Genomic DNA, 57,671 nt, shown 5'->3' on the forward strand with positions numbered 1-57,671 from the left:
CAAAACAGCGACTCCATTTAAGGTATCATTTATTAAAACATTGGAGAAAGCTGTTCCTCCGTTGGCACCATTTACAGCAGTTCCAGCATCATCATTAGCGACAATAGCAGCACATTGCAAAGTTCCGCCACTAGTACTTGCTGTGTTGATAAATGCTCCGTATACATTAATATCATTTATTACACTCGCAAGTGACCCTACACTAATTCTGATTTCGTCAAAAGATTGAGTACTCTGAAAACCCACATTATAGATTCCAGGACCAGAGTCATACGGAGGTATCGTCAAAGATAGATTTAACAATAGTGATGCACTTTTAGACTCTCTAAATACACCGTCTAAATAAGTAGAAATAGTTAACGAATTGAACAAATCTAACTGGATCAAACTATTCAAATCTTTTATTGTAAATCCTGCATAACTACCCGCAGGATAAGTAGACAACTGATCTAAAACAGCTATAGAAGCTGGAGCAATTACTCCTGCGGTAACTAAAACCGAAGCAAAATCAGTAGTGTTTGCTGTTAATACATTATTTGTATTGTTAACTGCGCAGGCCACACAAGCCAATCCATCAACACCGGTTTTTCCACTATCAATGATTACAGGAAAAATTGGATTCGTCAATGCGTATGTTTTATTGCATTCTAAGATTACCGGACACAATTTTTGGAAAATAGCACTGTAAACATTCACAACTCCCAGACTCACTGTTGCTGTATTAGTAATAGTAATACGAGCTTCATCAAAAGATTTAGTTGTAACAAAACCAATTGTCTGTAAACTACTTCCTACCAAAAGATTGGTTCCTACCGTAACTAAAGCAGCATTTCCAACTTTAGTTTCCTGAAGAACTCCATTAAGATACGTTCTTATAGTGACTGCGTCGAGTGCATTTACATTCAACAATGAAGGATTCTCTATTGTAAAACCTACAAAAGAACCTATAGGATAATCTTTTACCTGATCTTTTACAGAAATACTACCGCTGTTTCCAACACTTATCGTTAAATTTATTTGAGCAAAATTTGAAGTATTCTGATCTATCAAATTGTCTGCATTGTTTATTGAACAAAGTGCACAAACTAAACCATCAATACCTGTATTTATACCATTAATATAAACTGGATAAGTAGGAGCTAACATCGCTGTTTGTGTATTACAAACCAAATCAGGCCCAGCACAGAAATTTTCAAAAACAGCACTATAAACTCTTGTTGAACCTAAATTCAGAGACAATGTCTGGTTAATGGAAAGCTGAACTTCATCAAATGATTTTGTTGAAACAAAACCCACTTTATACCGACCAGGATTGTTTAATAAAGAGCCATTGACTACCAAATTATTACCCAAAAAAGATTCTTGCTGAACTCCATTAAGGTATGTAATTATTGATATATTCCCTAAGGCTGAAACATTCAGCAAATTAGAGTTTTCTATTTCAAAGCCAGCATAAGTACCCGCGGAATAATCCGTTAGTTGATCTTTTACAGCAATACTTCCCGAAGCAGCGACACCAGCTGTTAAAGTTATTGTAGCATAATCATTTGTATTAGCGCTAATGACATTCGAAGCATCGTAAATAGTACCTAAACTTATGCCTGAAATGCCAGTATGTGACGGTTCTAAACTTACTGGATAAGCTGGAAGATTCATTGCCGATGCGGTATTACAACTTAAAGCCGGACCTGTACAATAGTTTTGGATAACTGGGTAATAAACATCAATAGTATTTAACAAACTAGCCAAACCTTCTACAGAAATTTCAATCGCATCAAAATCTTGAGTTGTATTAAAACCTACTACATAATTATTTCCTGAACCGTTAAGCAATCCTACACCCAAAAGAGAAGAACCCGAAGCTGTTTCTTTTAATGTACCGTTCAGATATGTTCTAATTGTAATTGAGCCCAGTAAATTTAAGCTCAATAAATTACCAGTATCAATCCTGTACCCTACATAAGTACCAGCAGAATAATCCGTATCTGTGTCTGTCACTCTATAATTTGCTGAACCTGCTGCGCCAATAGTTACAAATGCAGTTGCAAAATTATTCAAGTCTGTATCTATTAACCTAGAAGCATTAGGAACCGCACAAAGCACACACACACCGTTGATACTTGCTGTTGCTAATAGGTTACCGTAAGTGCTATCAATAAAAGGAAGTGGAGTATCTGAATTACATTGAGCTGAGACAATATTTGTTGTTATAGTCTGGCTTACTGAATCACTGCGATTCCCACAGTTGTCGGATGCATCCCAAGTTCTGGTTGTACTGTATAATCCAGGTCGACTGCCAGGTGTTTGAGTGGTAGAAAGTATATTAACTGTGGTTATTCCACAAGTATCAGTTGCAGTTGGCGGACTAAAAACAGGTGTTGTCGGAGAATTAATTGTAATATTTTGACCGGCAGCACTTATTATTGGGGCTACTAAATCTTTTATTGTATATGTATAAGACCAGTTGCGGGTATATGGAGTTTCACTTGGATTACATGTTGTATAATCTACATAAGACCACGTGTAAGTTTTTGTAGTATTACAAATTGAAGATGAATTAGGCTCTTTAATAGTTAGACCTGTAAATATGATATCATTACCGCAATTGTTTTTAAAAGTAGGAGTTGAAGGTAGAATAGCTTCTGCTGCACAACTTACTATTGAACCACCATTCATAAAAGCGGAAACAAAATTAGATCTACCACAGGCATCTGTAACTTTTAGTTGGAGTGCTACGTTCCCAATTACAGAAGGAGCGATGTAGGTTGTTGGGTTTGTTGAAGTGCTTGAAAAAGTCCCACCTCCAATAGCGGACCATTCATAGGTAACCGCCCCCTTATTTCCAGTCACAGTTGCTATTAATGGATACGTTTGACTAGGAGTTAATGCAGTTGGAAAAGAGCTGTTAAGGTTTACATTAATTTGTTGTTTAATTCCAGCCAATAGTACAAAGTTAAAAAATGATCTTTGAGCCGCAATCATAGATTCAGTAGTTCCACTGTTATATTCATGAGCCGCTTGATACATTACCATACCCTTGGTAGCATCACCATAAGTTGGTCCATAAGCTAGAAGAGCAGCCGGATTTTCAGGGAAAGTGTAATTTCTACCAGAGTCCGTATAATTGTTTTGATAAATGGCTACTTTAGTAGTACTTCTCCATAAAGATTCTGCTTTTGGAAGATAGATTCGTTCTGATCCATTTTGTAGTGAAGCATCCATTTTCCCAATAAACTGCATCACCGGATCAGCATTAGCGGATGGATTATAAGTTCCAACAACGATTGGCTTATTGTGATTTCCCCATGGCTCTAGACCTTTTTCCGTAAGAAAATTAAATGGAGTTGTATTCCCCGCACTCACTATGTCTAATGCGCTTACTGCATGACAGCCTACCCAAAGATAGCCGCCATTATGCATATAATTTCTTAGTGCGATAACATACGCCGAAGACCAATTCTGTGGATCAGCATGTGGCAGTACGTAAATATCACCACAATTTGTAAGTTGAGTTGGGTTACTTTGTGTTACATAAGAACTTGATGGAATTCCGGCATTAAGATAATATGGAGTTATTAGGCTACCATTTTCGGTATCTAGTAGTGCCCTTGGCCAGCTGGTAAGTTTATTAAATATGGGTGCAGTGAAGGGTGCTGCAATCGGGCCATCAATAACAACCCCATTTGATCTCCAAGTGGCAATAAGGGTTCCTAAAATAGCGGCATCCTCAGCAGCAATTATAAAAGTTCCCCCTTTATAGGCTTTAGATCCAATTGAAAAATCAGCACCATCTTTAACTTTTGAGGAGTTTATTGACCAGTATACTGGTACATTTTTATCGCGAATCAAAGTGTAAACTAAGCCATAAGGCTTTAAACCTTTGGCAACTGTAGTGTTTTGCCCCATATCAATAATATAAGAGCCTGCATCGAATGTTTTGTTGGGATTAGTTTGAGAATGTATAGGACTTTCAGACATAAAGAAAGCCAATAAAAAAAGAGTAATTTTAGTTTTCATACAATCAAATTTTAATTAATTGAGGAGTATTATTTTGAATTTTAAAAATCAAATTCAAGTCTTAAAGCATAATAATGTTGAAAAACAAAATGATATTAGTAGCCGGCTTGGTCTTCAAAAACAATGTTTTCAAATTTCCAGGAAGCAATTCCACTATCTTTAGACTCTAAACAATTCCAACAAACTATTTGTGCTGTTTTGTCATCTAGAGGTATCATAATGTTAGCCGTAAAAAGATCCCCATTTTTGAAAGTAATGACATAAGTAAGTTTTACATCTTTTTCATTTTCATTCTTAATTTCAAAATATCCAGAATCGCCATTTTCATTTTCACAAGTTCTAAGAAATAGTAAGGATTCCGTTTTGCTTTGACCAAAAGAAATCCAATCTGAACATTTGTTCGAGCTTAAATTTGATGAAATGAACACGATAGTAATTGTATAAAGTAAAATTATTTTCATTTTTTGTTTTTTAAATTCCTAATTTTTGTTTTATCCTTCAGAACTTTTAAATAACATACATTCTGTTTTTGAATGATGTTTTGCTAGCAATTATTTGTATTGTATTTAAATGAAATTTTTCTAGTCCTTTGTTCTGTTAATACACTGAATAGTATTTACAAAGTCAGTCTGACTATTCATTAATGAAGATGAATGATATATTTAGAGTGAAGGACTTTTCAAAAAAATTTGATAAATCTGAGAAGATATTTTTTGGGGTAAAGTATTTTTTTTCATGTAGGTATGAGTGATTATATTCAGGTTTTTTTAAACAGGGCAATGTTTAAAAGAGCTAAATTATAGGTAATACAGCAGGTTTGTTTCTTTTTTCTATAAACTACTTAAAAAGTCGATGAAAGGTAAAATTTTTAAAAAAAAAAGATAAAAAACGGAAAAGAAAGTTAATTTTTTATAATATAGGGATATAATTATTTGCCATAAAAAGAGGTTTTGTAATTTTTGTTTATAATTTAACCATCTATTTACTAATAGACTGATTTAAGGTGACTTATTTTTTAGACTGTTTACTAAAAACATTTTTACCAACTAAAAAGCACCTTGTAATGATTCTTTTTGATACTAATAACATAGTTTTTAATAAAAAAAATTAAATAATAAACTTAGTTTTTGTAAATTGTATCTGATTATTTAATTTCTTATGTTTAGAGACCCCAAAATTATTTTACATTATGAAAAATTTAATTATAGTACGTCATGCAAAATCAAGTTGGGAGGTATCGTTACACGATAAGGATCGTGCTTTAACAAAGAGAGGCATACAAGATGCGCATCTTGTTTCTTCGGATATTAGCCATTTTATACCCAAAACATATCTAATCTGGACGAGTACAGCCAAAAGAGCAACAGACACTGCGTTAATTTTTGCTCAAAATTTAGCATATCCTATTGACTGTATCATTTACAAAGACGACCTTTATACCTTTGATGAAAAAAAGCTTGAGAAAGCTATTAAATCCTGCAGTAACAGTTTCGAAAATATTATTCTTTTTGGACATAACGGGGCAGTTACAAATTTCGTAAATAAATTTGGAGATGTTTTCGTTGAAAACATTCCTACAACCGGATTTGTATCCTTAGAATTTGATACTGAAAATTGGAAAAAAATAAAAAAAGGTAAAATAAAAAAAATTATATTCCCCAAAGATTTAAGATGAATAAAGTAGTAGCACATAAATATATTGATAGAGAAAAAAGTTGGTTGGCATTCAATGCCAGAGTGCTTCAGGAAGCTGGAGATAATTCAGTTCCGTTACTAGACAGATTGCGGTTTTTAGGTATTTTTTCCAATAATTTAGATGAGTTTTTTAGAGTTCGTTTTGCCGCCATCAGACGATTAAGTTTAACAGGGATAACCGGAGAAAAATATCTTGGGGGTATTTCAGCACAACAATTAGTCAAAGATATCACTGAAATTGTTATCCAGCAGCAATCCGAAAGTTTGCGAATTTTGAGTGTAATTGAATCGGAACTCGAGAAAAAAAATATATTTATCATTACAGAAAATGATATCTCCACACAACAAGAAATTTTTTTGAAGGACTTTTTTATCCAAAAATTAAGTCCTGAATTAGTCACTATTATATTAAATGATTTAGCAGAATTTCCATTGCTAAAAGATACATCCGGATACCTGGCAGTGAAGTTGGTGATGAATCACACCTCAGAGATTCGCTATGCCGTTATCGAAATTCCTAAAACAATTAACCGTTTTGTGGTTTTGCCCTCTGATAATGAAAAACAATATGTAATTCTTATTGATGACGTGATTAGACATAATTTAAGCAGCATCTTTAATATTTTTGATTATAAAAGTGTTTCGGCACACATGATCAAAATTACCAGAGATGCGCAATTGGATATCGATAGTGACTTAAGTAAAAGCATGATCGAAAAGATATCCTTGAGTGTAAAAGACCGAAGAATTGGAGAACCAGTTCGCTTTATTTACGACCAATTGATTGAAAAAGATACCTTACAGTTTTTTCTTGATGAAATGAAAATTGAATCAACAGATAGTATTATTCCAGGAGGGAGATATCATAACAGAAGGGATTATATGAATTTTCCTAATCTTGGGCGATTTGATTTATTGTACAAAACGAATGATCCTTTACCCATTCCTGGGCTAAGTCTCGAAGGAAGTATCTTAGAAAAAATTAGCCAAAGAGATTATTTATTAAATGCTCCTTATCAGTCTTTCTCCTATCTCACACGATTTTTGCGTGAAGCGGCATTAGACCCAAAAGTGACTTCCATTAAAATCACATTGTATCGTTTAGCTAAAAATTCTCAAATTATTAGCTCTCTGATTAATGCTGCTAAAAATGGAAAAAAAGTAACGGTTCAAATCGAATTACAAGCTCGTTTCGATGAAGCTTCAAATATTTCCTATGCTGAACAAATGCAATTAGAAGGTATTGAACTTATTTTTGGAATAAAAGGGCTAAAAGTCCACAGTAAAATATGTGTCATCGAAAGAAATGAAAATGATAAGATAAAACGATATGGTTTTATTTCAACAGGAAATTTCAACGAATCTACCGCCAAAGTCTATACTGATGTGACTCTTTTTACGAGTCACCAACAAATTTTGAAAGATATCATGAAGATCTTTGAGTTTTTTGACATTAACTACAGGGTGAATCGTTACAAACATCTGATTGTTTCGCCTCACTATACAAGAACTCGATTTGTAAAATTAATAGACCGTGAAATTACACATGCATTAGCCGGAAGGAAAACACATATGAAACTAAAAATGAATAGTTTGTCTGATTTTGCAATGATAGATAAGTTATATGAAGCCAGCAGGGCAGGAGTGAAAATTCAACTTGAAGTGAGAGGAATTTGTTCCTTAATACCCGGTATTGCTGGAATGAGCAATAACATAGAGGCCATAAGCATTGTGGATAATTATTTAGAACATTCCAGAGTTTATATTTTTGGAAATGCCGGACAAACCGAAGTTTATATTTCATCCGCAGATTTCATGACTAGAAACTTAGATGACCGTGTCGAAGTAACCTGTCCTATTTATGATCAGGAAATAAAAAATGAATTAATCGATAATTTTGATATCGGATGGAAAGGCAACGTAAAAGCTCGTTTTCATTCCTATAAATTAGATAATAAATACAGAGGACGAAATCATAATCCTGTTTTTAGGGCACAACTAGAGACCTATAAATATTACCAAAATAAGTTAGAACTAGCATCCAAAAAGTAAGTAGTATCATCCCGGTAATCATTTGTTTGATACATTAAATTGAATAATGATTTTTTATAAGGAATAACGAATCCAAGCAAAATGATTAAAATAAAAAAATATGCAGCAATCGATATTGGATCTAATGCCATGCGCTTGCTAATTACAAATATAGTAGAACAAGAAGGCAAAGAGCCACAGTTTAACAAAAGTTCCTTGGTTCGTGTTCCTATTCGTCTTGGGCAAGATGCCTTTACCGTTGGTGAAATTTCAGAAGAAAATATTGAAAGAATGTGTGATGCCATGAAAGCTTTTAATCTTTTGATGAAAGTTCACAAAGTAGAATCCTATAAGGCTTTTGCTACTTCAGCCATGCGCGAAGCCTATAACGGTAAAGAAGTTGTGGCAATAATAAAGAAAAAAGCCGATATAAAAATTGAAATTATTGATGGTAAAAAAGAAGCAGCCATAATTGCTTCTACTGATTTACATCATCTATTAAAGACGGATCAAACCTATCTTTTTGTAGATGTTGGTGGGGGAAGCACGGAGTTTACATTGTTTTCGAATGGAAAAATGAAAAATTCAAGATCCTTCAAAGCCGGAACCGTACGTTTATTAAATGACATGGTTTGCGATGTAGTCTGGGATGAAATAGAAAAATGGATTAAAACAAATACGCAGGAATACGATGAAGTTACCTTAATAGGTTCTGGCGGAAATATTAATAAGCTTTTTAAAATGTCCGGAAAAATACAAGAAAAACCCTTGTCGTATATTTATATGAATTCACAATACGCTTTCCTGAATTCCCTTAGTTACGAGCAAAGAATATCTGAGCTGGGATTAAATCCGGATCGTGCCGATGTAATTATTCCTGCAACCAGAATCTATCTGAATGCTATGAAATGGAGTGGTGCCAGAAATATTTATGTTCCTAAAATTGGACTTTCAGATGGTATTGTAAAAGCCATGTACTACAATAAAATTTAAGTTTCCAATCTAAATTATGTGTATTATGCATCTAAATCTAATCCAAATGTTGTTCGTAACAGATCAATATTTGGATTTATTTCATGAAGTCTGTTGTAACGGTCTTGGTCATTAAAATTTTTTCTGCTTTGAATACTTTCATTTACAATCACTTCAATTGTAATGTCGTGATTGTGTAAATGCCCTTTTAAATATCCCAAAAGCCCATTTAATTCTTTTTCAAAATCAAGTTTTGATCCTTCATTGGGCAACTCAATTGTGATGGCAGTTCCACTTAATACCGGATCATTAATGAGCAGGAGTGATTCCATAATTCGAAACCCTTTCTCTCCTAAGCGTTGTGCATATTTATTCCAATACAGCAACATTTCAGTCTCGCTAAAAGTTTCTGTAGGCAAATTAAGAACTTCTTTTATTATTCCTTTATTGCTTTCTTCTAAAGCTTTTTTTGCCCGAATACTGGATAACGAAAAAGCTGAAATCTTAGGCTCGTTTCCTGATGGGTTATGGGTTATGGGTTTTGGGCTTTGGGTTTCAGGTTGAACAACTTCAGGTTTAAACTCTTCGGCTGAGTTCTGGGAAACAGTTTCGGATTTGGAAACTGGAACTTGATTTTTGACATTGCCATTTTCATTGCTATTGCCATTGTTTTTTTGAATTTCTACTATAGCGTAATCATTCTTCCTGTAATAAGTAGGTGGAATTATAAATTGGTCAACTTTTTTTTTTCTCCATCAAAAGTGATAGAGGCCAGTTGCATAAGGCAAAGTTCAACAAGCAGTCGTTGATTTTGACTCAGTTTGTACTTTAAATCACAATCATTTGCTATTTCGATTCCTTTCAAGAGAAAATCTTGACTGCAATTTTGCGCTTGCACGCCATACATTTGTTGTGCTTGTTCTCCAACTTCTAATAAAGATAAAGTTGCAGGTGTTTTAGAAACCAGTAAATCCCTAAAATGAGAGGCTAATCCGGATACAAAATGGTGTGCATCAAATCCTTTGGCAAGAATTTCGTTGAAAGCGATTAATAATTCCGGAATTTTGTTTTCCAAAATCAAATCTGTTACATTAATATAGGTTTCGTAATCCAACACATTCAAGTTTTCCGTAACGGCCTGACGTGTCAACTCTTTTCCACAAAAAGAAACTACTCGGTCAAAAATAGACAACGCATCTCGCATGGCACCATCAGCTTTTTGAGCAATGATATGCAAAGCGTCATCTTCAAAATTTACGCCTTGACTGGCAGCTACTTCAGCAAGATGTTCTTTGGCATCCTTTACGGTAATTCTTTTGAAATCAAATATCTGACAACGAGAAAGTATCGTTGGAATAATTTTATGTTTTTCGGTCGTTGCCAAAATAAAGATGGCGTGTTTTGGCGGTTCTTCCAATGTTTTCAAGAAAGCATTAAAAGCTGCGGAAGACAACATGTGAACCTCATCAATAATATACACTTTGTATTGTCCCGTTTGTGGCGGGATCCGAACTTGGTCAATCAAATTCCTGATGTCATCAACAGAGTTGTTTGATGCGGCATCCAATTCAAAAACATTAAAAGCGAAATCTTCATTTGGATCATCGTATCCGGGCTGATTTATTTTTCGAGCCAAAATACGCGCGCATGTCGTTTTGCCAACGCCGCGAGGCCCTGTGAATAATAGGGCAGAAGCCAAGTGATTGCTTTCTATGGCATTCAATAAAGTATTGGTAATGGCTTTTTGTCCTACAACATCTTTAAATGTTTGAGGACGATATTTACGGGCCGATACTACAAATTGTTCCATAGAATTTTATTCGAAAGCAAATATAGGTTTTAATTTAAAGATGGAAAAATTTAAGTATTGAAAGATTTTATAATTTTTCAAATGGTTTTTATTTCCCAAATTCTCTAGCCCAGATAGAAGAGAAAATCAGATTTTTAAGTGTTTTTTTTTAACGGTATTATGTGTTACCTAAAGTTTGGATTGTCCACCGGTTTCGATGCATAATTTTTCTAAAACAACTGCGGCGTCATTATTTGAATTTGCCGAAAAACCAGCTACAAAAACTCCTTTTTTACCAGAATCAGAGCTGATTCCATATACTACTGATTCTTCGTCAGGATCAGTATCCCCTTCGTAGCGGTAGACGTGATTTACTTCAAATTTATGTGGATTAGATTTAATATCATCTTGATGAATATTAAAATCATAGGTAAAACCTTTTTCTTTTAGATCTTCTAAGGCTTCTATTACGGTGGTATAATGGTACATTGGTTTCATGATTAATGAAAGATTTATTATTATTTATAAAGGTAACTAATTTATTATTAAGTCATTGCGAAAAGGATGTTAAAGTAAATAATCTAAAATGGCGATACATGAAAAAATATTGTAATTTTGCACCGCAGACCGCCTTATCGCTGTTTTGAGCAATCAAAAGAGAGGAAAGTCCGGACACCAAAGGGAAGCATAGCGGGTAACACCCGTCGGTTCAAGTAATTGGATTAGGACAAGTGCAACAGAAAGTATGTACAGGTAATGCTGTAGTGAAACCAGGTAAACTCTATGCGGTGAAATATCAAGTATATCAGCATTTAAGGGCTTCTCGTCCGTTGTTGAAGGGTAGATAGCTTGAGTCACGCAGTAATGCGGGATCTAGATAAATGATAAGGTTCCGACCCGATAGCTATCGGGATTCGGAGACAGAATCCGGCTTATAGGTCTGCATTTTTTTTGTTAAAAGATTTAATAAAATTTAGGATTGTAAAATCTAAAAGGAAACCATTAAGACATTAGTTTCATTAAGTTCCACGGCTTAATTTTCTAAATTCCTTAATGGTTTACTTTTTTAAATAGTGCTTATGATAACACGAATTGGAATTTTAGGATTAGGTGGAGTAGGCGGTTATTTCGGAGGATTATTAGCCAAAGCTTATTCTGAGTCGGATGCAATCGAAATTGTCTTTATTGCTCGTGGCGAAACCCAAAAAGCAATAGCCCAAAAAGGATTTAAAATTATTTTAGAGGAGAGTGAAACCATTGTTTTTCCTAGTTTAGTTTCTAACGATCCAGAAGAAATTGGGGAGCTGGATTACCTTATTTGCGCCACTAAAACCTATGATATCGAAAAAAGTTTTGAATCTATAAAAAACTGTATCACTCCAGATACGATAATTCTTCCTTTATATAATGGCGTTGATGCCACGGCACGCATACAAATACTATTTCCTGAAAATAATGTATTACAGGGTTGTGTGTATATTGTTTCGATGATTGTTGCTCCCGGTGCGATCAAAAAAATTGGTGCTTATGAAAAATTATTCTTTGGTTCAAAAAATGCTCCGGTTTCTAAATTAAAGGAATTACAATCTATCTTCGAAAAGGCAAATATCGAAAGTTATCTTGTTGAAAATATAGAAGAAACGATTTGGGAAAAGTTTATTTTTATTTCAGCTCTGGCTTCAGCAACTTCATGTTTGAACCAAAACATTGGAGGAATTTTAAATAATCCTGAAAATAAGGCAGTTTATAGCTCATTATTAAACGAGATTTCTGCTGTTGCTTTAGCTAAAGGATTAGCGATGCCAATTGACATTGTTGCTCAAACTATTGCTAAATTAGAGAAGTCCCCACAAGACAATACATCATCCATGCACAGAGATCTATTAGCAGGGAATAAAACGGAAGTGGGTTCCTTGACAGAATATGTAGTTAATGAAGGTTTGAAATTCGGGGTTGATACTCCAATATATAAGCAAATATTGGAGCAATTGTCTTAAAATTGTTTCCGGAATTATTCTTCGTCACTATCGTTTTGGTCTGATTCGTTTTCAGAATCTTCCTCGCCAGAGCCAATTTCGAAGAAACTAAAAATGGAACCACCATAACTTTTTTTAAATGAAAAGTGAATCATGTGATCCAGTTTGGTATATTTAGAATGTTCAATTACCATCATTCCCTCTTCATTGAGCAGTTCTTTTTCAAAAATCAATGAAACAATTTTTTCAAAAGTATTCTGGTCTAATGCATAAGGTGGATCTGCAAAAATGATATCGTACGAAGTTTTACACCGTTCTAAATAGGTAAAAACATCACTTTTTGTAGCAGCTATATTAAAATCATATTCGGTTGCCACTTGTTTGATGAATTTTACACAACCAAAATCCGCATCGACAGAGGTAATTGGGGTGCTGCCACGAGAGGCAAACTCGAAACTGATATTCCCGGTTCCAGAGAATAAATCTAATATTTTTAGTCCTTCAAAACTGAAATGGTTGTTCAAAACATTGAATAATGCTTCTTTAGACATATCGGTAGTGGGACGAACTGGGAGTCCTTTTGGCGGAAAAATGCGTCTTCCTTTGTATTTTCCTGAAATGATTCTCATGAGTTGAAAAGTATAAAATGATTTCTGTTTTCGGCCTCAGAAAAATAATTGTTCCATCGCAAATCTTCCACATCAATTAGGGAAACATTGCGAATGTATTGGTAAGCTATTTTGAAAAAAGCACTCTCGGTTTCAATTTTCCCTATCATTTCCAGTTGAAAGTTCTCTGGATTTAAATTCAATTGTTCGGCTGTAAATAAGATGTAATACATAAAATCTTCAGGTGTGCTGTATTCAAAAGAATTGAAAAGCAATAATTTTTGGTTTTGAACCACAATGATTTCAAAATGACCTGAATTGAAATGAATAAACATCTTTTTTTGGTCAATGTTTTTGGAGGCAACCAAAAGTTTCGAAACTAAAATACTATTGGCGTGTTTATAATCAAAAGAGCCAAACTGATCAATAAAAAAATTATTGATATTCACGTACGGAATATAGACGGCATTCATTTGATTATTTGGTATTTCATCAAACGCAAAAAAATCAGTTTCAAAAACCTTTGTATTGTATTGTAAGTAACTTCCTAGAAAGTTTTCGTCAAAAAGTGCTGTAGGTACAAACGTAGAAAGATTGTTGTTGTGGATCACCAGAACGGCGTCATAGGTATCCTTTAATTCTGGATAATTCTGAAAGGCATTGGCAAACAAATCTTCAATTTTGGTAGTGGTGTCAAATGGATCAAAATGTATCTCATTGAATGAAATAACAGTGTTGTTCAGCATATCAAATGTACAAAAAGAAAGTCCCTTCAATGAAACTTGAATGGAAAGTTTTTTATAATTTTTTTCGACTATGTTCATAATAAGATTACTTTTTCTAAACAACGCAAACTTACAAATTTTAAAATCAATAACAATATCAATTGCAATGTCAATGGCCAAAATCAATAGTAATAATTGAAAATTGAAATTGCTATTGACATTGAAATTGAAAAAACATTCTCTACCTTGCATGTAAATTATACCAAATGAATTCCTCCTCTTTTTATAGTCTTTTACAAAAAAAATTTCCTTTTCAACCGACACACAAACAGGATATTTTTTTTCAAAAAATAGCTATTTTTTTAACGGACACGCATAACGATACCATTTTTGTTTTAAAAGGATATGCGGGAACCGGAAAAACTACCGTAATAGCTACGATTGTAAATAGTTTAGTAGAAATCAATAAAAAGTATGTTTTATTAGCGCCAACAGGGCGTGCGGCAAAAGTGATTGCTAATTATTCCGATAAACCGGCTTTTACAATTCATAAAAAAATCTATTTTCCTAAGAAATCTTCCGGAGGTGGCGTCTCATTTACTTTGCAACAAAACAAACACACCAACACGATTTTTATTGTTGATGAAGCTTCGATGATTTCGGACACCAATTCCGATTCTAAGCTTTATGAAAATGGTTCTCTACTGGATGATTTGATTTCCTATGTGTATTCAGGCACGAATTGCAAAATGATTTTACTGGGAGATTCGGCTCAATTGCCGCCGGTAAATTTAGATATCAGTCCCGCATTAGACATTCAAACATTAAGTATTAACTACGATAAACAAGTCGAATATATTGAGTTGGACGAAGTGATGCGTCAGGAAGAAAATTCGGGAATTTTGCACAATGCCACGGAACTTCGAGAACTATTGAAGGATTCTTTTATAACTGAATTCAAATTTGATGTCAAAAAATTCAAAGATATTGTGCGCCTAACTGATGGCTATGATATTCAGGACGCCATTAATTCTGCCTACAGTAATTATAGCATTGAAGATACTGCTTTTATTGTTCGTTCCAATAAAAGAGCGAATCAATATAATGAACAAATCCGAACCAAAATCCTCGATAAAGAAAGCGAACTTTCTACAGGTGATTTTCTGATGGTGGTGAAAAATAATTATTTCTGGTTAAAAGATTCTGATGAAGCGGGTTTTATTGCTAATGGTGATATTATCGAAGTCTTGGAAATTTTCAATATCAAAGAATTGTATGGTTTTAAGTTTGCCAAAGTAAAAATTAGAATGATTGATTATCCCAATCAGATCCCGTTTGAAACAGTATTGTTATTGGACACCATAAAAAGCGAATCGCCATCATTAACCTATGAAGAATCCAACCGATTGTATCAGGAAGTGCTGAAGGATTACGAAGGTCAAACAAAATTCAATCAATTCCAAAAAGTAAAAGCCAACGAATATTTCAACGGCTTACAAGTAAAATTCTCGTATGCCATAACCTGTCATAAATCACAAGGTGGGCAATGGAATACGGTTTTTATAGAACAACCGTATTTGCCGGACGGCATCAATAGAGATTATATTCGGTGGTTGTATACCGCAATGACCCGAGCCAAAAATAAATTATATTTGATCGGATTTAAAGATGAGAATTTTGTGGAATAATTTTAAAAACAACCGCAAATTCGCAAATTTTTCTATTTAATTTTTAATATATAATTTGCGAATTTGCGGTAAAAAAATAGCTATGAACTCATTAAAGGACTTGCTTAAAATTTCAGGCTCTTTTTTGAATACGAGTTATTGGGGATTCTTCTCGTATGACGCCGGTAAAGATTATGTAGATCTACTTATTTTGTTTTTTCGAGTACAAATTCCAAAGTATCTACAAAAGCACCATCGATACCATTATCGATTTCAAAATTCTGGTAGGAGGGACTTGCCTTCATCTGTAAATTTTCCAATTGAAGTGAATCCATTTTCGCAACATATTGTCCCGATTTTAAACCCAAATAACTAAAATAACCATCGGGTTCCGAAAGAATACTGGCGATTAATGTATCGTGTAAATCATAGATAGCGACTTTTAAGCCTCCAGTTCCCAGAAGTTGCTCATTTTCTTTTCGATACACCATTCCGGAAACTTCTCCCACAACCACAACCGGAATTTCAATTATTTTTAATTGATTGGGATTTAGTATACAATTTAAAGTTTTGTTATTTATGCGCCAAGCAATAGAATTAACTTTGGCGGTATTAAGTTCCACATAATTATTAATATAGGGTTCTAATCCGGTTATTATGGTGGTTCCATCGGGATTAACGAGCTGACGGTCACCGCCCATTACTATGATCTGGACTCCTTTTACCAGAGGTTCTTTGGCCTCTTTTTTTCCATTTCCATTGATGTCTAAAAACGGAACAAATTTCACACTCGCTCTGCCCACACTTATTTGGTTATTAAAACGTACAAAATTAGCTTGGGGTTCAAAGATTAAGCTTCCGCTGGCAGATTGCGAAAAAGAAGCACTATTTTTATAAAAAACACTTGAAAATCCAGTATTGATATGATCGAAATTATGTGTAAAACTAATTTGAAAACTACTGTTTTGATTCTTAAAATTATAATCTAAAGAGGCTTGAATATAGCCTTTTTTAAAAATTGGCTTTCTCAATTGTGTTTGCAATGTCGTCATGGCATTGGCATCATATCCATAGCGCAATTGGGGAACAAGGACAAATCTTTTAGGAAGTTGGAATGAGGTAGAAATATTGCTGTATACCGATGGTTTTTGGTTTTTGGTAAAAAAGGCATTGGTGGTAAAATTAAAATTAAATCCAAATGAATTTCCCGAGAGTAAAAATTCAGAAGTGGTAAATTTAGTGGTACTAAATAGGTTTTCTTGAATGGTAAATCGGGAAGTTCCCGAAAAAAAAGAACTGCGATGTGGCATGGAAATACTTGCTTTCCGCATTTCGGAATAATTGAATCGAACGGCTTGTTGGTTCTTATCGTATTTACTATAATCAAAGTCAAAACGAAGGTTTTTGGGTGTTGTATAATTCAAATTGAGATCATACAGCACTTTTGAATAATAGCTTGCCGTAAGAAATAATTGAGACGAGAGTCGAAAGGATGAATTCAAAAACGGAATACTTTTATTCGATTCTAAAGAGGAAATATATTCTATTCCACCTCCCAAAGTGACGTGATTAGAAAGTCCATAATTTACTTTTGCACTGGTAAAAATACTGCCTTTGCTATCCTCAATAATCCCGGAACTGATCGTGTATTCTACCTCCTTTTTTGGAAGGAAAAGAGCAGGAACTACAAATTGATTGCTAAATAACTGCTCTTCGCCCCAAGGTCCATAATATCGGAGTGTAACTTCGGTACGACCGTACATTAAAGGAACGTTGAACGAAAAGAAACCGTTGGCATCTGCCTGAAGATAATCAATTAATACATTGTTGATGTAGAGTTCCACCGTCCAATTGGCCTGGGTATGATCGCTCAAGATATACGTGCCAAAAGATTTTCTGATTTGGGTAGAGGCATTCGTGATCTGAGCTCCGATAATGGGAAACAAAATTGTCGCTTTGGAAGAAGCTGAAATTTTTCCTAAAGTGAACTGCTTAATATATTTGTTTTCATTGTTCACATAGCGCCATCGATAAAACTGGTTTTTGGCCACTATGGGTTGGTTGCTGGTGTAATTTAGCAAAGTGGTCAATTCACCTCCAGCTACAATGCCGCCTAAATTGAGGAGTAATCGTTCTGAATGACTTCCTTCAGATTGTTGTATGGTATTAACAGCCCAATTAGCTGTTCCAAAATGAAGTAGTGGTTTGTCTCGTACGATAGTTGTGTCCGCTTTAAATTCCATTTTCATTTTGTTGATGTTATCGCGCATTTCTAGCAATCGGGCTTCTCTAATGGCGGGAAGTTCGAGTTTTGAGACCATTTCAACGGATAAACTCCTAAAACTAAAATTATTTTCTAGCCCAAATATTTGATTGAAATAAGAAGCGTTTAAAAATAAATTTGTTTTGGTACGAATAAAATCGCTTGATTTCAGGGTGTAAACTTCCTCTTTGTAGCTAATGGTGTTGGTGTTTTGGTCAATTTTGAAGGTGTTATTTTGATTAATAAAAAAACCTTCAATAGTAGTAAAATTAGAATTGGGTATATTTCGTATTTTAATATAATCCAAAACTTCGGATACCGAAAGATAGACTTTAGATCCGCATATTACCGAGGAAATTTCGGTGGCACCAATGTATTTTACCTGAAGCAGCACTAAAACTTCATCGCAATCTTCCTCTTGTGCAGTAGCAGAAAAGGCTATCATGGAGAAAAGGAATAGAGATATGATGTTGTACAATTTAGTCATAAAGAACGAAGAGTAGCAAGTACTTTTGCTAAAGGGAATTATTTTTTTAGAGAACTGCCTGAGTTGCGTCTATGAATATTAATTAGAATTTGTTTGATCAGTAGTGTTTTGAATTCGGATTTTTTCTAAACTAGCTGTCAAAGTTCTTGTGAAGATGTCAAGTTCAGTAACAGAATCTTTTAAATAGATACTTAAACTTTCTAACTCTTCTTTTGATATAGCTTTAGAATCAATATGATTTGTCAAACCTTGCATTCTAGAAATAGGACTTCGAACTTGATGGGAAACTTGAAAAAGCATTTCAGTAATGGATTTTAGGTATTTCTGTTTTTCTGTATCTTTTTGTAACAAGATTTCTTTGTATCGTAGAATAATAAAGCACGATATCCAGATAGAAAGAATGGATAAGAATTTGTTAGTAAAAACACTATAATACATTTCGATATGGTAGTAATCAATGGTATCAATAAGTGTTAAAATAGTGCATATTATGGCAAGCCTTATTATTTTATCTTTGTCTAAAGTATATGAAATAACTAAAGGAATTATATACAAAACAGCTATTGCTACTCCTAGAGGTACTTTTAAGTCTAATATGAATATAATTAGAACGATACTTGTTATAAGAATTTTTGGCATTATTAATTTTCTGTTCTATTAAATAATATATAAATCAAAAGGTTTATCTGTAATATAATTCTTTTGCGATTGCACTTATCTCATTATCATGCTTTGTTTTAGAAAAAAACGATGTCTTTCACAGCGTAATTTATCTGAAAATATTTTGATGTTTTGGTATGGTATTTTTTATCGTAATGTTTTCAAAAAACAAACAAAATTACAAACAGATGATTCTTATTTATTACTATTAATTTCCGTTTCAAGTGAATATTCTTCGTTGTCTGACAAATTAAGGAAGGCTTCAGCATAAGTAGTTTCTTGATTTGGGGTAGAATAGATCACCTGTAATTTTCCCTTGCTGTAATCAATACCTGGAATAGTATTGAGTTTAATTTTGGTTTTGCGCAAATTTCCAGGAGCATATACTGCAAAGCCTTTTATTAGTCCCACATTAGTACTAATTCCCTCAGGATAAATATAATTGACATTCAGTTCCCCATAAGCAGATTGATTGCCTGTGCGGTTTATATCCAAGTATAAATCCTGTGATGGCAGCAATGCCAAATTAGATAAGGTCACCGCGGTAGTTGCTTGTCCTATCGTAATAATATTGGCGATTGAAATCCCATAAACAGGTGTTAATTGAATATCTAAACTTTTTGGTTTGAGCGTATCTGTTGCGGTGGTTTCGTTTTCTAAAAGTTTCGTTTTAGGAACACCTCGAAAATACAGATGAGAGCGGTATTCGCCTTCTTTTAATTCGCTGGTTTTGATGAGTTGAATTTTTACTACCTGCGATTCATTGGGCGCCAAAGTTATGGTGCGGGGATAATAACGGAGATAAGGTGACGCAAAATTTTGATTTTCTTCTGGTTCTTCTATCGTATTGAATTTACCATCTTCATCCATTTTAATCTGACTGTAGGATAATCTGTAAGTTGCGGTATCCTTACCGGTATTGGATAAATTAACATTTTGCACCCGGCTTTGAATTCCGTCAAAGACAATGCGTTTTGGGAATACCATTAAATCGCCTTGTGCCAGTAAGGGAAATGAAAAATTTAAAAAAAGAACCAGAATAAGAATACTTTTTTTAGTCATGAGGGTTTTAATTTTGTGGTATTTTGTTTTTCTATTTAATGAATTAAGCTCCTTAAAATTTAATTAAAAAGGGTGTTTATTTCTAAGCACCCTTTTTATTCAATTTAGTTGTAATTTACCGTAACTGCAAAACCATCAGCATTTGTATATGTTCCAACAACTTGACTAGCTAAAACATTTAGCGTAGCTCCAACAGTGAAGCTATTAGTACCATCAGTACCCAAAGTACCTTTACTATTGGTAAGTGAGCTTGTAAAAGTATTAACTATCATAGTATTGACTGTTCCTGTAGCTGTAGTTGTAAGTGTAAGTGAAGCTGGTAACGTAATATCATAACCATAAGATGCTTGACCTGTTACTGAAAATTCAGCAGCGGTAGGACTTCCAGTAATAGTAGTCAATTTAACTCCGCCAGTTGCAGATCTAACAGCAGCAGAAGTCATAACTAATGTACCTGCACCACCTGTTGCAAAAGAACCGAAAGTCATTGAAGTTGTTTTAGTAATTCCAATTGGCGCAACAATAGTTGTGCTTGTAGGAGCAGAGGCAGAAGCACTTTGTTGTGCCAAAGCACTTGTACTAAACACAGCAGTCAAAGCCATAATAGATAAAAGTGATGTAATTTTTTTCATTGTAAAAATAATTTGGGGTTAAAATTAAGGAGCAAGTGCAGGTTTTGCCCTGGTCCTTAATCAGTTTAAATAATTTGTTTTGTATTAGCAAAAGTGCCAATTCCGGAGCAAATGTATTTAGTCCGTTAATATATGTAAAACGAGAAGTAATAAATGATGGCTACTAAGGCATAAGTGAAAAGGAACCGAAGTAAAAATTATTTGATAAAAATTAAGAGAAACTTAATTTTTATTGTTTTCGTGTCTTTTTAAGGATAAAAAAAACATTAAAAAGTTAAAATTAACTAAAAGGACTTGAATTTTTAATAATTAAAATTCTTATAAAAATGTATTATTGCTACAGTTATGCGTTCATTTATTGTATTTTCTTAAAAGGTTTAAAAAGATAATTTATAAACGAATGGAACTAGTTTCGAAAATTAAAAAAGAGTGTCTTTGCGGTTTAAAACAAGTTGTTTTTAAACGTTTCAAAATTAGCATCATTTGAGTATAATTCGATCCAGAAATTCTTGTGTAATAGGTTTTTGCTGAAAGGAAACTACATTTGGGTCCCTGCAAACACGAATAATATCATGATTATCAATCGTGTTTGAAACAATAAATACTTTAACCTTATTTTTTAAAGTAAGCGGAAATTTATCATAAGCTTCCAGAAATTCAAAACCCGAAAAATGGGGCATATATAAATCTATAAAAATTATCTCAGGCAGCTGACCATGTCTTTCTTGATTTTCTTCTAAATATATCAGTGCTTCCCTTGCAAGTGAAAACTCGACAACCTTTTTTCCAAAATTATTATGGAGAATTATTCTAGAATTAATGTAGCGTTCAATTGGATTATCATCAATTAATAGCACTTTTTCGAATTTTGCTTTCAACTCGGTTTTCATGGTTTTAGTATTTAAGTGCAGTCATACAGGAAATATTTATTAGTTTACAACGAAAAAGAACTCCTATCATTTTGTGTAATTGTTATTCTTTAAGTTTAATAAATTTATTAAAATCATCTTGTCGTCTTTTGGCAACAGCCAAAAGTACACCATTAGGAAATTCGCAGAAATACCCCTCTTTTTTAGAAATTTTTACTATGTGACGCAGATTAATAATATACGAGTGATGAATTCTAAAAAAATAGTTGGGATCGAGAATTGTACTGTATTCTCCTAAATTTTTACTCGATACGATTTTTTTACCATTTTGTAGAAAAAAAGTAGTGCACCTTCCTTCGGCCTTACAGTAAATTATTTCCGACATAGGAATGAGTTCAATTTTATCCAAGGAGGAAACCGCAACATAGTCGTTTGGCTGATTTAATGAGTTTAATAGCTCAAGTGCCTTGATTACCTGATTTTGATAGGATCGCTCCATTTTAATTCTTTTAATTACTTTGTATACAGCTAAAAGAAGAGAATTAAAATCGACAGGTTTTAAAATAAAATCAATCGCATTTTGTTTAAATGCGATTACAGCATTTTGTTTATCGGCAGAAATGAATACCAGTTTAGGAATGCTCTGTTCTAATTCATTGAGCATATCAAAAAAAGTATCATCTGTAAAGGAAATATCTAAAAATACGAGATCTGGTTTTTGTAATTGTATACTATTGATTCCTTCAATTATAGAGCTCGTTTCGTTTACTATTTTAAGAATTATAAAGTTTTCTTTTTCAAATTTTTTAATAATTTGTAAAGTGTCTTTTTCTTTCGTAATAATTACGGCATTAATAGGTATCATAGGTGTGGACTTAAGGGGTAATTGATCTTTAAAAGCGATGAATATCATTAGATATTAATCTATAGTATTCATTTTTAGAATGTTATAAAAAAAATAAAATAATATTTTTGTGTATCGAAAATAAAACAATAAATAGCAATAGTACTCAGCAGTTCTTTAAATAAAAACAAAAGTAATAATCGTTACGTTTCCTGTATTAAGTGTTATTAAACAGTGTGTTTTTGCTAAAAAGGGTATCTTTTAGTTAATTTAATTTGGTGTTTCCATTAACACAATGGAATTTCCTATTTTTTATTGTAAAAGGATTGAGAATTTACAATCAAATAGTAGTCTTTTGATACTTTTAATGGTAATTTTAGAATTATATATTTTATTGATTTTAAGAAAGTTAGTGTTTATTTTTGATAAAAAAAAATTTTAAAGTATATATTTTCCTTTGAGTCCTAACAGTAGAGTAAGTTAGTTATGATCTGAGATTATTTTATTTTATCTAACCGTGTAAGAGCGCTACACCATCCTTCTCAAAAAATAAACAATTTGAATGAAAAATGGATTTTGAATTTGGCTTTTTATTGAAGTGTTTTGTTTGGTTCAAAACTAAAAATATAATGATGAATAAGCCGATAAACATATTTTAAATATATATATATGTTTATCTGATACCTAAAGTATATTTTTTTACTACAGATTTTACACTTTTCCATTTTAAAAAATCTATGTATAACCCGGGAATCCGTGCCAGTTTTCTTTTAATAGAAGTAATTACAGAAAGACATAAAATTAAATATGGTTGTCCGTTACTTGTACCAAACTACATTTTACAAATGAAACTTAGCTCTTTTGTTATTTCGACCAAAGGGAGAAATCACATAACGAGAGCAACTGATATGATTTCTCCTCCGTCGAAATAACAAAATAAAACGCAATGGTATTAGTAACGGATAGTCATAAAATTAAAAAATATTTTTGCACTGTGGTGGCTAAAGATAATTAAACAAGACCGCTAACTTAATAATGCAATGTAATTAGCACTAAATTATTTTTCCTTACTTGTAGCAGCTTTATCGGTCAAGAACAATAATTCGCCATCCGATGGTTTAATTAATTGCATAGGATATTTTTCGGGATTATACGCTCCATATAAAACTTCGTTTAAGGCATAGGCTTTATTTTCTCCAAAAGTCACTACTACAATCTGTTTCGCTCTATTAATAAGAGGTGCAGTTAGAGTTATTCGAAACATAGTTTGAGACTCAAGATAATAAGCTGCTACCCACTTATCCTGTTCTTGCAATACGGCTTGCCCTGGAAAAAGAGAAGCAGTATGGCCATCATCGCCCATTCCTAATAAAATAAGGTCAAATTGTCCGTCCTCGCCTGTTATATTTTTAATAGATTTTTCATATTCCAACGCGTAATCCTCAGGAGTAACACCTTCTCTATACATTGAAAATATATTGTTTTTTGGTATATTTACAAGACTTAGTAGCGTATCGTTAGCCATTTTTGCATTGCTAAGTACATCATCAAGCGGTACCCAGCGTTCGTCACCCCAAAAAATAAAAATCTTTTCCCAATCTATTTTTGTCTTGTAGGAAGCTGTTGCCAAAAGGGCATAGATAGCTACAGGTGAGGAACCGCCGGTAAGCGCTACGACAAAGCGACCGCGTTTCTGTATTGCTTTTTCTGCAGCAGCTACAAATATATTGGCAGCCTGGCTTGTTATGTCTTCCTTAGTATTAAAAATTCTTACCATCAGCTGCTACTTCTACTTGTTTTGTTTGTACTGCTTTCTTATCTTTTTCCGCCTTGTCCGCTTTCTCTGCTTTCTTTCGTAGCTTTTCTTCTTCGGCATCTAGTGTATTTGATGCCCAAGAATGCCCCTGACGAGCAAGTAATTCATTTGCCGCTTCAGGACCCCAGCTTCCAGCTTCGTATTTGTGTAGACTTGAAAATTTATCGTTTTCCCAAGCATCCTGAATGGATGTTACCACATCCCAGGCTTCTTCGACCTGATCGGAGCGCATGAATAAAGTTGGATCTCCCTGTAAAGCATCTAATAAAAGGGTTTCATAGGCTTCAGTTGCTTGGGTAGAGCATGAAAAATAGTCAAAAACCATTTCAGCTGGTTTTAACGAAAGAGACAAGCCTTGTTTTTTAGTCATAAACTGCAGCCTAATATCCATTGCGGGCTGAATGTTTATGATTAATCGGTTTGGCATCATGCCTTCTTTCCCAAAAGAAAAGGTAGAATGAGGTACCGGTTTGAATTGTATAACGATTGAGGATTGTTTTTCCTTCATTCTTTTACCTGTTCGAACGTAAAAGGGAACACCTTGCCAACGCCAGTTATCCAGATAAAATTTCATTGCTACAAATGTTTCTGTGATGGAATTATCCTTCACCCCTTTTTCTTGCAGGTATCCAGCTATCGGTTTTCCTTTTATCGAAGCTTTTTCGTACTGGCCTCTCACTGTGTAGTGTTCTACTTCATCAGGAGTTATACGGCGTATTGCTTTTAAAACGTCAGCTTTACGGTTTCTGACCTCATCAGCTTGTAACGAAGTGGGGGCTTCCATGGCAACCATCGTTAAAATTTGCATCAGGTGATTTTGTATCATATCCCTTAATGCTCCGGCACCTTCATAAAAACCACCGCGGTCTTCAACACCCACTTCTTCGGCAACCGTAATCTGTACCGAATCAATAAAGTTACGGTTCCAGAGCGGCTCAAACATTGAATTTCCAAAGCGGAAAGCTAGGATGTTCTGTACGGTTTCTTTGCCTAAATAGTGGTCTATGCGGTAGATTTGTTCCTCTTCGAAGGTTTTTGCCAATAGCTTATTTAAGAGCTCGGCAGAACTTTTATCATAACCAAACGGTTTTTCAATAATAATACGATCCTGTTCCGGATTCGCGGCAAGATCTAATTTCTTAATATTATTAGATATGGTTTCAATGAAAGAAGGTGCTATTGAGAGGTAAAAAAGTCGATTGGCACGTACCCCAAAAGACGCATCTATGGCGTCTAACTTTTGTTTCATCAACACGTATGATTCTTCTTTGTCGATATCATTTTGCAAATAAGAAATATGAGAAGCAAATTGTTCGAACTCTTTTTCGGAGGCTATTTTATTTCTCGAAAACTCATTTAGGTTTTCACTCACATGGTTTCGGTAATGCGCATCACTGTTTTCGGCCCTTCCTAAGGCAATGATCTCAAACTTTTCCGGCATACGACCATCAAGATAAAGATTATAAAAAGCGGGGAAAAGCTTTCTTTTAGCTAAGTCACCGGTAGCCCCAAAAACAAGAATGATGGTTGGGTTTATAGTATTGAGATTATCCATTATGTTCCATTTAAAATTTAGTCATTCCACTCGGTGTGAAATATACCGTTAGTATCAGTACGCTCATAAGTATGAGCCCCGAAGTAGTCGCGTAATGCCTGTATCAGATTAGTAGGAAGGTTTTCTGATCGATAAGCATCAAAATACGCTAAGGAGTTCATTAGACCGGCAATAGGTATCCCTTTTTGAACGGCAAATTGAACGGTATTCCTTATGCTGGATTGATTCTCATTTAAGGTCTTTGCTATGCTATCATCGAGCAGTATGTTTTTCAGTTCACTATTTTTGGCGTAAGCCTTTCGGAAATCCTCCAATACTACCGAACGAATAATACATCCACCACGCCAAATTTTAGCGATTGTCTCCAAGTTCAATTCGTAATTATATTCTTTTGAAGCTTTTGTTAGCAAGGCTAATCCTTGGGCATAAGTAATTAATATGGAAAAATATAAAGCCTCTTTAAGTGTTTCTATGGCTGCAGGCAAATCAGTATTGGTTTGTTCCGCATTCCAAATTAATTTTGAGGAAGCCTCAATTCTTTCCGGTTTATTTTTAGACATTTCCCTCATTGCAACGGCAGCATCTACGGTTGAAAGAGGAACTTCTAAGTCCATGGCATTTTGAGAAGTCCATTTTCCTGTTCCTTTGGATTTTGCCCAGTCGGAGATTAGATTTATTAATATCTGGCCATCAGTATCTTTTTTCTTCAGGATGTGTCCTGTTATTTCAATCAGGTAGGATTCGAGTTCGGTGTTATTCCAGTCTTCAAATACTTTTTGAATTGTAGTGTCGTCTAGTTCGTATCCGCGTTTCATAAGATCGTATGCCTCTGAAATAAGCTGCATAATCCCATATTCAATTCCGTTATGCGCCATTTTCACGTAGTTTCCTGCAGATCCGTTGCCTAAGTATTCTACGCAAGGTTCTCCATTTACTTTAGCAGCAATGGATTCAAAAATAGGACGTAGCCTTTCATAGGCTTCTTTATTACCTCCGGGCATAAGGCTAGGGCCAAAACGGGCTCCTTTTTCGCCTCCTGAGATTCCCATTCCAAAAAAGTGGATTCCCTTGGCCGATAATTCTGTATATCTACGGTCAGTATCAGTAAAACATGTATTTCCGCCGTCGATAAGAATATCTCCTTTATCTAGGTGGGGCAGTAGGTTTTGAATGACAGCATCAACAGGTTTTCCTGCTGGTACTAATATCAGGATAGCTCTTGGCTGTCTGATAAGTGCAACAAAATCTTCGACGGCTGTTGTGGCTTTAATTCGGTGTTGGGAATTCGCTTCTTCTGTGAGAGAAAGAACTTTATCATCATCTAAGTCTAAGCCAGCTACAGCATGACCTTGGTCGGCCATATTTAAAAGTAGATTACGCCCCATAACTCCTAGGCCCACTATACCAAAATCGAATGTATTCATAATTAGTATGTAAATTTATTATTAGAAAAAAAAAGGCTGGACTTTATTTATAAAGTCCAGCCAAAATTAATCAATTATTAGGCTACAGTAACACTATTTATAGCTTCTTTTAATGCTTTTGCCGCAGCAGCCGGATCTTCAGCACCATAAATGGCACCACCAGCAACAGCTACATCTGCACCAGCAGCTACAACATCCTTTATTGTACTAATATTCACACCACCTGCTACAGAGAAAGGAACTTTTGCTAGTTTACCTTCACTAATCAGTGTTTGTACAGAATATCCTGCTAATGTTTGTTCGTCAAGACCAGCGTGTAGTTCAACAAAAGCAACTCCAAAAGCAGTTACTTCTTTTGCTCTTTGTACTCTATCTTTAACTCCAATAGTATCAACTACTACTTTTTTACCATATTTTGCTGCAGCTTCTACCGCGCCTTTTACAGTTGCATCATCTACAGCACCCATAACGGTTACTAGATCTGCTCCAGCTTTAAATGCAATCTCAGCTTCTAGAAAACCGGTATCTGCAATTTTCATGTCTGCAAAAATTAATTTGTCAGGGAAAGCAGTTTTCATTGCTGTTACCACACTAAGTCCTTCCGATTTAATAAGCGGAGTACCTAATTCTATAATATCTACGTAAGGTGCTACTTTGTGTGCTAGTTCTAATGCTGCTTCTGTAGTAAGTAAATCAATTGCGACTTGTAATTTTGTCATGTCTAAAATGTTTAAAAAAATTAATAATATTAAAAAAATCGTTATTCCAGGTTGGCGTGTTTGGGCCATAGGTCTTCTTTGGTCAACTTTGATTCTTGCCAAAGCGACATAAAAACGCTCTCCAGGATAAATAATATAAACTGTTCAAAAAGGCTGCCTGCATACTGCTCGGAGACCGAAGCCCCAAAGTCAGTTTTTGTTGCCGCTTTTATGAATATGATATGGTCTGCCACTTCTGCTAATTTACTTTCTGCATCGGCAGTCAGCGCAATAACTGTTGCTTTTTGAGCCTTCGCTTTCACCGCTGATGAGAGTACTGAAGAAGTAGTGCCAGATCCTGATGCTAGCAGTAACAAATCACCTTCAAGAATGGCGGGTGTATTCGTTTCTCCTACTATGAATACCGTATAGCCTAAATGCATAAATCTCATGGCTGCCATTTTTAATGCAAGTCCGCTTCTCCCTGCTGCCATTACAAAAATTCGTTTGGCTACTTTAATTTCGTTAACCAAAACCTTTATCTCTTGAGGATTAATCTCATTTGCTAATTTTAGGTTTTCCTCCAAAATAACATGCAGATTTTTGTTTGTCAAAGTGTTACTATTCATTTTGTTTTATTTTTAAATAAGCGATACGCTCCTACTATCATTCAAATTAGTACACCAATGAAATTGGGTAATTTTGATCGATTTTTTTTCGAGTGTGTGAGGTATTGCGTGATTGAAATTACAGGATGCCTTTATAATTTTAATTTTTTCTATTCAGAATTAAATGGAATAATAAAGCTGTAATCGATTTTTTGCAACAGTAATTAATCTCTATTTTGAATAGTATTAATTACTGATGCAAAGATAGATCAGAAGGAAAGGAGGGATGTTATATATACAAGACTATGCGGTATAAATTTGCGCCAGGCCATTCTGAAGGTCCGTTGGCGTTTCCTTTAGCTTAGCTCTTACAAATTTATTAAGAGCTGATGGAGAGCTAAACCCAAGGTCAAATGCGATTTCTTTGTGAGAGCGATCAGTAAACAGTAATTGTCTTTTAATTTCGGTAAGGATCCGGTTGTGGATTGCATTTATTGCGGTTTCGCCAGAATATTTTTTATTTAGTGCATTTAACTTTTTAGTGCTAATAGCCAGTTTTAAGGCATAGTATTGTACAGTGCGCTCAATTTTATATTGATGGTTCAAAAGTTTTTTAAAGGCTATATAGGTATTCTGGTCAGGACCTTGAGTGTCCTGATGTAAAACAGGATGTTGGCCATGGATTGATTCAATGAGTCCCAAAAGGAAGATTTTGATATAAAAACGGGCCTGCTCTTTTTTAACTAGGCTAGGGGCATTATAAATATCCTGTATGTTCTTTATAATAGGTAAGACTTGTTCAAATTCTAGGCTAGAAAGTGCGGTACAATTAAGGTGGGCCGATAAGTTTACATTATAGGCACTGAGCTCATTTTTCAATATATCTGAACAGAACAATACTTCTTCAAATAATATAATTTTGCCAGATAAATCAGTTGACAAATTTGACAAAAAGTGGATTTGATCCGGAAACAGAATAGAAATTTTTCCTGAATTTAATAAATGAATTTTGTCTTCGATATGTACTTTAATACTTCCTGATTCCACAAGTATGATACAAAAATGATCTTTTTTATGTGGTTTCAAATAATCTTCAGCACTTGCTGTCCCAAGGTCAAAAACCCGGAAGGACAAATTTTTATCATCCGTTTTTTGAATGTTTTTTTTAATCTCAAACCTCTCTAAGTACATAGGATATTTTTTATATAAGTGCTGAGTGCGCTCTAATAAACGACTTTAATGCATCAAGTTTATTATAGAGTCATTTTAAATGATGCTTGTAAACCTAATTTATTAAATTTAAAAACACTTCTTTAGTACAATTTTCATTAGTAGCTTTTCAATAATAGCTTAATAATCAAGGGATTTTAATTATAAAAGGTAGTGTCAGTAATTTTAAACATTAAAGATCAAGGACAAATATACTCTTTTCTTATCTTAAGATATTGATTCAGCTTGAAATTAGGCTCAAAACTAGATTCAGTACGGTTCTTAGAGCACTAATAATGAATTTTAATTTTTATATTGAAGGAACTAACATTACCCGCAAAAAGAGTGAAACATAAATACCGTTAATTTTAACGGATGAAAAAGTACGTAAAATTGATGATCAACTTTCAAAAACTAAATTATTATGAAAACACAAAACGATAAAAAATTAGATAATCCAGTTTGGTTTTCGTTATTAGAAACGCATCAAAATTTTGCTATGAATTCTGGCAATATAAAATTCTATCCTCCGGATTATTGCCCGTTTGGTGGTTTTGAAAAAGGCGATGCTATTGCTAAGTCTATCGATAAATACGCTGCAATGGTTGATAAATTCTTTATTGTTGGAGAAAAACCAGAATTTTCAAATCTATTGACGATTAATAAAGAATTGGTTTGCCTTCAAATGATTGTTTACAATCCAATCGACATTCTAGTTAATGATCGAATCATACAACTGACTGATGAACATATTGATGCTTTATATGCGTTGGTAAATTTGGTGCAACCAGGGTATTTTAAAAAGAAAACCGCTTTATTAGGCAATTATTATGGTATTTTCAAAAACAATAAACTTGTTGCCGTGAGTGGTGAGCGCATGCAAATGAATGATTTTATCGAAGTCAGCGCAGTAGTAACACATCCCAATCATACCGGAAAAGGATACGCCAAACAATTAGTTGCCCATACAGTAAATGAAATTTTTAACCAAAATAAAATACCTTATTTACATGTAATTGAAGACAATAGCACAGCCATAACACTCTATCAAAAACTGGGTTTTACAATCAGGCAAAAAATTAGTTTTTGGTATATTACTAGGTAAACTTGTGGATTGAGAACAATTTTGTAAATCCTGAAAATGCACTAGCTGAGTCCAACTCAAAATCTGGGCAACAATAACTTAAAAAAAAATCATCATAAAAGAGTTTTTTTTAAATGATTATAAGTAGCAAGAAAGATATATTGTCGCAATTATTAAAAAGAGTTTTTGCCACAGATTGTAAGGATTAAAAAGATTTTTAAAATTACATAACGAATTAATCTGTGAATCTGTGGCAGTTATTTAGTTACTACCTCTGGGACTTTGCTCCGAGGTAGTTTATTAAAAAAGGACTAAAAACTAAGTACTTAAAATAATATTTTTCAATAAAAAACTAAACTTGAGTTTTTTACGTAACTATTATTATTAGAAACTAATATCAATAATTATGACTAGAAAAGAATTTTTTTCCAGAGTAGGATTTGGAGCAGCAACAGTTTTACTACCTGCTTGTATTGCTGGCATGGCCGTGAGTTGTAGCTCTGATGATACAAATTCAGGTTCATCAGGTACCACCACCCCGACACCTTCAGCAAGTTCAAATTTCACAGTTGATGTAAGCATGGGGACTTTAGCTAAAAACGGAGGTTTTTTAGTAACCCAAGGAATAATTATCGCTAGAACCAACGCAGGTGATTTTCTAGCAGTCTCTGCTGCATGCCCTCATGAGGGAGTTATTGTTAATTATGATGAAGCAGGTAACAAATTTGTTTGTCCAAGACATAATTCTCAATTTACCAGTAAGGGAGTAGTTACAATTGGGCCTGCAGTGTCTAATTTAAAAGAGTACAAGACTTCATTAGCAGGAACAGCACTGACTGTTTTTGTGTAATAAAATTAAAACAAAGAGCTATAAGTAAGTCGAAAGTTTAAAAGTCGTAAAGTCAAAAGAATTAACTTTAAGTAAAACAGCTTTAAATCAGATTTTTACATGATTTTATCCTGATTTTAAAATACGACATTATACCATGGTTATTACTTAAGTCTCTTATTGTTAAATTAATTCTGTCTTAATTTTGTTCTCTGCTAAATTGTTGTTTAGGGAAAACAAATACTTTTATAGAAATAAAAACAACCCTAAAATGAAAAAATACACGCTGATTTTGTTTCTTTTCTTAGGAACATTTGGTTATTCTCAAAATTGGGAATCTGATTTTAATGATGCAAAAATAAAAGCAATCAAAGAAAACAAAAATATCCTTCTTGTGTTTTCAGGATCTGATTGGTGTGCGCCTTGTATTAAACTAGAAAATACAATCTGGAAGTCAGAAGATTTTAAAAATGAGGCAGAGCAAAAATGGGTCATATACAAAGCTGATTTTCCTAAGAAAAAAGCAAATTTACTGGTTGCTAATTTAACAGCTAGCAATAAAAAATTAGCTGAGCAGTACAACAAATCTGGAAATTTCCCTTTAGTGCTGTTACTGGATAAAACAGGGACCGTATTAGGAATTACTGGTTACAAAAATGTGACTCCGCAAGAATACATTCAAATCATTCATTCCTTTGAGAAATAATGAAAAAAATACTCGTACTCAGTTTTATATTCACAACGGCATTAGCGACTTCGCAAATTACGCATAAGAGAAAGTTGTTTATGTTAGGGAGTCCTTTTGAGGTTACCGCTGTTGCAAGTGATACTATAAAGGCCAACGAATATATTGATTTGGCTGTAGCCGAAGTAAAACGAATTGAGTATTTAATCTCCGATTGGATTCCAACAACGCAAATCTCCGAAATCAATCGCAATGCAGGAATACAGCCAGTAAAAGTGGATGCTGAAGTTTTTGAATTGGTCGAAAGAGCCATTAAAATCTCCCAAATTACCAATGGTGCTTTTGATATTTCGTATGCTTCCATGGACAAAATATGGAAATTTGATGGTTCCATGAAAGTAATGCCAACCGATGAAGCCATAAAAAAATCAGTCGCAAAAATTGGGTATAAAAATATTATTCTAAACCAGAAAGAACAGACTATTTTTCTAAAATCAGAAGGAATGAAATTAGGTTTGGGCGGCATTGGACAAGGCTATATTGCTGATAAAGTAAAAGATTTATTGTTTTCTAAAGGCTGTCTTTCCGGAATTATAAACGTCTCGGGAGATATTAATGCCTGGGGGAAACAACCGGACGGAAAACCTTGGACTGTAGGAATAGTAAACCCTTTGAACAAGAATAAAATTTTTGCCACGTTCCCGATAGAAGACAGTGCGGTGGAAACTTCCGGCAGTTATGAAAAATATGTGATTTTTAACGGTATTCGTTATTCGCATATTATTGATCCCAGAACGGGGTATCCGGCAAATGGTGTGGTCAGTGTCTCTGTTTTTTCCAAGCAGACTGAAATCGCTGATGCGTTGGCTACAGGAATTTTTGTACTTGGAATAGAAGTAGGCTTGGATCTAGTAAATCAAATTAAAGGTATTGAATGTATTATTGTTGACGATAAAGGCAAAATTCACTCTTCAAATGGAATTGATATCAAAAAATATAATTAATAACAAAATGCACTCATGAAACATAAAATAGCCTTTGTATTTTTTACACTTTTGATTTTGCAATCGTGCAGTTCCATAAAAGAATACGAAAAAGAGAAAATAACTGATCCTGATATGAAGCTTTCTGCCCGAACAGCGGAACGGTATGAAACGTCTTTTCAAGTATATCGTGAAGCTGCTGGCGGAGCCAATGGTGGAAAATCAGGTGGCGGCTGTGGTTGCAATTAATTTAAAGCATCAATTCAGATTGTAAATTCCAATCCATTAGAAAATGAAAATAAAAATTTTATCTCTTTTTATCTTAATCACTGTAACTGCTTTTTCTCAAGAAAATAGTAAAGAACCCGTTTTTAAAAAAAGAGTGTTAGAAAGTACAGAAGTGGACTTTCTAGCGAGTTATTACGAGCAAGATGGATCAAGATCAGCTGTTTCTGGGGGTATTGGTTCAGAGAAACTAACAGATGTCGCTTCTAATATTGTGGTTGCAATGCCGTTGAATGAGGATGATGTCTTGACTATTGATTTAGGAATATCAGCCTATTCATCAGCTTCGTCCAGTAATATAAATCCATTTAATTCTACGGGTGCTTCTCGTGGCGGAGGCGCTATTGATCCAACAGTAGGCAGTAATGCGGAGGCTACAGGACCCAGTGGAACGCCTTGGCAAGCTTCATCTGGCGCTTCAAGAAGTGATGAATTAGTATCTATAGTTGCTAATTACAGTCATAGTAGCGACTCCAGAAATTTTATTTGGAATACAGATGTTTCTTTTTCAAATGAATATGATTACACTTCAGTTGGTTTTGGTGGTGGAATCACTGGTCTTTTTAATGAAAAAAATACAGAATTGAGTTTGAAAGTAAATGCATATATAGATCAATGGAGACCTATTTATCCAACAGAGTTGCACGAATATTCATTGTATGGTTCAAATTTTTTAAATCAAGGCTATTTTTTTGGTGTATCAGTTTTGGATCAGAACGGTGTATCCTCAACAGATTACTTGCCGTCTGAATTTAAACAGGTTATTACTGTTAACAGAAATTCATTTTCAGCTTCTGTAGGGTTTTCTCAGGTTTTGACTAAGAAATTACAAGTTTCCGTTTTCTTTGATGTATTGCAACAACAAGGATTATTGTCTTCTCCTTACCACCGAATTTATTTTGCAGACAAAGCCAATTTTTACATTGGACAAGCGCAATACATAAGCAATTACGAAAGTCCAAGCAACACCGGAGTTTACAAATTAGCAGATGATATCGAAAGATTACCGGATTCACGGTTTAAACTTCCCGTTGGAGCGCGTTTGAATTATTACATCAATGACCGATTTATATTACGAACCTATTATCGTTTTTATTCGGATAATTGGGACATACAATCGCATACCGCCAGTATTGAACTTCCTGTGAAATTGTCCGATAAGTTTACTGTTTTTCCCATGTACCGCTATTATACACAAGCGGGTTCTAAATATTATGCGCCTTATGAAACGCATTTGTCAACAGAAAAATTTTATACTTCGGATGCTGATTTAGCCACATTTGATGCCAATCAATACGGTTTTGGCGTTAACTATTCAGATATTTTTTCTGCAGGGAAAATTTGGAAATTTGGCTTAAAAAATATTGATTTTAGATTCAATCATTACAAACGAAGCGATAATTTGACGGCTAATATTGCTACCATTGCTTTTAAATTTGTAATGCAATAAACCCTGAATTTGTAAAAAAACAATAAAGATGCATATATTAATTCTTTTCAACTGCACTATTTTTATTCAGAGACCGAAAACGGAATCAAGACCAAAATACATATTACACTCATTTGTAAATGGTTGAAAACAAAATTCTAATTATCGGAACCTTTTTCGGAATTGGAATTTTGATAGCTGGAATGTTTTTAAAGAAAGATTCGTTAAAAAATACGGCGTATATTTTGTTTGTGATAGTGTCAATTTTTGTCAATAAAAGTAGGGAATTCTGGGGATGAAATTCGTCATACAGAAATTAGTGAAGACAGCGCTGTTTCTGCACCCGTGAATGAGAATACAGCTGTGAAAAAAGAATATAATAAAAAACAAGAATGATATTCATTTAACAAAAATTAGCATTTAAGTTAAAATAAAAATTGCTTTCTAAAGAATTTAACTCGTATATTTGCAAAAGAATTAAAATAAAGCAGACAAAAATGTTTACAAATCAATTGCATCATCATCATTTTCATTATTGCTCTCAAGCGATGTGTTAATGGTATGTGTGTAAATCATCATATTCTAAAAACCCGTTTGAGTACATCAAACGGGTTTTTTATTACCCCATATTTGTACTCAATCAAAATATTTTAAACAAAAAAACAAAAAACAAAATGAGTACATTAAAAATTGCAATTCAAAAATCAGGGCGTTTAAACGAAGACAGCATTCAAATTCTAAAAGATGCAGGCATTTCAATTGATAACGGAATCGACCAATTAAAAGCAGAAGCTTCTAATTTTCCTTTAGAAGTTTTATATTTAAGAAATTCGGATATTCCTCAATATTTGATTGATGGAGTTGTAGATATTGCTATTGTGGGTGATAATTTATTAGTTGAAAAAGGCGGGAATATTGAAGTTATTCAAAAATTAGGTTTTTCAAAATGTAAAGTATCTGTTGCTGTACCTAAAGCATTTGATTACAAATCCGTTCAGGATTTAGATGGTATGCGTATTGCAACTTCCTACCCTAAAACAGTACTTGATTTTTTTAATTCGAAAGGTGTAACAGTCGATATACACCAGATTTCAGGTTCGGTTGAAATAGCTCCAAACATCGGTCTTGCTGATGCTATTGTTGATATTGTTTCCAGTGGAAGCACATTATTTAAAAATAATCTAAAAGAGGTTGAAGTTATTTTTAAAAGTGAAGCGGTGTTGGCTGTTTCTCCAAAAGTAAGTCCTGAATCTCAAATAATAATAGACACTTTAAAATTCAGAATTGAATCTGTTTTAAGAGCAAGAAAATCGAAGTATATCTTGATGAATGTGCCAAATGACAAAATTGATGCTGTTGGAAAAATTCTTCCGGTATTACGAAGTTTAACCGTTTTGCCTTTGGCACAAGAAGGGTGGAGCAGCGTACACTCGGTAATCGACAAAGACACTTTCTGGGATGTGATTGATCAATTGAAAGAAGCTGGAGCCGAAGGGATTTTAATTTGTCCAATTGAGAAAATGGTTTTGTAGAATTATTAATGATATGATTTAAAAGTAAAATCTTTCAATTTTTAAATCATTTAATCTTTGAATAAAATTAAAAATGAATAAAATATACAATCCAAAACCAGAAACGTGGTCTGCTATTCTAGAACGGCCCACAAAAACGGTAGATGACATTGAAGCTACAGTAAAAGAAATTTTCAAGGAAGTTCAGAAAAAAGGGGATGAGGCTGTAGCCAAATATACATCACTTTTTGATGGAGTTTCGGTTAACAATTTCGAAGTTTCAAAAGGGGAGATTGAAGCAGCAGTTGCGAGTGTATCAGAGGAATTAAAAGCAGCAATTGCTTTAGCAAAAGAAAATATAACCAAATTTCACAAGGCACAAAAAACAGAACGTGTCGCTGTCGAAACAATCGAAGGTGTAAACTGCTGGCAAGAAAAACGACCGATTCAAAAAGTAGGATTGTATATTCCTGGAGGCACAGCACCCTTGTTTTCAACAGTATTGATGCTTGCTGTTCCCGCAGAAATTGCAGGTTGCAACGAAATCGTATTGTGTTCGCCACCAGATAAAAACGGAAACATAAATTCTGCCATCTTGTTTGCTGCTAATTTATGCGGAGTTACAAAAATTTTAAAAGTAGGTGGTATTCAGGCTATTGCAGGATTGACATTTGGTACCGAAACAATTCCTAAAGTATATAAAATCTTTGGACCAGGAAATCAGTTTGTTACTGTTGCAAAACAATTAGCAACTCAATTTGGCGTTGCCATTGATATGCCCGCAGGTCCATCTGAGTTGTTAATCGTGGCTGATGATACTGCAGTTCCCGCTTTTGTAGCCTCTGATTTACTGTCACAAGCAGAACACGGAGCAGACAGTCAGGTAATTTTGGTTTCGACGTCTAAAAAACTTATGGATGCCGTTGAAGAAGAAATTCAACTTCAAATAGAGCAATTACCCCGCAAAGAGATTGCCGAAAAAGCTATCGCAAACTCCAAATTAATTTTTGTCGAAAATGATAAAATCGCTTTGGATTTAATAAACGAATACGGACCGGAACACTTTATTGTGTGCACTGCCAACGATGATTTTTATATTGACGAAATTGAAAATGCAGGTTCGGTTTTTATAGGGAATTATACACCGGAGAGCGCCGGTGATTACGCATCGGGCACCAATCATACCTTGCCTACCAACGGATATGCAAAAAACTATAGTGGTGTAAATTTAGATAGTTTTACAAAAACAATGACTTTTCAAAAAATAACGGAAAAAGGAATCCAAAATATAGGAAAAGCTATTGAAATAATGGCTGATGCCGAAGGGTTGCAAGCACACAAAAATGCAGTTACATTACGATTAAAAGCACTGGAAGATGGGAAATAGTTTTGATATCAATAATTTGGTTCGAGAGAACGTAAAAACAATGAAGCCGTATTCCTCTGCTCGCGATGAATTTGAGGGTTTTGATACTGCTGATATGATTTTTTTGGATGCCAATGAAAATCCGTTTGAGAATGGCGTAAATCGCTATCCTGATCCACAACAAATGAGTGTGAAAGCAGTTTTGGCCAAACAAAAAAATGTAAAGACCAACCAAATTTTACTTGGAAATGGCAGTGATGAAGTATTGGATTTATTATTCAGAGCTTTTTGTGAACCAAAAACAGATAATGTGATTACCTTACCGCCAACCTACGGAATGTATGGTGTTTTGGCTAATATCAATGCAGTTGAAAACAGAGAAGTATTACTTTCAGAAGATTTTCAACCGCAAATAGAAAAAATTATTAAAGCTGTTGATGCAACCACTAAAATCATTTTTTTATGTTCACCAAATAATCCAACCGGAAATTCTTATTCGGATGAAAGTGTGGCGTATATTCTTCAAAATTTTAAGGGGTTGGTAGTAATTGATGAAGCATATATTGACTTTTCAAAAAAAGAAAGTTGGATTAATGAATTAGACGAATATCCAAATTTGGTCATTACTCAAACACTATCAAAAGCGTACGGTTTGGCAGGAATCAGATTGGGAATTTGTTATGCATCTGCTGAAGTAATTTCGGTTTTGAATAAAATAAAACCACCGTATAATGTGAATGAACTGACTCAAAAAAGAGCATTGGAACGATTAGACAAGCCGGAAAAGATAAAATTTGAAATTGAATCTATTATAGCGCAAAGAGAGGAATTACTTAAAGTGTTACTTGATATTAATTTTGTCGAAAAAACTTATCCTACAGAAGCCAATTTTATTTTGGTAAAAGTGGATGATGCCAATAAAAGATACGCAGAGTTGATTGCAAAAGGAATTGTAATCAGAAATCGAACCACCCAACCACTTTGTGAAAATACATTGCGTTTAACTGTTGGAACAGAGAATGAGAATAAGAAGTTGATTGAGGTGTTATTAGCAATTAGTAAATAACTTAATTAAAACGAAATGAAGAAAATAAATAAACACCTGTTGTTAAGCTTTTTAATTTTTTTGTGTTTCACTTCTTTTATCAATGCTCAACACAAAGAAAAAACTGGTAAAATCTATTTCCTACGTTCTACAGGTATTTCTGGCTCTGGTTCAGCATTCAAAATGTTTATTGATGATAAATTTGTTTGTAAACTGAATAATAAAAAATACTCCGTACATGAAGTTGCTGAAGGAAAGCATAATTGTTTTGTTAAAGGTGGCAGAAAGAAGCCAGGGGAAAGTGCTGAAAAATTTGAAGTTCAAGTTGAAGCAGGAAAAATAACCTATGTTCAATTAGTCTATGAAATAGGTATTTTTGAGTACTACCTTTATTTTAAAGAAGTTATGGAGGAAATAGCCTTAAAGAAAATAGAAAAAATGTCAGAAGACACAAAATGTTTTTAATATAATTTTACAGTAGATAACTAAGACATAGCTAAATGAAAAAAATACTTTTTATAGATCGTGACGGAACAATGGTTTTGGAACCAAATGATTATCAATTAGACAGTTTTGAAAAACTGGAATTCTATCCAAAAGCATTTCAATACCTTGGGAAAATTGCTTTGGAACTAGATTTTGAACTCGTAATGGTGACCAATCAAGATGGTTTGGGTACGGATTCGCATCCGGAAATTAACTTTTGGCCCGTGCATAATTTAATAATGAAAGCATTTGCTAATGAAGGCGTGGTTTTTAGTGAAGTCTTAATTGATAAAACATTTCCGCACGAAAATGCTCCAACGCGCAAACCTGCATTAGGTTTGTTGACAAAATACATTGATAATCCGGAGTATGATTTAACAAATTCATTCGTAATAGGAGATAGGATAACCGACGTTGAATTAGCCAAAAATTTAGGTTCAAAAGCGATTTTTATTAATACCGATGAAGAATTGGGAGGCGACGAAATTGCTTCAAAAAGAGAGGAATTAGATTCCGTTATTGCTTTGCAAACTACCGATTGGAAAGTAATTTATGAGTTTTTGAAATTAGAAGAACGCTCCGCTTCAATAAAAAGAAAAACAAATGAAACGGATATTTACATCAACGTAAACCTTGATGGAACGGGTAAAAGCAAAATCGAAACTGGTATTGCTTTCTTTGACCACATGCTGGATCAAATAGCTCGTCACGGACAAATGGACTTGGAAATTCTTGTAAAAGGTGATTTGGAAGTAGACGAACACCACACAATTGAAGATACAGCAATTGCACTTGGAGAAGTTTTTGCGAAAGCATTAGGAAATAAATTAGGAATAGAACGTTACGGTTTTTGTTTGCCAATGGACGACTGTTTAGCGCAAGTGGCTATTGATTTTGGAGGCAGAAACTGGCTGGTTTGGGAATCCGAATTTAAACGGGAGATGGTCGGAAAAATGCCAACGGAGATGTTTTATCATTTCTTCAAATCTTTCTCGGATGGAGCGAAAGCCAACATCAATATAAAGGCAGAAGGAACGAACGAACATCACAAGATTGAAGCCATTTTTAAAGCTTTTGCCAAAGCAATAAAAGTAGCCGTAAAGCGGGATACAGAAAAAATGATTTTGCCAAGTACAAAGGGGATGCTTTAATTTAGTCGAAAGACAAAAGTCTTAAAGTCTTAAAGTGCTCCGGCATTGACTTTATGACTTTTGACTTTACAACATTAAGACCAATATAAATGAAAACAGTAATCATAAATTACGGTGCAGGCAATATTCAAAGTATTATGTTTGCCATCGAAAGATTGGGATTCAAAGCCATTTTGAGTAATAATCCAGAAGAAATTAAAGTAGCAGACAAAGTGATCTTTCCAGGCGTTGGAGAAGCAAGTTCCGCAATGAAAATGCTTTTAGAAAGTGGTTTAGAGACTTTGATTCCAACCTTGAAACAACCTGTTTTGGGAATATGTTTGGGAATGCAACTGATGTGCAACAAATCGGAGGAAGGGAATACCAAAGGTTTGGGAATTTTTGATGTTGATGTGATTAAATTCACGCCAAAAGTAAAAGTACCACAAATGGGGTGGAACCAAATTTACAACTTGAAATCAGATTTATTCAAAGGAATTGCTGAGAACGAATATATGTATTTAGTACATAGTTTTTATGCTCCTATTTGTACAGAAACCATTGCTACAACTAATTACGAGCTAGAATATTCCTCAGCATTGGAAAATGAAAATTTTTATGGAACTCAATTTCATCCCGAAAAAAGTGGTGATGTTGGAGAACAAATTTTGGGTAATTTCTTAAAATTAAAGGATTGAAAAATTCAAAGATTGAAAAATTAGAGAATCAAATAGTTCTTTAATTAACATTCCCAATCTTTAAATAATTCAATTTTTAAATCTTTAAATTAAAAATAAATGAGAATAATACCTGCAATAGACATCATTGATGGAAAATGTGTTCGCTTGTCAAAAGGCGATTACAATACCAAAATTATATACAATGAAAATCCGCTTGAAGTGGCCAAATCATTTGAAGCTCACGGTATAGAATACCTGCACCTGGTTGATTTAGACGGAGCAAAGTCAAGCCAAATTGTGAATTATAAAATATTAGAGCAAATAGCTTCTAAAACCAAATTGAAAATTGATTTTGGTGGTGGATTAAAATCCGATTCCGATTTGAAAATTGCTTTTGAAAGTGGTGCCAATCAAATTACCGGCGGAAGTATAGCCGTTAAAAATAGAGAACTATTCGAAAAATGGATTGCAGAATACGGTGCTGATAAAATTATTTTGGGAGCAGATGCCAACAATGAAAAAGTAGCGGTCTCTGGTTGGTTAGAAGATTCTAATGAAGAATTGATTCCCTTTATACAAGAGTATCAAAATAAGGGAATTCAGTATGTAATTTGTACCGATATTGCCAAAGACGGTATGCTTGAAGGACCATCCTTTGATTTATATAAAAAAATTATTAATCAATGCACTGTCACTTCGAGCGCGTCATCTCGAGCGCAGTCGAGAGGCGAGAAGTTGGCGCAAGCCAATGGCATAAAATTAATTGCTTCAGGAGGAATTTCTACTTTTGACGAATTACCAAAACTAGCCGAATTAGGCTGTGAAGGAACAATAATTGGTAAGGCAATTTATGAAGGACGAATTTCATTGAAACAATTAGAAAAATATATAATAAAATAGATTGTTTCACAAAGACACACAAAGATGACACTAAGATTCACCAAGAATTTTGTGAATCTCTGTGAAACTTCGTGAATCTCTGTGTAATAAAAACAATAATGCTTACAAAAAGAATTATTCCCTGTCTCGACATTAAAAACGGAAGAACCGTAAAAGGTATTAATTTTGTGGACTTGCGTGACGCAGGAGATCCAGTTGAATTAGCTAAAATATATTCAGATGAAGGCGCGGATGAATTGGTCTTTCTAGATATTTCTGCCACGGAAGAAAGAAGGAAAACCTTAGTTGATTTGGTTCGTAAAGTCGCTTCCACGATTAATATTCCATTTACTGTTGGTGGTGGAATTTCCTCCGTTGAAGATGTTGAAATTTTGCTGCAAAACGGGGCGGATAAAGTTTCTATTAATTCTTCAGCGGTCAAAAACCCGCAGTTGATTAATGATTTGGCACAAAAATTTGGAAGTCAATGTGTAGTGGTTGCAATTGATGCCAAACAAATTGACGGGCAATGGATTGTTCATTTAGTAGGAGGAAAAGTGCCTACCGAATTGAATTTGTTTGATTGGGCCAAAGAAGTGGAAGAACGTGGTGCAGGTGAAATTTTATTCACGTCAATGGATAATGACGGAACTAAAAACGGTTTTGCTAATGAAGCTTTGGCTAGACTTTCTGAGTTAGTTAATATTCCTATAATTGCTTCAGGAGGAGCAGGAAATATTCAACATTTTGTAGACGCTTTTGTAGCTGGAAAAGCCGATGCAGCATTGGCCGCAAGTGTATTTCATTTTAAAGAAATTGAAATCAAAACATTAAAAAAAGTCCTTAAAAATAACAATATCGAGATTAGAATATAGAAATAGATAATAGAATAAAGAGAAAAGAAAGTTAGATTAGATAATCTTTCAATCTTTAAATTTTCAATCTTTAAATTAAAAACATGAACATAGATTTTTCAAAAAATACAGACGGATTAATTCCAGCAATCATTCAAGACAGTGAAACCAAAACGGTTTTGATGTTGGGTTATATGAATGCCGAAGCGTATCAAAAAACGATAGACACCAAAAAAGTAACCTTTTACAGTCGAAGTAAGCAAAGGCTTTGGACAAAAGGCGAGGAAAGTGGCAATTTTCTAAATCTGATTGACATCAAAAACGACTGTGATAATGATACGCTATTGATTCAGGTAAAACCAGAAGGGCCAACATGTCATAAAGGTACAGATACATGCTGGGCTGACGAAAACAAAGCAGATTATGGCTTTATTTCGGATTTAGAAGATACAATCCAACTTCGAAGAGAAAATGCAGATTCAGAAAAAAGTTACGTTGCTTCTTTATTTAAATTAGGGATGAACAAAATTGCCCAAAAAGTAGGTGAGGAAGCGATTGAAGTGGTTATTGAAGCCAAAGATGACAATGATGATTTGTTTTTGAGTGAAAGTGCTGATTTACTTTTTCATTATCTTATCTTATTGCAAGCCAAAGGGTTTAAGTTAGATGATGTGGTAACAGTTTTAAAAAGCCGTCAGAAGAAAAATTAGCATACTTACTTTTTATACATAAAACCCAATAGAAAATTCATTTGCTATTGGGTTTTCTTTTTTCTTTTATTTCCAATAGCAATCCACTATATTTACTTTTATTTTAAAATTAAAGCAGCACATGCAAGTAATGAATTCAGACAATACCACCTTTAATCCTGATGCAAACAATTTTATACTAAATACTGGACTACACATAATTCTAACTACTGATGAAGATGATGCTCGGCCGGTTTATATTTCAGGGAATTTTAATAATTGGCGCACACAGGACAACGAATTTCTGATGGAGAAGATAGGGAACCGTTCGTATCATTACAAATTCCCACATGATTTTGATTATCCAGAGATGCTTTTGTATAAATTTACGAAAGGAGATTGGAGCGATGTTGAGATTAACAGTCATGGGAATCGTACCGAAAATCGCTATACATTAGCACATACTGGCATTCAAAAAGAACACGTTGAGAGATGGAGAAAAAACTGGTTGCCTTTTAAACAATCTTTTTTACCTCAAGTGCAATTGATTTCGGATGAATTTGAAATTCCCCAACTCAATAAAACCAGGAAAATATGGGCGTTATTACCCCATGATTATGACAAATCGAGTGAAAGTTATCCGGTTATGTATTTGCAGGATGCTCAAAATTTATTCAATGAATTAGCTGAATTTGGCAATTGGGAAATTGATAAAAAACTGGCAGTTATGTCAGAATATAAAATCGAAAAAATTATAATTATTGCTATTGAACACGCCGAAGAAGATCGCATCAAAGAATACAATGTAGGGAAAACTGTTCTAGGAAAGGGACAAGGCAAGAAATACATTCGCTTTGTGACTGATACATTAAAACCCTACGTAGATCGCAATTTTAGAACCAAAAAAGAACGGGAATTCACCGGAATTGGAGGAAGCTCAATGGGTGGATTAGTTAGTATTTTTAGTGGATTAAGAAATCCTGAAGTGTATGGGAAATTAATGATTTTTTCGCCCTCGCTTTGGGTCGTTCCTGAATTAAAAATCAATACTGAAAAAGCTAATTCAGCAGATACAAAAATCTATTTATATGCCGGTGGCGATGAAAGTATAACGATGATTGAACATATCAAAAGTTTTAAAGATAGTTTGATTTCAAGTGAATTTGTAAAAGAAAAATCGAATATTAATTTAAGTATTAACAAGCAGGGAAAACATAGCGAAACCTACTGGAGTGACGAGTTTCCAAAAGCAATTGAATGGTTGTTTTTTAATGAAAAAGAAGTGTAGAGATGCGATTTATCGCGTCTATTACAGAGTATAGATAAAAAAACGACATTAATGTTGAATTTCATCCAATAACAACAGCCATAAAAAAAGAATAAATGAGAACAAGTACAATAACTAATTCAGATGATTTTTCAGGTACAATTTTAATTCCGGTTTTTGAAACCTATTCAAAAAGTATTGTTCCCATTACATTTAATGGATTGGAAATTGCTTCCAAAGTTTTTTTTGGTAAAAAGGACACACACTATTTGGCCGAAAAAAATGATAATACGTATGTTTTTATTGGCTTGGGAAAAACGATAGATTATAAATCGTTAAAAACTATTTTTCGCCGTATTTCATCGAAACAAAAAGAAAATTTAAGTTTGAGTGTAGCTTTAGTTATACCCGAACAATTTATTGAGGATCAGGTTGAAGCTATGATTTCAGGATTGTTTTTGGGAACGTATGATTTAGGTCATTTTAAATCGGAGAAAAGCGTACATCCTTTTTTAGAACCAGATTTTAGCTTGAGTTTATTATCTGAAAAAGAGCATTTGGCTACAGCCAAAAAAGGAATTAAAATTGCCAAAGCGCAACTAGCAACCTATGATTTAGTCGATTTGCCTCCGAATACAATTAATCCAAAATACTTGTCGAATTGGGCTAAAGAGACTGGGCAGAAATATGGGTTTGACGTAGAAGTTCTCGGTTATGAAGCTTCTAAAATTGCAGGTCTTGGCGCTTTTTTAGCCGTAGGAAAAGGAAGCGAGAATGAACCTCAATTTATCATTATGAAGTATACTCCTGTTGTTGAAGTAAAACACCTAAAACATGTTGGATTGGTGGGGAAAGGAATCACCTTTGATACTGGTGGATTAAATATAAAAACGGCAGGAATGGTCCACATGAAGTGTGATATGGCTGGTGGTGCGGCAGTATTTGGGGCGATGCAACTTATAGCCGATTTACAATTGCCAGTCAAAGTAACTGCTATTGTTCCTTGTGCCGAAAACTCGGTTGACAGCAAGTCCTTTTTACCTAGTGATGTAATTCACAGTTACAGTGGACATTCAATAGAAATAATTGATACTGATGCAGAAGGCAGACTCATTTTAGCCGATGGATTATCGTATTTGATTAAAAATTTCAAACCGGAATATATTGTGGATATCGCCACACTTACTGGAAGCAGCGTGGGTACTTTTGGGTATGAATGTGGTGCTTTGTTTACCAACAATGCAGAAATGGCTAAGAAATTGCAAGAAAACGGAGATGCAATAGGAGAGCGTTTGTGGCCTTTACCGCTTTGGGATGTTTATAAATCAGACATAGAAAGTGATATTGCCGATGTGAAAAATTATAGCGGAAAACCAGTTGCCGGAGCCATAAGTGCCGCCAAATTTTTAGAATATTTCACCCAAGAACACAACGCTTGGGCGCATCTTGATGTAGCTGGAGTGGCATTTGGTGAGGATGAATTTGCTAAAAGTAAGCATGCAACAGCGTATGGTGTTCATTTATTAACTAAATTCATAGAAAATTTATAACCTATGGAAAATGCTAAAACCTTTCTTTGTATTTCAAATTATTTCAAAGGTGCCGATTTTTTAATTAATTTAAAAAAATTAGGCAACATAGTCTATTTAGTGACAAGCGAAAAACTCAGAGACAAGCCATGGCCACACCAACATATTGATGAGATTTTTTATATGAAAGGCCAAGATGTCGATTGGAATTTAGAACATCTGTTATTAGGTGTTGGTAATTTTATGAAAACTACTAAAGTAGATGCCATTGTTGCGTTAGACGATTATGATGTAGAAAAAGCCACGTATCTAAGGGAAAACCTCCGTATTGATGGGATGGGACAAACTACGGGACGTTATTTTAGAGATAAATTAGCGATGCGAATGAGAGCCAAAAGTTGTGGAATTTCTATTCCTGCTTTTTGTTCTTTGTTTAATGACCATGACATCAATACTTTTGCAGATGCTATTCCTGCTCCATGGGTTTTGAAACCACGTTCAGAAGCTTCTGCAACAGGAATTATAAAAATAGAGGACAAAGAGCGTTTGTGGATCCATATTAATGAAATGGGGAATAACAGATTCAAATATCTATTGGAACAATTCAAACCTGGTGATGTGTATCATTGTGACAGTTTGATTTCGGATAGCAAAGTAATCTTCAGTTTGACTTCTAGATATTTAGCTACACCAATGGAAATATCTCAAGGTGGCGGCGTTTTCCGTTCGGCAAATAGTAAATACAAATCAGAGGATGATATTGCGATAAAAAAAATAAATGAACAAGTGATGAAAGGTTTTGGGTTGAAACATGGAGCCGCTCATACAGAGTTCATCAAAAGTAATGAAGATGGACAGATTTATTTCTTGGAAACTTCTTCACGAGTAGGAGGAGCGCATTTGGCCGAAATGGTTGCTGAAGCTTCGAATATTAATTTATGGAAAGAGTGGGCGGCAATTGAAGACGCTTTGGTCAAAGGAACGAAGTACAGTTTACCAAAAGTAAAAAAAGGATATGCCGGAATCGTTTTGACATTAACAAAATTCCAGCATCCTAATTTATCTTCGTTTTCAGATCCGGAAGTTTGCTTTAGAATACCCTTAGAATATCATGCAGGACTTATTGTCAAATCAGATAATCAAGAAAGAATTTTAGAATTGCTAGAGGAGTATGGCAAACGTTTAGCCAATGATTTTACTGCTGTAGTAGAACAAAGCAAAGTAACCCACCTGCATTAATTTTTGTGTTTTAATCTAATAAAAAAGCGACTATTTTAATTGGATAGTCGCTTTTTTATTAAACTTTACTTAAAGTTCAATTGAGCATATTAGTATACCTTAGCAACAAATTTTTTTAAATTAAATAGATTTTATAATACCTTCACATGAAAAAAATACTTTTTATTTTTAGCTTTTTTGCCCTTATTAGTTGTAAAATTCAGAATACACAACGGGTACTTGAAACTAATAAACCTACTCAAAACAATTACTTTACGATTGCTTTTGGTTCCTGCGACAATCAAAAGATTAAAAATGAACTTTGGCCAGCGATAGACAAAAATCATCCTTCCGTTTGGATTTGGGGAGGTGATAATGTGTACTCGGATACAGAAGATATGCAGTTTCTTAAAAATAATTATGAAATTCAAAAACAAGACGCGGATTACCTAACTTTTATTAAAGATAAAATAGTTTTAGGAACTTGGGATGATCACGATTATGGAGCAAATGACGCTGGGGAAGAATATTCCTTTAAAAGAAAAAGCCAACAGTTATTATTGGATTTTTTAGGCACTTCAAAGAACGCTTCTGAGCGAAAAAGAGACGGAGTTTATACTGCTAAAACTATTGAGGTAAATGGAAATAAAATAAAAGTCATTATATTGGATTCTCGCTTTTTTAGAACGGCACTGACTAAAGCCACCGATTTAAAAAAACGTTTTCAACCTAATACAGCAGGTGAAGGAACGATGTTAGGAAATGCACAATGGAAATGGTTGGAAAATGAACTTCAAACTTCTGAGGCACAATTTAATGTTATTGTCAGCAGCATTCAATTTTTATCAAATAAACACGGTTTTGAAGCTTGGGGAAATTTTCCCCATGAAATTGAAAAACTAGAGCAATTGATTGTTTCAACGAAAGCAAAAGGTACCTTTATAATTTCTGGTGACCGCCATATTGCTACTTTTTCTTCCAAAAAAGTTCGCGGATTGTCGTATCCTTTAGTCGATTTTACTTCGAGTGGACTAACCCATACCTATGCTTCTTTTTCTGGCGAAGAAAATCCTTATGTAAAAGGAGAAGTGATCAAAGATATTAATTTTGGGTTGCTGAAGTTTGATTTTGAAAACAATAAGGTGATCATGGAAATTCGTGGAAAAGAAAATACGCTGTTGCAAGAATATGTCCAAATCTATCCTGGAAAATAAATTCCAGGAAGTTTAATTATAGAGTTTTAAAGTTTATTTTTGTCTAAAGTAAATTCACCATGCAAAAACAATTCAGTCTTATTTTGATCTCTTTCCTTTTTTTTAATGGTGTAAATGCACAAGGACTTTTGGAAAAAAAAGAGGAAATATTTACCAGACAAGATACTTTGCGCGGCAGCATCACCAAAGAAAGAGCGTGGTGGGATGTAAAACAGTACCATCTTGATATTAAAGTAAATCCTGCGGACAGTACTATTTCAGGTTCCAATACAATAAAATATCAAGTTGTTCAGGAATACAATAGTATGCAAATTGATTTGCAAAATCCTATGGAAATTTATAAAGTCATTCAGGATGGAGTAGCTTTAAAATATAGAAGAGAAGGAAATGCATTTTTTATTGAATTGATTGCATCTCAAACAAAAGGAGCCATAAAAAAGTTGACTGTTTTTTACGGAGGCAAGCCTAAAGTTGCTGTAAATCCGCCATGGGATGGAGGAATTACTTGGAAAAAAGATGCTAATGGGAATTCTTTTATTGCTTCTTCTTGTCAGGGATTGGGTGCGAGTGTTTGGTGGCCAAACAAAGATCACATGTATGACGAAGTGGAAAATATGCTGATCAGTGTAAATGTTCCTGAAAATTTGACAAATGTATCTAACGGTCGTCTGATTAGTGTTAAGCAATTAAAGGACGGAACCAAAACCTATAATTGGTATGTCTCAAATCCTATCAATAATTATGGTGTAAACATAAATATAGGAGATTATGTTTCGTTTTCAGAAAAATATAAGGGAGAAAAAGGCGATTTAGACTGTACCTATTATGTTTTGAGAGACAATTTGGAGAAAGCCAAAAAACAATTTCAGGATGTTCCAAAGATGTTGAAAGCTTTTGAGCACTGGTTTGGACCATATCCTTTTTATGAAGACAGTTACAAGTTAGTTGAAGCTCCGTATTTAGGAATGGAACATCAAAGTTCAGTGACCTACGGAAATAAATTTCAAAATGGTTATTTAGGAAGGGATTTAAGCGGAACGGGTTGGGGATTAAAATTTGATTTTATCATTATCCATGAATCCGGACATGAATGGTTCGCCAATAATATTACGTACAAAGATATTGCTGATATGTGGATTCATGAGAGTTTTACAAACTATTCTGAAAGCCTTTTTGTAGAATATTATTATGGGAAAGAAGCTGGATTTGAATATATCCGAGGGACCAGAAAGGGAATAAACAATGATAAGCCGATTATAGGAAACTATGGTGTAAACAAAGAAGGATCTGGTGATATGTATCCAAAAGGAGGGAATATGCTACATACTTTACGCCAAATTGTAAATGATGATGAAAAATGGAGAAAAATATTAAGAGGTTTGAACAGTACTTTTTACCATCAAACGGTATCGACTAAACAAATTGAAGATTATTTAAGTCAGCAAGTTGGAATCGATTTAGCTACCTTTTTTAATCAGTATTTAAGAGATACCAGAATTCCTACAGTAGAATATTTTTTCAAGGATAATCAATTAGGATATCGCTGGACAAATTGTGTGTCAGGTTTTAACATGCCTGTTAAAGTAACACTGAATGGCAATGAAGAATTGCTACAACCAGAGACAGAATGGCAACGTGTTTCTGTAAATACTGAAAATTCAAAATTGGAAATAGATAAAAACTTTTATGTAGCCAGTTTTAATATTACGGAATAAATTACAAAAGGTATGTTTCTGAAATTTAGGAAACATACTTTTTTTTATCTTTTCTTAAACTGTATTGGATTTTCACCCACTACTTTTTTGAAAATTCTATTAAAATATGACAGACTTTCAAAACCACACTCAAAGCACGTTTCTGTTACATTTTTATCAGTTTTTAAAAGTATTTTAGCTTGTTCTATTCGATACTGATTTAAAAATTCAGTAAAAGTCAATCGTGTCATTTTTTTAAAATAACGACAAAAAGCGGCTTTGGATAAATGAGTCAAACGAGAGATTTCTTCAATAGAAACAGCCCTTTGATAGTTTTCTTCTATAAATTTATGTACTACTTTTAATCGCACTTGTTCTTTGTTATTGTACAGATTTTCAAATGGTTTATCATGTAGCAGTGTTCTTTCATTTGCTGTTGCTAAAATCTGAAATATGGATAGCACTTCTATAAATTGTTCAAAATGTGATAAAAGATGAATTTTTTGAAGCCTTTTGCCAACTTCATCTTTTAGAGCCCCATGAAAACAAACCACCTTTTTAGAGTTCTCAAATAATTGATTAATGCTGGCTAGTTCAGGAGTGGTGATAAAGTCATTTTTGAAAAAATCTTCTTTTATCTGTAAAACTACTTTTTCATATTCGGTTTTAATTCCATAATCAAAATTCAAATGCGGAATATTAGAACCTATAAAAACCAAATCACTTCCTTCAAAACCCCCAATATGGTCACCTACGCGTCGTGTTCCATTTGGTGCTACAATGAAAGTCAATTCAAATTCAGGATGAAAATGCCAATAATAAAAATTATTCAATTTTGGATTGACCAATATTCTAAAGGAACTACCGGCTAATCTTTTTATATCCTCAAAAACTATTTTCATACCTCGTTACTGCTATAATTGTTCAATATAATACATATACTTGTCTAAAGTTACTAAAATAAATCAATATTGTACAAATAGCAGTACATTTTGTGAAAGTAATTAAGGTTCACTTTTTCTAATTTTGGAATAGTAATAACACGAAATAGATAACTATGGAAAAGAATAAGCAATCAATGGTTCCCACAATGGTTCCCACAATGGCACATAACAATGCCCACAAAGATATTCCGGGAAATCCATCGACAGCAAAATCCAGCACAACAAAATTAAATGATCGCTCTAATGGTAAACCTCTGCGTTTGCTTACTGAAGCCGATTGGAAGTTTTGGATTGAAAACGGGTATATTGTAATAAAAAATGCTGTTCCGAAAGAAAACGCTAAAAAAATGGCCGATTTCCTGTGGGAATTTGAAGAGAAAAATCAAAATGACCCAGAAACTTGGTATGCGCCACCAAGAGCCGAAATGCAAATGAAAGAACTTACCAATAGCGGTATGGTTGAAGTGTACAATCATCAATACCAATGGGATAATCGACAAATGAAAAAAGTATACGATGCATTTGTAGATATTTGGGGAACGGAAAAATTATGGGTAACCATTGACCGAGCAAATCTAAATTTACCAGTCCGTCCGGATTTTGATTTCAAAGGATTTATACATTGGGATTATGATCCTGAAACAAAACCTCAAAACGTACAAGGAGTTCTCGCTTTGGCAGACCAAATGGATGAAAATATGGGAGGATTTCAATGTATTCCTGATTTATATCGAAATTATGATACTTGGAAACTGACACAACCGGAAGATAGAAATCGATTTCAACCGGATACCTCTGAATTTGAAGGCAAATTTGTAAAAGTAAAAATGGAAGCAGGAGATTTATTGATTTTTAACAGTTCACAACCGCATGGCATTCGCCCCAATATTACAAAAGATAAAGTGAGAATGGCACAATATATTTCTATGATGCCAGCGGAAGAAGAAAATGAAGAACTACGTCAATGGAGAGTGAATTCCTGGAAAGACAGAATTGCACCTGAAGGATATGCCTTTCCTGGAGATCCCCGTAAATGGGAACAAACCAAATATAAAACGGCAGCGCTTAGTGAATTGGGAAAAAAATTATTGGGAGCAGAGAAGTGGTAACAATAAAGTAGACTATGTTTTTATCGTAATTTAAAAAGTCTCTTGCTATAAATAATTTTATTATTGGCTGACATAATTTCCAATTTCAGAAGACCGAATTCTGATTCACGATGATGTTTTGGCCACCGAAGGAACGGCAAAAGTAGTTTGTGAATTGGTCAAAAGATTGGATAGAGAAATTGTACAATGCAATTTCCTAATGGAATTAGCTTTCTTGAATGGAAGGGCAAAAATCAAAGGAAATGAAATTTTTGCCGCAATTACGTATTAATCCAGCGCACGTGTGGTTACGTAATATCTAAAACCAATAATCGCCATTTGCCATTTTTTGGCTTTAGCCAAATCCAATCGCTGTTTGGTGAAACTAGGTAAAATAACTTTGTTAATTTGGGCTAGGATTTTATACATATCATTTTGTTTAATGTAAAGATATAAAAAAAGACGGTCTTAATTTAGATCGTCTTTCTGGGTTTTTATGAGGATTTTATTTTTTTTGAAATTCTTTTGTTTCAATTTCAATAATTCCATTTAATGCTTTTTCTCCATATTTTTTTAACGCATTCTGTTTTGTGCTTTCGGGTCCATTTGATGGTTTTTGTGCACCTACTGAAAAAATATCCTCTGGCTTTAATTTATCCAAAGCTTGATAATCACTAATTTTTCCATTAATAACTATAACTGCTTCTTTATAGTTTACATTCTTATCATTTTGAATTCTCTTAATATTGTCTTCTGGCGCAAATGTTCCAAAATTGATCTCCCAACCTTTATTATCCTTTTTAACAGGGTCGCCTTTTGCAGCTTTAGATTTAAAAGTTGGTGCAGCAGGTGGTGTTGGTGGCTCAGGTATCATCTCTTTACCATCTAAATAACTTTTAGTAATAATACGGATTGAATTCTTAGCTGAAGTACCATCTTTTTGAATATTTACTGAGCTAATATAATTTGGATTCATGCTTTCAGCCTCTAGTGGGCTTACTTTTTTTCCGTCAATAAAATATTCTGCATCGTCAGGAATACCATTTTTTTCTGTCGTTATCTTTGTAACCGTATACGTGGTTTTTGGTTTTTGAAGAATTTTTAAACTATTGGGATTCACATTTTCTAATCTTAAATCCGTTACTTGTGTATTAGAATTAAAAATATTTGTACTTTTTGCTGTTTTACCTTTTGTTACAATTCTAATTATAGATTTGTTATTCTCCTTAACAACATCCATCGTAGTTATGTCATTAGGATTCGTTCTATCTAATTCTTCTTTACTTACTTTTTTTCCATCGATAAAAATCTCTGTATTTTTATCAATACTGTCATTTTTAGAACTACTGACTATAAGTACTTTAGCTTTTTTAATACTGTCTTTTTCTTGCTGAATTTCTAAAGCAGCAGTAACTGGATGTTTTGATTCTACTTTGATGGTTTCTTCTTTTACTTTCTCCTGAGCAATTACATCAATTTGAAATAAAAATACAAATGCTACTAAAACTGGAAGAACAAGCGTGTACTTCCAAGAATTCGATTTTTTTGATTGATTTTTGTTTAACATAACGATTCGTTTTTTGATTAATGATTGATAAAAATGATTTGTAATGGCAACACAATTCTCGTGTGTTGTTATTTTTAAAAGCGTCAACTGATACGCTTTTTTGTCGGATATTTTTTTCGTGGCTTCGCTGTCAGCAATGAATTCCAAGTTTTGGATAATTGCTTTTTTATAAAACCAAATGAATGGATTAAACCAAAACACAATACAAAACAATCTTGAAATCAAAACATCAATAGTATGATTTTGCTCGCTATGAACTTTTTCGTGTTCTAAAATGTTTTCTAGTTCAGAGCTGCTGTACAAGGACGAATTGTAAACGATAGTATTAAAAAAAGAGAAAGGAGCGAGGTTGTCTTTTAAGTCTATAAATTTAAAATTCGCTTGACGTTTTATGGTTTTTCCTTTTACTATTTTTTGTAAACTGTAAAATTCAAAACCAAATTTAGTGAAAAGGCATAATGTGCCAATGCAGTACAGCACTGCTAATGCCAGAAAAATATATTCTTGCGTGTGGTCTTCATCAATAATTGTACTTATGGGCAATGATGACCAATCATAATTTACAGGAGTAGGTTCTACCCATATTGTTTTAGTAAAAACAACTAACGGCAAAAGAATGGAAGTGAATAATCCCAATAACAAAAACCAACGATTGCTTGTGAAAAAGGTTTCTTTTCGCAACATAAAATGATACGTCAAATAAAACAAGGCAATTAATCCGCTGGATTTGATGAGATAAATATAAAATACTTCCATAATTAATATTGTTACTCTAAAGTTTATATTTCCTCTTTATGACTTTCAATCATAGCCAAAATTTCCCGTAATTCAGCTGCAGATATTTTCTCTTCTTTGGCAAAATGCGATACCATATTTTTATATGAGCTGTTGAAATAATTATCAATAGCAGTATTCATGAATCGTTTTCTATAATCTTCTAAACTTATAATAGGAAAGTATTGGTGTGTGTTTCCAAAGGCATTGTGCGACACAAATCCTTTTTCTTCCAGATTGCGCACAATGGTTGAAAGTGTGTTATAATGGGGTTGATCTTCTGTGATTTCTGCAAGGACTTCTTTTACGAATGCTTTTTTGAGCTTCCATAAAATGTGCATGATTTCCTCTTCTTTGTTGGTTAACTTTTGCATAATTTTTTATTTAAACCAAAACTACAACTATTTTTTTAGTTATCAAACTATAAATGTAGTTTTTTAACTATTTTTTTAGTTTTAACGTGTTTTTGCAGTTTTTTGGAAATTAATTCTCCTTTTAATCAAAAATGTTATCATCACAAGGAGACTGCGTGAGGGGTAGAAGCTAGCTACCGAAGTAGCGCGTATAACCCGACGCTATAAAGAAAAGGGGCTAATAACGATTTTGTTGATAAGCCCCTTTTTTTTATAGGGTCACGCCCAAAGAATGATAATGAAATTAATTGTGTTCTTTTTGAACGAGTTTTTGCAGCCAGATACAACCTACCACAGCTAAAATACCTAAACTTCCCATGACAAACCAGTTAGCTTGGTAGCCAAAAGCGGCTATGATTTCTAGTCCTGTCTTAGAACTCGCAATGTGTGCTAAGCTGAAACTCATAGTAAACAAAGCCATGTAGCGGCCTTCATGCCCTTTTGGAGCTCGGCTTAGCGCAAATGAATTGGAGAAAGGGAAGATGAACATTTCACCAAAAGTGATAAAAAGAATACTAACAATTAGTATTCCAGCCCACATATTGATGAGTAAAACATAAAAACTCAATGACATTAGCAATGCGCCCCAAAGAATAATTTTGAGTATACTGATGCCTTTTCTTTGAGTGAAACTTACAATTGGCATTTCCAGAAAGAAAATTAACAGTCCGTTTAAAGACAATAAAAGTCCACTTTGAAACTCGGTTAATCCAAATTTTTCATTATGATATAAGGGTAAAGTGGTGAAAAGTTGAAAGAAAAGCATGGCTGTTATGAAACAAACAAAAAGGAAGATCCAGAATATTCTGTCTTTGAAAACAGAGGCTGGTATCTCAGTTTCGATATTGGCGGAGGCTAAATCGATAGGTTTTTTGCGTTCTTTTACCAGTAGGGTGAAAATTAAAATAGATACAATACACGAACTTCCATCCACCCAGAATAATCCGCTGTAACCTAAATTCATAATGATTAAACCACCTAAAGCGGGTCCAGCTGTGAAGCCTAAATTTACCGCTAACCGAACTAAAGTCAGTGCTCTGGTACGATTTTCAGGTTTAGCATAAGTCGCCAAGGAGACAAACATGGCGGGACGAAACATATCAGCAACGGTCATTATGACAAACATTCCAATGCACAATCCCCAGAAGGTCCGAATGTATTGTACAAAAAACAAAAGGATTCCGCTGGTGAATAAACTGAAAACCATGATTTTATAAAAGCCTATTTTATCGGATAATTTGCCACCAAGCCAAGATCCCAGCATAGAACCAAAACCAAAAGCAACCATAATCCATCCCACTTGTGCGTAGGATAAATTCAAATCTTCTTTTAAATACTTAGATAAAAAAGGCAAAACCATCGTACCGGCGCGATTTATAAAAGTGACGAGCGTTAGAATCCAAATTTCTCTGGTAAAGCCTTTGAAATTATTAATGTAGCGTTGAAAAGCAGTTTGAAACATGTATTTGTTATATTTTGCAAAGGTAGAAAACTTTGTACCGATGCGTCTTTGTGTCCTAGTAACTTTTAAACTATTTTTGCATAAAAACAAGAACATGAGAACGCTATTTACTTTATTTCTTTTGGTTCAATTGAATTTAGGCTTTGGCCAATATAAATTTGACGTTTCGGCTGTAGCCAAATTTCAAAAGGAATTAAATTCAGAATATGCCGATGCAAAGATAAGTCCGTTGACTCCGAAAGATTTAGCGGAATTCAAAACACTTGATTTTTATCCTGCAAACGAAACTTTTTATGTGGTCGCTAAGTTAGTAAGAACTAAAAAAGAGAAGCCTTTTGAAATGAAAACATCTACGGACAGGAAACCATTGTATGTAAAATATGGGGAGCTTTCTTTTACAATTGACGGTCGGGATTTGAAACTGAATGTGTACAAGAATATGGAGCTCTCAAAAAAAGAGGAATATAACGACTATTTATTTTTACCGTTTTCAGATCTGACTTCAGGAAACGAAAGTTACATTGGCGGGAAATACATTGATTTGAAAATCCCAAAAGGAGATGCTATTGTGATTGACTTTAACACGTCATACAATCCATATTGTGCTTATAATTCTATATATTCCTGTCCAAAAGTTCCTTTGGAAAATGATTTGGATATCGAAATAAAAGCGGGAGTTAAAAAATTTCACGACTAATGGATTTCTTTAATCTACATACACATAAATATACGAATCAGCCGAATGTGTCGGAATTAGTGAATCAATATCCACAGGAATTTGATGCCACAATTCCGAATTATTCCATCGGGATTCATCCGTGGTTTATTATTGAAGAGCGAATAGAAGCTGACTTGGCAATTATCGAAAGTAAATTACAAGAAGCAAATTGTCTCGCCGTAGGTGAATGTGGACTGGACAAACGCATCGAAGTTTCAATGGAATTGCAACAGTTGGTTTT

At 33.9% G+C, this 57,671-nt stretch carries 53 protein-coding genes, 1 other RNA gene and 1 pseudogene (1 of these 55 running past the window's edge); 31 read left to right on the forward strand and 24 right to left on the reverse strand.

The window, feature by feature from the left end:
* Positions 1–4,017 (reverse strand): HYR-like domain-containing protein (locus tag EKL98_RS02800; protein ID WP_199740678.1); only part of this gene is annotated, 4,017 nt, incomplete at its 3' end.
* 95 nt (positions 4,018–4,112) lie between these two features.
* On the reverse strand, positions 4,113–4,478 hold the full coding sequence (locus tag EKL98_RS02805) for a hypothetical protein (RefSeq protein WP_126459218.1): 366 nt from the start codon (positions 4,476–4,478) through the stop codon (positions 4,113–4,115).
* A 728-nt stretch (positions 4,479–5,206) separates the two neighbouring features.
* Here EKL98_RS02805 and EKL98_RS02810 point away from each other — a divergent pair.
* The 3 genes from EKL98_RS02810 to EKL98_RS02820 all read left to right on the forward strand — a co-directional run bounded on the left by EKL98_RS02810 (position 5,207) and on the right by EKL98_RS02820 (position 8,736).
* Positions 5,207–5,692 carry a SixA phosphatase family protein gene (locus EKL98_RS02810; protein WP_126459221.1) on the forward strand — a complete coding sequence of 162 codons (486 nt, stop codon included), beginning with the start codon at positions 5,207–5,209 and terminating at the stop codon, positions 5,690–5,692.
* The gene (gene ppk1 / locus EKL98_RS02815; RefSeq protein ID WP_126459224.1) at positions 5,689–7,764 is read left to right on the forward strand and encodes a polyphosphate kinase 1; all 2,076 of its coding nucleotides are present in this window, start codon (positions 5,689–5,691) and stop codon (positions 7,762–7,764) included. The genes EKL98_RS02810 and ppk1 overlap by 4 nt, the downstream gene beginning before the upstream one ends.
* An 81-nt stretch (positions 7,765–7,845) precedes the next feature.
* Positions 7,846–8,736, forward strand: coding sequence for a Ppx/GppA phosphatase family protein (locus EKL98_RS02820; RefSeq protein WP_126553444.1), 891 nt, complete (start codon positions 7,846–7,848; stop codon positions 8,734–8,736).
* 23 nt (positions 8,737–8,759) lie between these two features.
* Here the strand turns inward: EKL98_RS02820 and EKL98_RS02825 are convergent, their stop codons facing one another.
* The 3 genes from EKL98_RS02825 to EKL98_RS02835 all read right to left on the reverse strand — a co-directional run bounded on the left by EKL98_RS02825 (position 8,760) and on the right by EKL98_RS02835 (position 11,002).
* Positions 8,760–9,134 (reverse strand): DNA polymerase III, encoded by a 375-nt coding sequence (locus tag EKL98_RS02825; protein ID WP_231507343.1) that lies wholly within the window; start codon positions 9,132–9,134, stop codon positions 8,760–8,762.
* Positions 9,135–9,439: 305 nt separating this feature from the next.
* Positions 9,440–10,525: a DNA polymerase III subunit gamma/tau gene (dnaX, locus tag EKL98_RS02830; protein ID WP_126514976.1), complete on the reverse strand. Its 1,086-nt coding sequence runs from the start codon at positions 10,523–10,525 to the stop codon at positions 9,440–9,442.
* 168 nt (positions 10,526–10,693) lie between these two features.
* Positions 10,694–11,002: a hypothetical protein gene (locus EKL98_RS02835; protein ID WP_126459229.1), complete on the reverse strand. Its 309-nt coding sequence runs from the start codon at positions 11,000–11,002 to the stop codon at positions 10,694–10,696.
* 121 nt (positions 11,003–11,123) lie between these two features.
* Here EKL98_RS02835 and rnpB point away from each other — a divergent pair.
* Both rnpB and EKL98_RS02845 read left to right on the forward strand, forming a co-directional pair.
* An RNA gene (gene rnpB / locus EKL98_RS02840) (RNase P RNA component class A) lies at positions 11,124–11,455 on the forward strand.
* Positions 11,456–11,583: 128 nt separating this feature from the next.
* Positions 11,584–12,501 carry a ketopantoate reductase family protein gene (locus EKL98_RS02845; protein WP_126561504.1) on the forward strand — a complete coding sequence of 306 codons (918 nt, stop codon included), beginning with the start codon at positions 11,584–11,586 and terminating at the stop codon, positions 12,499–12,501.
* A 14-nt stretch (positions 12,502–12,515) separates the two neighbouring features.
* Here the strand turns inward: EKL98_RS02845 and EKL98_RS02850 are convergent, their stop codons facing one another.
* Both EKL98_RS02850 and EKL98_RS02855 read right to left on the reverse strand, forming a co-directional pair.
* A complete protein-coding gene (locus EKL98_RS02850; protein WP_126451673.1) occupies positions 12,516–13,109 on the reverse strand; it encodes an RsmD family RNA methyltransferase in 594 nt (197 codons plus the stop codon).
* Entirely contained in the window at positions 13,106–13,912 is an 807-nt protein-coding gene (locus EKL98_RS02855; protein WP_126459235.1) for a DUF3822 family protein, read from the reverse strand. Before EKL98_RS02855 ends, EKL98_RS02850 begins: the two co-directional genes overlap by 4 nt.
* Positions 13,913–14,079: 167 nt before the next feature.
* Between EKL98_RS02855 and EKL98_RS02860 the strand changes: the two genes are divergently transcribed.
* Positions 14,080–15,501 (forward strand): ATP-dependent DNA helicase, encoded by a 1,422-nt coding sequence (locus EKL98_RS02860; protein ID WP_126561505.1) that lies wholly within the window; start codon positions 14,080–14,082, stop codon positions 15,499–15,501.
* Between the two features lie 185 nt (positions 15,502–15,686).
* On the opposite strand, the gene EKL98_RS02865 is transcribed toward EKL98_RS02860, so the two are convergent.
* The 12 genes from EKL98_RS02865 to EKL98_RS02920 form a co-directional block, all read right to left on the reverse strand.
* On the reverse strand, positions 15,687–18,188 hold the full coding sequence (locus EKL98_RS02865) for a fimbria/pilus outer membrane usher protein (protein WP_126561506.1): 2,502 nt from the start codon (positions 18,186–18,188) through the stop codon (positions 15,687–15,689).
* A gap of 120 nt (positions 18,189–18,308) precedes the next feature.
* On the reverse strand, positions 18,309–18,785 hold the full coding sequence (locus EKL98_RS02870; protein ID WP_126561507.1) for a hypothetical protein: 477 nt from the start codon (positions 18,783–18,785) through the stop codon (positions 18,309–18,311).
* Between the two features lie 300 nt (positions 18,786–19,085).
* Positions 19,086–19,952 (reverse strand): fimbrial biogenesis chaperone, encoded by an 867-nt coding sequence (locus EKL98_RS02875; protein ID WP_126459247.1) that lies wholly within the window; start codon positions 19,950–19,952, stop codon positions 19,086–19,088.
* A 104-nt stretch (positions 19,953–20,056) separates the two neighbouring features.
* On the reverse strand, positions 20,057–20,584 hold the full coding sequence (locus tag EKL98_RS02880; protein ID WP_126459250.1) for a DUF4402 domain-containing protein: 528 nt from the start codon (positions 20,582–20,584) through the stop codon (positions 20,057–20,059).
* A 479-nt stretch (positions 20,585–21,063) separates the two neighbouring features.
* Entirely contained in the window at positions 21,064–21,462 is a 399-nt protein-coding gene (locus EKL98_RS02885; protein ID WP_233589345.1) for a response regulator, read from the reverse strand.
* A 94-nt stretch (positions 21,463–21,556) separates the two neighbouring features.
* A complete protein-coding gene (locus EKL98_RS02890) occupies positions 21,557–22,318 on the reverse strand; it encodes a LytR/AlgR family response regulator transcription factor (RefSeq protein WP_126561508.1) in 762 nt (253 codons plus the stop codon).
* 1,036 nt (positions 22,319–23,354) lie between these two features.
* Positions 23,355–24,074 carry a 6-phosphogluconolactonase gene (pgl, locus tag EKL98_RS02895; protein ID WP_126561509.1) on the reverse strand — a complete coding sequence of 240 codons (720 nt, stop codon included), beginning with the start codon at positions 24,072–24,074 and terminating at the stop codon, positions 23,355–23,357.
* A complete protein-coding gene (gene zwf / locus EKL98_RS02900; protein ID WP_126459263.1) occupies positions 24,058–25,668 on the reverse strand; it encodes a glucose-6-phosphate dehydrogenase in 1,611 nt (536 codons plus the stop codon). The genes pgl and zwf overlap by 17 nt, the downstream gene beginning before the upstream one ends.
* Before the next feature lie 17 nt (positions 25,669–25,685).
* The gene (gene gndA, locus EKL98_RS02905) at positions 25,686–27,092 is read right to left on the reverse strand and encodes an NADP-dependent phosphogluconate dehydrogenase (RefSeq protein WP_126561510.1); all 1,407 of its coding nucleotides are present in this window, start codon (positions 27,090–27,092) and stop codon (positions 25,686–25,688) included.
* Between the two features lie 77 nt (positions 27,093–27,169).
* Positions 27,170–27,811 (reverse strand): 3-hexulose-6-phosphate synthase, encoded by a 642-nt coding sequence (gene hxlA / locus EKL98_RS02910; RefSeq protein WP_126459269.1) that lies wholly within the window; start codon positions 27,809–27,811, stop codon positions 27,170–27,172.
* Between the two features lie 41 nt (positions 27,812–27,852).
* Positions 27,853–28,419, reverse strand: a complete 567-nt coding sequence (gene hxlB / locus EKL98_RS02915) for a 6-phospho-3-hexuloisomerase (RefSeq protein ID WP_126459272.1) — start codon at positions 28,417–28,419, stop codon at positions 27,853–27,855.
* Positions 28,420–28,701: 282 nt separating this feature from the next.
* Complete coding sequence (locus EKL98_RS02920) at positions 28,702–29,589, reverse strand: AraC family transcriptional regulator (RefSeq protein ID WP_126459275.1); 888 nt, start codon at positions 29,587–29,589, stop codon at positions 28,702–28,704.
* A 442-nt stretch (positions 29,590–30,031) separates the two neighbouring features.
* On the opposite strand from EKL98_RS02920, the gene EKL98_RS02925 reads away from it, so the two are divergent.
* From EKL98_RS02925 to EKL98_RS03020, 21 genes are all read left to right on the forward strand, one after another.
* The gene (locus EKL98_RS02925) at positions 30,032–30,712 is read left to right on the forward strand and encodes a GNAT family N-acetyltransferase (protein WP_126561511.1); all 681 of its coding nucleotides are present in this window, start codon (positions 30,032–30,034) and stop codon (positions 30,710–30,712) included.
* Between the two features lie 385 nt (positions 30,713–31,097).
* On the forward strand, positions 31,098–31,541 hold the full coding sequence (locus EKL98_RS02930) for a QcrA and Rieske domain-containing protein (protein ID WP_126561512.1): 444 nt from the start codon (positions 31,098–31,100) through the stop codon (positions 31,539–31,541).
* A gap of 250 nt (positions 31,542–31,791) precedes the next feature.
* Positions 31,792–32,226 carry a thioredoxin family protein gene (locus EKL98_RS02935; protein ID WP_126561513.1) on the forward strand — a complete coding sequence of 145 codons (435 nt, stop codon included), beginning with the start codon at positions 31,792–31,794 and terminating at the stop codon, positions 32,224–32,226.
* Positions 32,226–33,209, forward strand: a complete 984-nt coding sequence (locus EKL98_RS02940; RefSeq protein ID WP_126561514.1) for an FAD:protein FMN transferase — start codon at positions 32,226–32,228, stop codon at positions 33,207–33,209. The genes EKL98_RS02935 and EKL98_RS02940 overlap by 1 nt, the downstream gene beginning before the upstream one ends.
* 15 nt (positions 33,210–33,224) lie before the next feature.
* On the forward strand, positions 33,225–33,437 hold the full coding sequence (locus tag EKL98_RS02945; RefSeq protein ID WP_126451655.1) for a DUF4266 domain-containing protein: 213 nt from the start codon (positions 33,225–33,227) through the stop codon (positions 33,435–33,437).
* 43 nt (positions 33,438–33,480) lie between these two features.
* Positions 33,481–34,923: a DUF3570 domain-containing protein gene (locus EKL98_RS02950; RefSeq protein WP_126561515.1), complete on the forward strand. Its 1,443-nt coding sequence runs from the start codon at positions 33,481–33,483 to the stop codon at positions 34,921–34,923.
* A 246-nt stretch (positions 34,924–35,169) separates the two neighbouring features.
* A complete protein-coding gene (locus EKL98_RS18390) occupies positions 35,170–35,298 on the forward strand; it encodes a hypothetical protein (RefSeq protein ID WP_262706910.1) in 129 nt (42 codons plus the stop codon).
* 278 nt (positions 35,299–35,576) lie between these two features.
* On the forward strand, positions 35,577–36,434 hold the full coding sequence (gene hisG / locus EKL98_RS02955) for an ATP phosphoribosyltransferase (protein WP_126561516.1): 858 nt from the start codon (positions 35,577–35,579) through the stop codon (positions 36,432–36,434).
* 73 nt (positions 36,435–36,507) lie between these two features.
* On the forward strand, positions 36,508–37,800 hold the full coding sequence (gene hisD / locus EKL98_RS02960) for a histidinol dehydrogenase (RefSeq protein ID WP_126561517.1): 1,293 nt from the start codon (positions 36,508–36,510) through the stop codon (positions 37,798–37,800).
* A complete protein-coding gene (hisC, locus tag EKL98_RS02965) occupies positions 37,790–38,845 on the forward strand; it encodes a histidinol-phosphate transaminase (protein WP_126561518.1) in 1,056 nt (351 codons plus the stop codon). Before hisD ends, hisC begins: the two co-directional genes overlap by 11 nt.
* Positions 38,846–38,860: 15 nt before the next feature.
* Positions 38,861–39,289, forward strand: coding sequence for a DUF2846 domain-containing protein (locus EKL98_RS02970; RefSeq protein WP_126561519.1), 429 nt, complete (start codon positions 38,861–38,863; stop codon positions 39,287–39,289).
* A gap of 35 nt (positions 39,290–39,324) precedes the next feature.
* Positions 39,325–40,461, forward strand: a complete 1,137-nt coding sequence (gene hisB, locus EKL98_RS02975) for a bifunctional histidinol-phosphatase/imidazoleglycerol-phosphate dehydratase HisB (protein WP_126561520.1) — start codon at positions 39,325–39,327, stop codon at positions 40,459–40,461.
* Between the two features lie 89 nt (positions 40,462–40,550).
* Positions 40,551–41,138, forward strand: a complete 588-nt coding sequence (gene hisH / locus EKL98_RS02980) for an imidazole glycerol phosphate synthase subunit HisH (protein WP_126561521.1) — start codon at positions 40,551–40,553, stop codon at positions 41,136–41,138.
* A gap of 99 nt (positions 41,139–41,237) precedes the next feature.
* Positions 41,238–42,020 (forward strand): 1-(5-phosphoribosyl)-5-[(5-phosphoribosylamino)methylideneamino]imidazole-4-carboxamide isomerase, encoded by a 783-nt coding sequence (locus EKL98_RS02985; RefSeq protein ID WP_126561522.1) that lies wholly within the window; start codon positions 41,238–41,240, stop codon positions 42,018–42,020.
* 98 nt (positions 42,021–42,118) lie between these two features.
* Complete coding sequence (hisF, locus tag EKL98_RS02990) at positions 42,119–42,874, forward strand: imidazole glycerol phosphate synthase subunit HisF (RefSeq protein WP_126561523.1); 756 nt, start codon at positions 42,119–42,121, stop codon at positions 42,872–42,874.
* Positions 42,875–42,957: 83 nt separating this feature from the next.
* Entirely contained in the window at positions 42,958–43,563 is a 606-nt protein-coding gene (gene hisIE, locus EKL98_RS02995; RefSeq protein ID WP_126451645.1) for a bifunctional phosphoribosyl-AMP cyclohydrolase/phosphoribosyl-ATP diphosphatase HisIE, read from the forward strand.
* Between the two features lie 121 nt (positions 43,564–43,684).
* Positions 43,685–44,830 carry an alpha/beta hydrolase gene (locus tag EKL98_RS03000; RefSeq protein ID WP_233589346.1) on the forward strand — a complete coding sequence of 382 codons (1,146 nt, stop codon included), beginning with the start codon at positions 43,685–43,687 and terminating at the stop codon, positions 44,828–44,830.
* A gap of 95 nt (positions 44,831–44,925) precedes the next feature.
* On the forward strand, positions 44,926–46,359 hold the full coding sequence (locus tag EKL98_RS03005) for a leucyl aminopeptidase family protein (protein WP_126553399.1): 1,434 nt from the start codon (positions 44,926–44,928) through the stop codon (positions 46,357–46,359).
* 3 nt (positions 46,360–46,362) lie between these two features.
* A complete protein-coding gene (locus EKL98_RS03010) occupies positions 46,363–47,577 on the forward strand; it encodes an ATP-grasp domain-containing protein (protein WP_126561524.1) in 1,215 nt (404 codons plus the stop codon).
* 146 nt (positions 47,578–47,723) lie between these two features.
* Positions 47,724–48,770: an alkaline phosphatase D family protein gene (locus tag EKL98_RS03015; RefSeq protein WP_126561525.1), complete on the forward strand. Its 1,047-nt coding sequence runs from the start codon at positions 47,724–47,726 to the stop codon at positions 48,768–48,770.
* Between the two features lie 59 nt (positions 48,771–48,829).
* Positions 48,830–50,485, forward strand: coding sequence for a M1 family metallopeptidase (locus EKL98_RS03020; protein WP_126561526.1), 1,656 nt, complete (start codon positions 48,830–48,832; stop codon positions 50,483–50,485).
* Between the two features lie 44 nt (positions 50,486–50,529).
* On the opposite strand, the gene EKL98_RS03025 is transcribed toward EKL98_RS03020, so the two are convergent.
* The gene (locus tag EKL98_RS03025; protein WP_126561527.1) at positions 50,530–51,366 is read right to left on the reverse strand and encodes an AraC family transcriptional regulator; all 837 of its coding nucleotides are present in this window, start codon (positions 51,364–51,366) and stop codon (positions 50,530–50,532) included.
* Between the two features lie 155 nt (positions 51,367–51,521).
* Between EKL98_RS03025 and EKL98_RS03030 the strand changes: the two genes are divergently transcribed.
* Together EKL98_RS03030 and EKL98_RS03035 are read left to right on the forward strand one after the other, a co-directional pair.
* Complete coding sequence (locus tag EKL98_RS03030; protein WP_126553393.1) at positions 51,522–52,517, forward strand: phytanoyl-CoA dioxygenase family protein; 996 nt, start codon at positions 51,522–51,524, stop codon at positions 52,515–52,517.
* Between the two features lie 91 nt (positions 52,518–52,608).
* Positions 52,609–52,788 (forward strand): annotated as a pseudogene (locus tag EKL98_RS03035) (adenine phosphoribosyltransferase); the annotation flags it as partial.
* Here EKL98_RS03035 and EKL98_RS03040 read toward each other — a convergent pair.
* The 4 genes from EKL98_RS03040 to EKL98_RS03055 all read right to left on the reverse strand — a co-directional run bounded on the left by EKL98_RS03040 (position 52,785) and on the right by EKL98_RS03055 (position 56,712).
* Positions 52,785–52,925: an SsrA-binding protein gene (locus EKL98_RS03040; protein WP_091170625.1), complete on the reverse strand. Its 141-nt coding sequence runs from the start codon at positions 52,923–52,925 to the stop codon at positions 52,785–52,787. The pseudogene EKL98_RS03035 and the gene EKL98_RS03040 overlap by 4 nt on opposite strands.
* Before the next feature lie 76 nt (positions 52,926–53,001).
* The gene (locus EKL98_RS03045) at positions 53,002–54,819 is read right to left on the reverse strand and encodes a M56 family metallopeptidase (RefSeq protein ID WP_126561528.1); all 1,818 of its coding nucleotides are present in this window, start codon (positions 54,817–54,819) and stop codon (positions 53,002–53,004) included.
* 23 nt (positions 54,820–54,842) lie between these two features.
* Complete coding sequence (locus tag EKL98_RS03050) at positions 54,843–55,211, reverse strand: BlaI/MecI/CopY family transcriptional regulator (protein ID WP_126459340.1); 369 nt, start codon at positions 55,209–55,211, stop codon at positions 54,843–54,845.
* Between the two features lie 283 nt (positions 55,212–55,494).
* Positions 55,495–56,712 (reverse strand): MDR family MFS transporter, encoded by a 1,218-nt coding sequence (locus EKL98_RS03055; RefSeq protein ID WP_126553389.1) that lies wholly within the window; start codon positions 56,710–56,712, stop codon positions 55,495–55,497.
* 94 nt (positions 56,713–56,806) lie between these two features.
* Here EKL98_RS03055 and EKL98_RS03060 point away from each other — a divergent pair, with 94 nt between their 5' ends.
* Together EKL98_RS03060 and EKL98_RS03065 are read left to right on the forward strand one after the other, a co-directional pair.
* On the forward strand, positions 56,807–57,409 hold the full coding sequence (locus EKL98_RS03060; protein ID WP_126561529.1) for a DUF1684 domain-containing protein: 603 nt from the start codon (positions 56,807–56,809) through the stop codon (positions 57,407–57,409).
* Positions 57,409–57,671, forward strand: the beginning of a protein-coding gene (locus tag EKL98_RS03065; RefSeq protein ID WP_126561530.1) for a TatD family hydrolase. Its footprint extends 403 nt past the window's final position; 263 of the gene's 666 nt are visible here — the first part of the coding sequence; the start codon lies at positions 57,409–57,411; the stop codon falls past the right edge of the window. The genes EKL98_RS03060 and EKL98_RS03065 overlap by 1 nt, the downstream gene beginning before the upstream one ends.

Source organism: Flavobacterium bomense (assembly GCF_003970355.1).

Coding starts and splice junctions, on each gene's coding strand:
- EKL98_RS02985 (WP_126561522.1), top strand. CDS start 41,238: ATGAGAATAATACCTGCAATAGACATCATTGATGGAAAATGTGTTCGC.
- EKL98_RS02930 (WP_126561512.1), top strand. CDS start 31,098: ATGACTAGAAAAGAATTTTTTTCCAGAGTAGGATTTGGAGCAGCAACA.
- EKL98_RS03010 (WP_126561524.1), top strand. CDS start 46,363: ATGGAAAATGCTAAAACCTTTCTTTGTATTTCAAATTATTTCAAAGGT.
- pgl (WP_126561509.1), bottom strand. CDS start 24,074: ATGGTAAGAATTTTTAATACTAAGGAAGACATAACAAGCCAGGCTGCC.
- EKL98_RS02935 (WP_126561513.1), top strand. CDS start 31,792: ATGAAAAAATACACGCTGATTTTGTTTCTTTTCTTAGGAACATTTGGT.
- EKL98_RS02940 (WP_126561514.1), top strand. CDS start 32,226: ATGAAAAAAATACTCGTACTCAGTTTTATATTCACAACGGCATTAGCG.
- EKL98_RS03050 (WP_126459340.1), bottom strand. CDS start 55,211: ATGCAAAAGTTAACCAACAAAGAAGAGGAAATCATGCACATTTTATGG.
- EKL98_RS02970 (WP_126561519.1), top strand. CDS start 38,861: ATGAAGAAAATAAATAAACACCTGTTGTTAAGCTTTTTAATTTTTTTG.
- EKL98_RS02945 (WP_126451655.1), top strand. CDS start 33,225: ATGAAACATAAAATAGCCTTTGTATTTTTTACACTTTTGATTTTGCAA.
- EKL98_RS03030 (WP_126553393.1), top strand. CDS start 51,522: ATGGAAAAGAATAAGCAATCAATGGTTCCCACAATGGTTCCCACAATG.
- EKL98_RS02880 (WP_126459250.1), bottom strand. CDS start 20,584: ATGAAAAAAATTACATCACTTTTATCTATTATGGCTTTGACTGCTGTG.
- EKL98_RS02845 (WP_126561504.1), top strand. CDS start 11,584: ATGATAACACGAATTGGAATTTTAGGATTAGGTGGAGTAGGCGGTTAT.
- hxlA (WP_126459269.1), bottom strand. CDS start 27,811: ATGACAAAATTACAAGTCGCAATTGATTTACTTACTACAGAAGCAGCA.
- EKL98_RS02850 (WP_126451673.1), bottom strand. CDS start 13,109: ATGAGAATCATTTCAGGAAAATACAAAGGAAGACGCATTTTTCCGCCA.
- EKL98_RS03025 (WP_126561527.1), bottom strand. CDS start 51,366: ATGAAAATAGTTTTTGAGGATATAAAAAGATTAGCCGGTAGTTCCTTT.
- EKL98_RS02835 (WP_126459229.1), bottom strand. CDS start 11,002: ATGAAACCAATGTACCATTATACCACCGTAATAGAAGCCTTAGAAGAT.
- EKL98_RS02865 (WP_126561506.1), bottom strand. CDS start 18,188: ATGATAGCCTTTTCTGCTACTGCACAAGAGGAAGATTGCGATGAAGTT.
- hisC (WP_126561518.1), top strand. CDS start 37,790: ATGGGAAATAGTTTTGATATCAATAATTTGGTTCGAGAGAACGTAAAA.
- EKL98_RS03060 (WP_126561529.1), top strand. CDS start 56,807: ATGAGAACGCTATTTACTTTATTTCTTTTGGTTCAATTGAATTTAGGC.
- hisB (WP_126561520.1), top strand. CDS start 39,325: ATGAAAAAAATACTTTTTATAGATCGTGACGGAACAATGGTTTTGGAA.
- hisF (WP_126561523.1), top strand. CDS start 42,119: ATGCTTACAAAAAGAATTATTCCCTGTCTCGACATTAAAAACGGAAGA.
- EKL98_RS03045 (WP_126561528.1), bottom strand. CDS start 54,819: ATGGAAGTATTTTATATTTATCTCATCAAATCCAGCGGATTAATTGCC.
- ppk1 (WP_126459224.1), top strand. CDS start 5,689: ATGAATAAAGTAGTAGCACATAAATATATTGATAGAGAAAAAAGTTGG.
- EKL98_RS03040 (WP_091170625.1), bottom strand. CDS start 52,925: ATGTATAAAATCCTAGCCCAAATTAACAAAGTTATTTTACCTAGTTTC.
- EKL98_RS03020 (WP_126561526.1), top strand. CDS start 48,830: ATGCAAAAACAATTCAGTCTTATTTTGATCTCTTTCCTTTTTTTTAAT.
- EKL98_RS03005 (WP_126553399.1), top strand. CDS start 44,926: ATGAGAACAAGTACAATAACTAATTCAGATGATTTTTCAGGTACAATT.
- EKL98_RS02875 (WP_126459247.1), bottom strand. CDS start 19,952: ATGACTAAAAAAAGTATTCTTATTCTGGTTCTTTTTTTAAATTTTTCA.
- hisG (WP_126561516.1), top strand. CDS start 35,577: ATGAGTACATTAAAAATTGCAATTCAAAAATCAGGGCGTTTAAACGAA.
- EKL98_RS02805 (WP_126459218.1), bottom strand. CDS start 4,478: ATGAAAATAATTTTACTTTATACAATTACTATCGTGTTCATTTCATCA.
- EKL98_RS02860 (WP_126561505.1), top strand. CDS start 14,080: ATGAATTCCTCCTCTTTTTATAGTCTTTTACAAAAAAAATTTCCTTTT.
- EKL98_RS02950 (WP_126561515.1), top strand. CDS start 33,481: ATGAAAATAAAAATTTTATCTCTTTTTATCTTAATCACTGTAACTGCT.
- EKL98_RS02810 (WP_126459221.1), top strand. CDS start 5,207: ATGAAAAATTTAATTATAGTACGTCATGCAAAATCAAGTTGGGAGGTA.
- EKL98_RS02820 (WP_126553444.1), top strand. CDS start 7,846: ATGATTAAAATAAAAAAATATGCAGCAATCGATATTGGATCTAATGCC.
- EKL98_RS03000 (WP_233589346.1), top strand. CDS start 43,685: ATGCAAGTAATGAATTCAGACAATACCACCTTTAATCCTGATGCAAAC.
- EKL98_RS02925 (WP_126561511.1), top strand. CDS start 30,032: ATGAAAACACAAAACGATAAAAAATTAGATAATCCAGTTTGGTTTTCG.
- EKL98_RS02855 (WP_126459235.1), bottom strand. CDS start 13,912: ATGAACATAGTCGAAAAAAATTATAAAAAACTTTCCATTCAAGTTTCA.
- hxlB (WP_126459272.1), bottom strand. CDS start 28,419: ATGAATAGTAACACTTTGACAAACAAAAATCTGCATGTTATTTTGGAG.
- hisH (WP_126561521.1), top strand. CDS start 40,551: ATGAAAACAGTAATCATAAATTACGGTGCAGGCAATATTCAAAGTATT.
- EKL98_RS03015 (WP_126561525.1), top strand. CDS start 47,724: ATGAAAAAAATACTTTTTATTTTTAGCTTTTTTGCCCTTATTAGTTGT.
- dnaX (WP_126514976.1), bottom strand. CDS start 10,525: ATGGAACAATTTGTAGTATCGGCCCGTAAATATCGTCCTCAAACATTT.
- zwf (WP_126459263.1), bottom strand. CDS start 25,668: ATGGATAATCTCAATACTATAAACCCAACCATCATTCTTGTTTTTGGG.
- EKL98_RS02890 (WP_126561508.1), bottom strand. CDS start 22,318: ATGATACCTATTAATGCCGTAATTATTACGAAAGAAAAAGACACTTTA.
- hisIE (WP_126451645.1), top strand. CDS start 42,958: ATGAACATAGATTTTTCAAAAAATACAGACGGATTAATTCCAGCAATC.
- EKL98_RS03055 (WP_126553389.1), bottom strand. CDS start 56,712: ATGTTTCAAACTGCTTTTCAACGCTACATTAATAATTTCAAAGGCTTT.
- gndA (WP_126561510.1), bottom strand. CDS start 27,092: ATGAATACATTCGATTTTGGTATAGTGGGCCTAGGAGTTATGGGGCGT.
- EKL98_RS02920 (WP_126459275.1), bottom strand. CDS start 29,589: ATGTACTTAGAGAGGTTTGAGATTAAAAAAAACATTCAAAAAACGGAT.
- hisD (WP_126561517.1), top strand. CDS start 36,508: ATGAATAAAATATACAATCCAAAACCAGAAACGTGGTCTGCTATTCTA.